Below are 57,671 nucleotides of genomic sequence, written 5' to 3' on the forward strand. Positions count from 1 at the left end.
CCCGCCCCACGCCCGCCCCGCACGTTCCGTCCCATCGCGCCCGGCATGGGAAGCAGAACCGCGCGTAGACAGCAGGAAAGAACGGCTCGCTACGCGCGGAACATCTCACCACGCGCGGAACAGCACCCGAGCACCCGGACACTCGAGCACCCGAGCACCCGGGCACGCGCGGCCCCCACCCCGCCTAGCGCGTCGCGGTGGTGGTGCGGTCGCGGCCGGTCAGGTCGACGTGCGTCTCGGGGGTGCGGAAGCCGCGGCGCGCCAGGACCTCGCGGACGCCGGCGCCCTGCGGCTCGGCGTGCTCGACGACCAGGACTCCCCCGGGCACGAGCAGGCGCCAGGCGGTCTCGGCGAGTGCCCGCACGGCATCGAGGCCGTCGGGCCCCCCGTACAGCGCCATCGCCGGGTCGTGGTCACGCACCTCGGGGTCGATCGGGATCGCGTCGTCGGGGACGTACGGCGGGTTCGAGACGACGACGGAGACGGTGCCGTTGAGTTCGGGCAGCGCGTCGGCGAGGTCGCCCTCGACGAGCCGGACGGTGCCGCCGTGGGCGTCGACGTTGCGGCGGGTCCAGGGCAGGGCCTCGGGTGAGCGTTCGACGGCGTACACCACTGCGTTCGGCACCTCGGTGTCCATCGCGATCGCGATCGCACCGCTGCCGGAGCCCAGGTCGACGGCCACCGGCGCGGGCACCGCGGTGGCCCGCAGCGCGTCGATGCCGAACTGCACGACGCCCTCGGTCTCGGGCCGTGGGACGAACACACCGGGTCCCACCGCGAGGGTCAGTGCGCGGAAGTACGCCTCGCCCGTGATGTGTTGCAGGGGCTCGCGCGTGGTGCGTCGGGCGACGGCGTGCCGGAAGCGCTCCACGTGCGACGGCTCGATCGTCCCGCCGATCAGCGCGCGGGCCTGCACGGCGCCGCGCGAGGTGTCGGTCGCCCAGGCGAGCAGGAGCTCGGCGTCGACCTGCGGCGTCGGGACTCCCGCAGCGCCGAGCGCCGCGGACGCCTCCCGCAGGAGGCGATCCGCGGCGAACGTGACGGCCGTGTCGGCGGTGAGCCGGGCCTCCTGGCCGTCGCTCACGCGTCCTGGTCGCCGATGGCGGCCAGACGTGCCTCTTCGTCCGCCTGGATGGCCGACTGGACGACGGGCTCGAGCGCACCGTTCATCACGCGGTCCAGGTCGTACGCCTTGTACCCGGTGCGGTGGTCTGCGATCCGGTTCTCCGGGAAGTTGTACGTGCGGATGCGCTCCGAGCGGTCCATCCCGCGGATCTGCGACTTGCGCGCGTCCGAGGCGATCGCGTCGAGCTCCTCCTGCTGGCGCGCGAGGATGCGTGCGCGGAGCACGCGCATGCCGGCCTCGCGGTTCTGCAGCTGCGACTTCTCGTTCTGCATCGCCACCGTGATGCCCGTGGGCAGGTGGGTGATGCGGACCGCGGAGTCCGTCGTGTTGACGGACTGGCCGCCCGGGCCGGAGGACCGGTAGACGTCGATCTTCAGGTCGTTCTGGTTGATCTGGACCTCTTCGGGCTCGTCCACCTCGGGGAACACCAGCACGCCGGTGGTCGAGGTGTGGATGCGCCCCTGCGACTCGGTCTGCGGCACGCGCTGCACGCGGTGCACGCCGCCCTCGTACTTCAGGTGCGCCCAGACACCCTGGGACGGGTCGGTCGCGTTCGACTTGATCGCGACCTGGACGTCCTTGTAGCCGCCGAGGTCGGACTCGGTGCGCTCGAGGAGCTCGACCTTCCAGCCCTTCGTCTCGGCGTAGTGCGAGTACATGCGCAGGAGGTCGGCCGCGAAGAGCGCCGACTCCTCGCCGCCCTCGCCGCCCTTGATCTCCATGATGACGTCGCGGCCGTCGTCGGGGTCCCGCGGGATGAGCAGCCGGCGGAGGCGCTCCTGGCGCTCCGACAGCTGCTCCTCGAGGCCGGGGACCTCGTCGGCGAACGCCTCGTCCTCACGGGCGAGCTCCTGGGCGGCGGCGAGGTCGTCCCCCGCCGCCTGCCAGGCCTCGTACGCGGACTTGATCTGGTTGAGCTCGGCGTACCGCCGGTTCACCTTCTTCGCCCGGGCCGCATCGGCGTGGAGCGCGGGGTCCGACAGCTGCTGTGTCAGGTCCTCGTGTTCCGCCAGCAGCCCTGCCACCGACTCGAACACGCCTTACTCCTGGTGACCGTTGTGGTGGGCGCCGCCGGTCGTGGGGACCGACTTCTGCACCTGCACCAGGAACTCGACGTTCGACTGCGTCTCCTTGAGGTTCCGCAGCACGATCTCGAGGGCCTGCTGCGGGTCGAGCCCGGCGAGGGCCCGGCGCAGACGCCACGTGATCGTGACCTCGTCGGCGGAGAGCAGCTGCTCCTCACGACGGGTGCCCGAGGCGTTCACGTCGACGGCGGGGAAGATCCGCTTGTCGGCGAGGTGCCGGTTCAGGCGGAGCTCCATGTTGCCGGTGCCCTTGAACTCCTCGAAGATGACCTCGTCCATCTTGGAGCCGGTCTCGACGAGCGCGGTCGCGAGGATGGTCAGCGAGCCGCCGTCCTCGATGTTGCGCGCGGCGCCGAAGAAGCGCTTCGGCGGGTAGAGCGCCGCCGAGTCGACGCCACCGGAGAGCACGCGGCCCGACGGCGGGGTCGACAGGTTGTACGCACGGCCCAGGCGGGTGATGGAGTCGAGCAGCAGGACGACGTCGTGGCCGAGCTCCACCAGGCGCTTCGCACGCTCGATGGCGAGCTCGGCGACCGTGGTGTGGTCCTCGGCGGGACGGTCGAAGGTCGAGGCGATGACCTCGCCCTTCACCGTGCGCTGCATGTCGGTGACCTCTTCGGGCCGCTCGTCGACGAGGACGACCATGAGGTGCGCCTCGGGGTTGTTCTTGGCGACGGCGTTCGCGATGGCCTGCAGCACGACGGTCTTGCCGGCCTTCGGCGGGGACACGATGAGCCCGCGCTGGCCCTTGCCGATCGGCGACACGAGGTCGATGATGCGGGTCGACAGCTTGCCGGGCTCGGTCTCGAGGCGCAGGCGCTCGTTCGGGTACAGCGGGGTGAGGTCGGAGAAGTCGACCCGGGCCGCCGCCTCGTCGGTGGTCTGACCGTTGATCGAGTCGACGGTGACGAGCGCGTTGTACTTCTGGCGGCTCTGCTGCTCGCCGTCGCGCGGCTGCTTGATCGAGCCGACGACCGCGTCGCCCTTGCGCAGGTGGTACTTCTTCACCTGGCCGAGGGAGACGTAGACGTCGCTCGGGCCGGGCAGGTAGCCGGTGGTGCGCACGAAGGCGTAGTTGTCGAGGACGTCGAGGATGCCCGCGATCGGGATCAGGACGTCGTCCTCGGTGACCTCGGGCTCGAAGTCGTCGTTCTGACCGCCGCGGCCGCGCTTGCGGTCACGCTGGCGACGGCTGCGGCCGCCCTCGGCCTCGTCGGCGTTCTGCTGCGCCTGCTTCTGCTGCGCGTTCTGCTTCTGCTGGGCGTTGCCCTGCTTCTGCTGCTCGGCGCGGTCGTCCTGCTTGGCGTCGCCCTGCTTCGCGTCACCCTGCTTCTGCTGGGCGTTGCCCTGCTTCTGCTGCTCGGCGCGGTCGTCCTGCTTCTGCTGGCCGCCGTTCTGCTGGCCACCGTTCTGCTGACCGGCGCCCTGGTCGCTGTTCTGCTGCTCGCCGTTCTCGGCGTTCTGCCCACGGCCGCGACCGCGTCCGCGGCTGCGACGACCGCGGCGCTGGCCGCCCTCGCCCTGCTCGCCGTTCTGGTCCTGCTGCTCGCCGTTCTGGTCGTGCTGGTCGCCGGTCTCGGCGCCGGACTGCTCCGCCTGGTCTGCCGACGTCGGCGACTGCTGGCCCTGCTGCTCCGGCTGGGCTGCGGCCTGTGCCTGCTGGTCGGCACCGCGCTGACCGCGCCCGCGGCGCTGGCCACCGGCCTGCGCTGCTTCCTGTGCGTCCTTCTCGGCGCGCACCTGGTCGAGGCCCGCGAGCAGGTCCTCGGTACCGGTGTGCGCGTGGTTCGTGTGCTCGGCGGCCGAGGTCGGCGCGGCGTTCACGGTGCCGCCCGACGAGGCACGGCGCGAGCGACGGGCACGCGACGGCGCGGCCGAGGCGTCGGCGGCGGGAGCGTCGGTGGCGTCGGCGACGGGCGCGTCGGTGGCCGGGGTGGACGCGGCGGGGGTCGCGTCGGCGGTCGGCTCGGGCAGCGTCGGCTGCGTGGTCGCCGGGGCGGCCGGGGTCTCGTCGGCGACGGGGCGCTTGTCCTCGATCGAGGCGATGAGGTCGCCCTTGCGGAGCTTCGAGAGCCCGGTGATGCCGAGCGAGGAGGCGATGCGCTGGAGCTCCGGCAGCCGGAGGGCGCGCAGGTCGGCGGGGATCTCCACCTGGGCGGAGTTGTTGTCGGTCACGGTCGGTGTTTCCTTTCGAACCGCAGAACGCGGAGAGTTTCCACCGTCCCGGACGCACGGGTGTGCGTCGACCGCCGTTCAGACGACGGACCGGGATTCGGTGATCAGAAAGAGATGTGCCCCCGCGCACCGGACCCTGCGACGTCGCAGGAGCTGTCCAGGGGGACGGGCGATCCGTGCGGTTACGCGGGTTCGGCTTCGAGCGCCGAGTGCGCCCCCACTGTAGCACCACCCAGATCGACGGCCAGCATGAGCGCCCGCCAGTCGCTCTGCGCGTGTCGGTCGACCAGGTCGGCGGCCGTCAGGCGCTGCGCCGGGTCGCTGCCGAGCACGAGCAGGCTCGGGCCGGCACCGGAGACCACGGCGGCGAGACCGTGCTGCCGCAGCACCCCGATGAGCACGTCGGTCTCCGGCATCGCGCTCGCCCGGTACGACTGGTGCAGTCGGTCCTCGGTGGCGGCGAGCAGCAGCTCCGGGCTCTGGATGAGCGCCGCGACGAGCAGGGCCGAGCGCGAGACGTTGAACGCGGCGTCGGCGTGCGGGACGTGCTCCGGCTGCAGGGACCGTGCGAGCTTCGTCGACAGGGTCGACGTCGGTACGAACACCACCGGCGCGACACCGCGGTGCACGAGGAGCCGCTTGTACGCCGGCCCGTCGGCGGTCATCCACGCGATCGTGAGACCGCCGAAGAGCGCGGGCGCGACGTTGTCGGGGTGCCCCTCCATCTCGGTGGCGAGGGTGAGCAGCGTCGACGCGTCGAGGTCGACGATGCCCTCGAGGAGTCCGCGGGCCGCCATCAGCCCGGCGACGATCGCCGCGGCCGACGACCCGAGGCCGCGGCCGTGCGGGATCGCGTTCGTCGCGTGCAGCTCGAGGCCGGGCTGCGGCACGCCCGCGTGCTCGAGGCCGCGGCGCACGGCGCTGACGACGAGGTTCGTGTCGTCCGTCGGGACCTCGCCGGCGCCGACCCCCTCGACCGTGACGGTCGATCCGGGCTCGCGGCGCACGCGGACCGTGACCTCGTCGTACAGCGACAACGCGAGCCCGAGCGAGTCGAACCCCGGGCCGAGGTTCGCCGACGTCGCCGGCACGCGCACGCGGACCGCGCGCCCGGCGGGCACGGGACCGGCGGCGGGACCGGCACTGACCACCCGTCCGGCCGGTGCAGCGCTGTGGGCGGCGACGCCCTCCCCCGGTCCGGACGAGCGGTCGGCGCTCACTGCTCGCTGACCAGTCCGAGCACGTCGGCGATCGACTTCGTGTCGACCGGCACGCTCGTCGGGGTGACCTCGCCGCCGTCCTGCGTGCGGAGTGCCCACTGCGGGTCCTTCAGGCCGTGGCCGGTCACCGTGATGACGACCGTGGCACCCTTCGGCACGGCGCCCGCGTCGGCGCGCTCGAGCAGCCCGGCGACACCGATGGCCGATGCCGGCTCGACGAAGACGCCGACCTCGGCGGACAGGATGTGGTGCGCCGCGAGGATCGCCTCGTCGGAGATCGCACCGAAGTAGCCGTCGGTCTCGTCGCGGGCCTCGAGCGCGTACTTCCACGACGCCGGGTTGCCGATGCGGATCGCCGACGCGATGGTGTCCGGGTTCTTGACGACCTCACCGCGGACGATCGGGGCGGAGCCGGCGGCCTGGAAGCCGAACATGCGGGGCAGCTTGGTGCTGCGACCGGCGGCGACGTCCTCGCGGTAGCCGCGCGAGTACGCGGTGTAGTTGCCCGCGTTGCCGACGGGCAGGAAGTGGAAGTCCGGCGCGTCGCCGAGGACGTCGACGACCTCGAACGCGGCGGTCTTCTGCCCCTCGATGCGGTCGTTGTTGACCGAGTTGACCAGGTGCACCGGGTAGTTCGCCGCCAGGTCGCGGGCGATGTCGAGGCAGTCGTCGAAGTTGCCCTGCACCTGCAGCAGCTGGGCGTCGTGCGCGACGGCCTGGCTGAGCTTGCCCATCGCGATCTTGCCCTCGGGGACGAGCACCGCTGCGGTGATGCCGGCGTGGGTCGCGTACGCGGCGGCCGAGGCGCTCGTGTTGCCCGTCGAGGCACAGATGACGGCCTTCGCGCCGTGCTCGACGGCCTTCGAGATCGCCATCGTCATGCCGCGGTCCTTGAAGGATCCGGTCGGGTTCATGCCCTCGAACTTGACGTAGACCTGGGCGCCGGTGCGCTCGGACAGTCGACGGGCCGGGATGAGGGGCGTGCCGCCCTCGCCGAGGGTGACGATCGGCGTCGCCGCCGTCACGTCGAGTCGGTCGGCGTACTCGCGCAGGACACCCTGCCACTGGTGGGCCATCAGGCTTCTCTCTCTGTCCGGTGGGTCGGTCTGGTGGTGGTGCGGGTCGGTCGGGAGGCCCGTGGTGCGTCAGGCGCCGACGAAGCGCAGGACACTGGTCACGTCCAGGACGACGTCCTCGCCGCGGAGGGCCGCGACGGTGTCCGCCAGGTCCGACTCCCGGGCCAGGTGGGTCCCGATGACGAGCGCGGCGGTCTGCTCCGCGGCGCCCTCGGTGGTCTGCTCGACGGTCTCGACGCTCACGCCGTGCTTCGCGAGCACCCCGGCGACGGTCGACAGCACGCCGGGGGCGTCGGCGACCTGCAGGGCGATCTGGTAGCGGGTGCGCACCGTGCCGATCGGGAAGACCGGCAGCGCCGACTGCGTCGACTCGGCGACGCCGGGGCCGCCGATGACGTGCCGACGGGCGGCGGACACGAGGTCGCCGAGCACGGCCGAGGCCGTCTCGACGCCGCCGGCACCGGCGCCGTAGAACATGAGGTCGCCGGCGGCCTCGGCCTCGACGAAGACGGCGTTCTTCGCGCCGTGCACGCTCGCGAGCGGGTGCGACTCGGGGACGAGCGCGGGGTAGACGCGGGCGCTGACGCCCTCGCGGCCGTCCGCGTCGGTCAGGCGCTCCGCGGTCGCGAGGATCTTCACGACGTAGCCGGCCTTGCGGGCGGCGCGGACCTGGTCGATCGTCACGTGGGTGATGCCCTCGCGGTGCACGGCGGCGAGCGGCACCGAGGTGTGGAACGCCAGCGACGCCAGGATCGCGGCCTTCTGCGCGGCGTCGTAGCCCTCGACGTCGGCCGTCGGGTCGGCCTCGGCGTACCCGAGCTCGGTCGCGGTCGCCAGGGCGTCCTCGAACGTGGCGCCCTCGCGGTCCATCAGGTCGAGGATGAAGTTCGTGGTGCCGTTGACGATGCCCATGATCCGCTCGATGCGGTCGCCCGCGAGCGAGTCGTGCAGCGGACGGATGATCGGGATCGCCCCGGCGACGGCCGCCTCGTAGTACAGCTGCGCGCCGACCTGCTCGGCCGCGGCGAACAGCTCCGGACCGTGGGTCGCGAGGAGCGCCTTGTTGCCGGTGACGACGTCGGCCCCGGACTGCAGCGCCTGCAGGACCAGCGTGCGCGCCGGCTCGATGCCGCCGATGAGCTCCACGACGATGTCGGCGCCGAGGATGAGCGACTCGGCGTCGGTGGTGAAGAGGTCCTTCGGCAGGTCGACGTCGCGCGCGGCGTCGACGTCCCGCACGGCGATCCCGACGAGCTCGAGCCCGGCACCCGCGCGTGAGGCGAGCTCGTCGCCGTGCTCGAGGAGGAGCCGCGCGACCTGGGATCCGACCGAGCCGGCTCCGAGCAGCGCGACGCGGACGTTGCGGTATTCGATCATCTGGTGGTTCCTGTCATCGGGCCGCGGGCCGTCGGGTCGGGGGTCAGTGGCCGCTGCCGTCGAGGGGCACGGGCACGACCCCGGTGTCACGGGCGAGGAGGTCGTCGATCGACTCGCCCCGCACGAGGATACGGGCTGCGCCGTCGGCGACCGCGACGACCGGCGGGCGTCCGACGTGGTTGTAGTTGCTCGAGAGCGCCCAGCAGTACGCACCGGTGGCGGCGACGGCGAGCAGGTCGCCGCGCTGCACGTCGCCGGGCAGGTACTCGTCCTGCACCACGACGTCACCGCTCTCGCAGTGCTTGCCGACGACGCGGGTGAGCACCGCCGGCGCCTCGGACGCCCGGGCGAGCCGGGCCGTGTAGTCGGCGCCGTACAGGGCGGGGCGGGCGTTGTCGCTCATCCCGCCGTCGACCGAGACGTAGGTGCGGGTCGCGGCGTGGGCGGTCGGCGCGTCGGCGGCGAGGGCGTGGCCCTCGGTCGCGAGCACCTGCTCGGTCCCGTCGGACACGGGCGGCTCGAGCTCCAGCGTCACGGGCTTGATCGTGCCGACGGAGTACAGCGTGATGCCGGCGGGGCCGACGATGTACCGGCCGGGTTCGACCGCGATCTCCGGCACCGGGACGGCGCGCTCGGCGCACGCCTCGGCGACGATCGTGGCGAGTGCCTCGGCGACGTCCTCCGGCGCGAAGGCCGCGTCGGCCTCGGTGTAGTCGATGCCCCAGCCGCCGCCGAGGTTGAGCTCCGGCACCGGGCCGGACGCGACCAGCGTGGCGTGCACGTCCACGAGGCGCCGTGCGGCCTCGCGGAAGCCCGACTCGTCGAAGATCTGCGACCCGATGTGCGAGTGCAGGCCGACGAACGCGAGCGAGGGCTCGGCGCGGACGGCCTCGGCAGCGGCGACGGCCTCGGACAGCGGGATGCCGAACTTCTGGTCCTCGCGCGCCGTGGCGAGGTACTCGTGGGTCGAGGCGTGCACCCCGCTGTTGATCCGGATGCGGACGCGCTGCACGACCCCGGCGTCGGCGGCGGCGCGGGCGACGCGCTGCACCTCCTCGTGGCTGTCGAGCACGATGGTGCCGACGCCGACCTCGACAGCTCGGGCGATCTCGGCGTCCGACTTGTCGTTGCCGTGGAACCCGAGCCGGGCCGCGTCGATGCCGCCGGCCAGGGCGACCGCGAGCTCGCCACCGGTGCAGACGTCGACCCGGAGGTCGGCCTCGGCCATCCACGCCACGACCTGCGTCGTCAGGAAGGCCTTGCCGGCGTAGTAGACGTGTGCCCGGGTGCCGATCCGGCCGAAGGCCTCGGCGAAGGCGTCGCGGACCCGCACGGCGCGGGACTGCACGTCGCGCTCGTCGACCACGTAGAGCGGCGTACCGAACTGCGCGACGAGGTCCGTCGCGGTGACACCGCCCACGACCAGCGTGCCGTCGTCCGTCCGCGTGGCGGACGCGGGCCAGATGCGGTCCACCAGTTCGGAGGCGTCCGTCGGGAACCGCAGTCGCTGCGGGGCAAGGGGGTTCTCGCTCACGGGACCCGATCCTAGCGAGCCGAGCCGCGCCTCCTCGTCGTGTGACGGAACCGCGTCGTCAGCCGCAGCTGCCGACGGTGCGGAGCCCCTGCTCGGTGAGGGGCAGGGCGTCGGCGGTGATGCGCACCGTGGCCTGCCGCTGCGAGACGTCGAAGGAGCGGACGCGGAGCGCCTCCGGCAGGAACGTCGCCGTGCACACCTGCACGGGCACGTTCGTGACGCCGGGGATCTTCTCGAGTTGCAGGCCGAGGGCCGAGTTCGTGATGCGCACCGTCTTCGGCGTGATCGTGACGCCCTTGCCGTCGTCCTGCGCGACGACCTGGCCGCGGGCGGCGTAGGTGATGTCGTAGCCGAGCACGGCCGTCGAGCCGGAGAGCTCGACGCCGCCGTCCACCAGGGTCATCCGGTCGAACAGCGGGCTGTACTTCGCCAGGTCCTTGATGCTCGACGCCGCGAGCGTGACGTGTCCGTCGACGTCGTGCACGTCGCCCTTCCCGTCGACCGGGACGTCCTCGGCGGTGACCTCGGCGGCGAGCGGGACGCCGTCGACGGTGAGCTTCGACGACGAGATCTCCACCCGGTCGAGCGTGCCGCGGAGGAGCTGCGGGATGACGACGCCGTCGGCGTGGGCGTCCACCTGGCCGGTCGTGCCGTCGGGCAGCGCCTGCTCGACCTGCTCGGCGATGATGCGGTCGACGACCCCGCGGAGCACGAACTCGGCGACGACGACGAGCCCGGCGAGCACGACGAGCACCACGACGAGGACGACGGGCCAGCGACGGCGTTTCCGGGGGGTCTCGGTGGCGGCGGACATGCGTCCCACCCTGCCAGGCGCTCCCGGCAGCCCGCCGGGAGGCGCGGGGTGGCGGTCGTGCACACCGTGGGACGGACACAGCACCGCGGGAAGCTGCGGTGCTGTGTCCGGAACCTGGTTCCTGCGCGCCGCGCCGGAACCTGGTTCCTGCGCGCCGCGCTACATGCGCGAGGGGGCGCTCACGCCGAGCAGCCCGAGGCCGTTGCGCACGACCTGGCCGGTGGCGTCGTTCACCCAGAGGCGGGTGCGGTGCAGGTCGGTCACCGGCTCGTCGCCGAGGGGCGTCACGCGGCAGGAGTCGTACCAGCGGTGGTAGAGCCCGGCGAGCTGCTCGATGTACCGGGCGATGCGGTGCGGCTCGCGCAGTTCGGCGGCCTGGCGCACCACGCGCGGGTACTCGGCGAGGGCCCCGAGCAGCGCGCCCTCGGACTCGTGCGTCAGCAGCGAGGCGTCGAAGGCGGAGCGGTCGACCCCGGCGGCAGCGGCGTTGCGCGCGACCGACTGCGTGCGGGCGTGGGCGTACTGCACGTAGAAGACAGGGTTGTCGTTCGTGCGCTTGGTGAGCAGGTCGAGGTCGATGTCGATCGAGGTGTCGCTCGCGAACCGTACGAGGGCGTAGCGGCCGGCGTCCACGCCGACAGCGTCGACGAGGTCCTCCATCGACACGATCGTGCCGTTGCGCTTCGACATCCGGAACGGCTGCCCGTCCTTGAGCAGGTTGACCATCTGCCCGATGAGGATCTCGAGGTTCTTGCCGGGCTCGTCACCGAACGCGGCGCACATCGCCATCATGCGGCCGACGTAGCCGTGGTGGTCGGCGCCGAGCATGATGAGGTTGCGCTCGAACCCGCGCTCGCGCTTGTCGAGGTAGTACGCCAGGTCGCCGGCGATGTACGCGGGCTCCCCGTCGGACTTGATGACGACGCGGTCGCGGTCGTCGCCGAAGTCGGTCGTGCGGAGCCAGAGCGCCCCCTCGGCCTCGTACATCATGCCGAGCGACCGCAGCCGCTCGATCGCGCGGTCGACCGCCTTCGACTCGTGCAGGGCGTTCTCGTGGAAGTAGACGTCGAAGTCCACGCCGAAGTCGTGCAGCGACGACTTGATGTCGGCGAACATGAAGTCGACGCCCTCGCGGCGGAAGAGCTCCTGCGCCTCGTCGCGCGGCATGTCGCTGACGTCGGTGCCAGCGGGCAGCGTCGCGATGACACGGGCGGCGATCTCGGCGATGTAGGCGCCGCCGTAGCCGTCCTCCGGGGTCGGCTCGCCGAGCGCGCTCGCGACGAGCGACCGGGCGAAGCGGTCGATCTGCGCGCCGTGGTCGTTGAAGTAGTACTCCCGGGTGACCAGGCCGCCCTGCGCCTGGAACACGCGGGCCAGCGAGTCGCCGACGGCCGCCCAACGCACGCCGCCCATGTGGATGGGGCCGGTCGGGTTCGCGGACACGAACTCCAGGTCGATGCGGACGCCGTCGTACAGGTCGCCGTGCCCGAAGGACTCGCCGCCGTCGACGATCGTGCGGGCGATCTCCCCCGCAGCCGCCGCGTCGAGCGTGATGTTGATGAAGCCCGGGCCGGCGATGTCCACCGAGGCCACGCCGTCGAGCTCGGTCAGCTCGCCCGCGATCTCGGTCGCGAGGTCGCGGGGGTTCGTACCGAGCCGCTTCGCGAGCTGCATGGCGGCGTTCGACGCCCAGTCGCCGTGCGCCCGGTTCTTCGGCCGCTCGAGCGCCACGTGGGACTCCCCGATCGTCACGGTCTCGGACGCGCCTCGTCGCTCGACGATCCCGGTCAGGATCGACAGGTACGCGGCGGAGAGTTCGGCAGGAGTCACGGCGGACGAGTCTACCGGGACACCCAGGTGCACGCCGGACGATGCACCATCATGTCGGGATGACGACCCGTAGCCGTGCCCGGGCGATCACCCTCGCCGTCGCCGCCTCCGTCGCCGCGCTCGTGCTGACGGGCTGCTCGGGCGGCGGGGACCGCGCTCCGTCGGCCAGCGCGACCCCGGTCGGGACGCCGGTGTCGCAGTCCTGCGCCGCCCTCCTGCCGACCGCCGCCCTGTCCGTCTACGGCGAGACCTTCGCGCTCGACGAGTCGTACCGACCGGCCGCGCGGACCCCGGCCGCGACGATCGCCGCCCAGCGCGGTCGCGTCTGCCAGTTCCGCAGTACGGGCGACGACGCCACGACGATCACGCTGGCCGTCGCCGACCTGCCTGAAAAGTCGCTCACGAACCTGAAGGACGCCCTGTTCGAGCGCGGCGGTTCCGTGCCGACCTACCGGGTCGAGGGCTACTTCTCGTTCGCCGACGGGGTCGGTCGGGCCGACGCGTTCGCCGACCCGTACTGGATCACCGCGCAGTCGACGCTCTTCACCGAGCCGGGAGGCGCCCAGCCCGTCATCGACGCCGCCCGCTCCGCCCTGCAGGCGTCCGCCTCCGCCACGCCGGCGGGCTGACGGGCGGCGTCCACGCTGCGGACACCGACGGCAGCGGCCGGCGAGCAACGGGCAGGGCGCAGCGGGCTGGGAACTGCGGGCAGGGCGCAGCGGGAGGCGACGGACGGGAGGCGCAGTGCCAGGCCGCCACGGGCCTCCCGTCCGTCACCTGCCCCGTCCTGCGCCGCACGCGACACGCGCTGTCCGGAAGCGCTCCCGGGACCTGCTACGGTTGGTGACACCCCTCGGCCCCCATAGCTCAGGGGATAGAGCACTGCCCTCCGGAGGCAGGGGCGGAGGTTCGAATCCTCCTGGGGGCACACTTCTCTTCCTCTCGCGGCTGCGCATCCCGCCGGCTCGTCGTGCCACCGAGCCACGCATCGTCGTGACACCCCGTGTTTCCCTGCGCGTCACCTCGGGTCACTACGCTCCTGGGCCGGTCGTCCCGCACGCGACCGGGAAACGAGCACGATGACCCCCGACGCCCCCGCCGGCACCGTGCAGCAGGAGCTCGCGCGCGCGGCCCATGCGCCCGCGCCCCGCACCCTGCTCGACGTCCTCGCCGCGACGGCCGCCGCGCACCCCGACGCCACCGCGCTCGAGGACCCCGACGGCACTCTCGACTACGCCGCCCTGCTCCGCACCGTGCACGATCGGGCCGACGACCTGGCCCGGCGGGGCGTCCGGCGGGGTGACCGGGTCGGGGTGCGGATCCCCTCCGGTGGGCGCGACCTGTACCTGTCGATCCTCGCCGTGCTCGCCGCCGGGGCGGCGTACGTGCCGGTCGACGCCGACGACCCCGAGGAACGCGCCACCCTGGTGTTCGGCGAGGCCGGTGTCGTCGGCGTGATCGGTGCGGGCGGCGTCCTGCGGGACCGTGCCGGCGCCGAGCTGCCGGTGACGGACCCTGCGGCGAGCGCCGGACTCCCCCGCGAGACCGACGACGCGTGGATCATCTTCACGTCCGGGTCGACGGGTGTGCCGAAGGGCGTGGCGGTCACCCACCGCAGTGCTGCGGCGTTCGTGGACGCCGAGGCCCGGATGTTCCTGCAGACGGCGCCGATCGGTCCGGGTGACCGGGTGCTGGCGGGGCTGAGCGTGGCGTTCGACGCGTCGTGCGAGGAGATGTGGCTGGCGTGGGGGCACGGCGCGGCGCTGGTGCCGGCGCCGCGGTCGTTGGTGCGGACGGGGGTGGACCTCGGGCCGTGGCTCATCGCGCACACCATCACGGTGGTGTCGACGGTGCCCACGCTGGCGGCGTTGTGGCCGGACGACGCGCTGGAGCAGGTGCGGCTCGTGATCTTCGGTGGCGAGGCGTGCCCGCCGGAGCTGGCGGCGCGCATCGCCTCGCGCGATCGGGAGCTCTGGAACACGTACGGTCCGACCGAGGCCACCGTCGTCGCGTGCGGCGCGCTGGTGGACGGCGGGTCACCGGTGCGGATCGGGCTGCCGCTGGACGGGTGGGACCTGGCCGTCGTCGATGCGTCGGGGGCCCGTGTTGCGCCCGGTGGTGTCGGGGAGCTGGTGATCGGTGGTGTCGGGCTGGGGCGGTACCTGGACCCGGCGAAGGACGCCGAGAAGTACGCACCGTTCCCCGAGCTCGGGTGGGAGCGGGCGTACCGGAGTGGGGACCTGGTGCGGTACGAGCCCGAGGGGCTGGTGTTCCAGGGGCGTGCGGACGACCAGGTGAAGCTCGGTGGCCGGCGGATCGAGCTCGGCGAGGTCGACGCGGCGCTGCAGGCCCTGGACGACGTGGCGGGTGGAGCCGCGGTGGTGCAGCGGACCCCCGCGGGCAACCAGGTGCTGGTCGGCTACGTCGCCCCGGTGGCCGGCGCGACGGTGGACGTGGCCGCAGCGAACGCCCGGTTGCGCGAGGAGCTGCCGGCCGCCCTGGTGCCGCTGGTCGCGGTGGTGGAGTCGCTGCCGACGCGGACGTCGGGCAAGGTCGACCGCGCGGCGCTGCCGTGGCCGTTGCCCGGAGCATCGGACGCGGCGGTGCTGCCGGACACGGTGGCGTGGATCGCCGAGCGGTGGTCGGCGATCCTCGGGGTGCCGGTGGTGAGCGTCGACGACGACTTCTTCGCGCACGGCGGTGGGTCGCTGACGGCGGCGCAGCTCGTGTCGGCCATCCGGGAGCGGTTCCCGACGACCACGGTCGCGGACGTGTACGACCACCCGCGGATCGGGGCGTTGGCGGCGGCGCTCGACGAGTCCGGGCCGGTGTCGGCCTCGTCGCGCGACGTGGCTCCGGTCCCCCCGGCGACGGGCCTGCTGATGACGTTGCTCGGACTGCCGGTGCAGGTGCTCCGAGGGCTGCGGGTGCTGACCTGGACGGCGCTGGTGGCGGCGGTGCTGCACGCGACGACGCTGCCGTTCCTGCCGGTGCTGCCCTGGCCGGTGCTGGTACTGGCGCTCCTGGTGTTCGTGACGCCGATCGGCAAGATGGCGCTGACGGTGGTGCTGGCGCGGCTGCTGCTCGCCGGGGTCCGGCCGGGGTCGTACCCGCGTGGCGGTTCGGTGCACCTGCGGGTGTGGCTGGCCGAGCGCATCGCCGAGGCGGTGGACGGTCCGTCGACGGCGGGCGCCCCGTGGATCAGCTACTACGCCCGGGCGCTCGGTGCGCGGATCGGCCGGGACGTCGACCTGCACACGCTGCCGCCGGTGACGGGGATGCTCACGATCGGCAGGCGGGCGTCGATCGAGCCCGAGGTGGACCTGGCCGGGCACTGGCTCGACGGCGACGTGTTCCACCTGGGGCACGTGCGCGTCGACGAGGACGCCGTGGTGCGCAGCCGGACGACGCTGCTGCCGGGGGCGCACGTGGGTGCGGGTGCCGAGGTCACCGCCGGTTCCGCGGTCGGCGGCCCGGTCCCGGCGGGCGAACGCTGGGCAGGGGCGCCGGCGGAGCGTGTCGGGTCGGCCCGTGACGACCGGGAGGCCCGCCCCGCCGCCCGTCGGCGCTGGCTGCTCGCGTACGGGGCCGGGTCCCTGGCCGTGGCCGGCTTGCCGGTGGTCGGCGTCGCGGTCGGACTGCTCGTCGCGGTCGCTCTGGTCGGGCGGGCGCCGACCCTGGGCGACGCGCTGCTCCGCGCGCTGCTGACGGTCCCCCTGGCGACCGTCGTCGCCGGTGCGGTGTACGCGCTGCTGGTGGTGGTCGCGGTGCGGCTGCTCGGCCTCGGCCTGCACGAGGGGCGGCACCCGGTGCGCTCCCGGATTGGCTGGCAGGTGTGGTCGACCGAGCGGGTGCTCGACGCGGCGCGCACCCTGCTGTTCCCGCTGTACGCCTCGCTCGTGACCCCGGTGTGGCTGCGGCTGCTCGGTGCGCGGGTCGGTCGGGACACCGAGATCTCGACGGTGCTGCTCATCCCGGCGCTGACGCAGATCGCGTCGGGGGCGTTCCTGGCCGACGACACGATGGTGGCGACGTACGAGCTCGGCGGCGGTCGGGTGCGGATCGGGCGCTCGAAGGTCGGCCGTCGGGCGTTCCTCGGCAACAGCGGGATGACGGGCGCCGGGCGCTCGGTGCCGCGCGAGGCCCTGGTGGCGGTGCTGTCCGCGGTACCGAAGAAGGCCAAGCGCGGGTCGTCGTGGCTCGGGACCCCGCCGGTGCGGCTGCGGCGTGCGGCGACGGAGTTCGACGAGGCGCGGACCTTCCGCCCGTCCAGGCGGCTCAAGGTCGCCCGCGGCTGCTGGGAGCTGCTGCGCCTGATCGCCCCGATGGTCTCCGCCGCCGTCGCGCTCGGCGTGGCCGGGGCACTGCTGGCGCTGTGGTCGGCCGTCGGGATCGGGTGGACGGTGCTGCTCGCCGGGCCGGTGCTCATCGCCGCCGGTGCCGTCGCCGCCGTGGTGTCGACGATCGCGAAGTGGGCGTTCGTCGGCCGGATCACCGCCAGGGAGCACCCGCTGTGGTCGTCGTTCGTGTGGCGCAACGAGGTGCAGGACACCTTCGTCGAGACCGTCGCCCGACCGTGGTTCGCCGAGCAGGCAACCGGCACCCCCGCGCTGGCCGTCTGGCTGCGGAGCCTCGGTGCGACGATCGGCCGAGGGACCTGGCTCGAGACCTACTGGTTGCCGGAGGCCGACCTCGTGTCGATCGGTGCCGGCGCCTCGGTGGCGCGGGGCACCGTGGTGCAGACGCACCTGTTCCACGACCGGGTGATGCAGCTCGACGCCGTCCGGCTCGACGCCGGCGCGACACTCGGACCGCACAGCGTCGTCCTGCCGGCGGCGGGCATCGGCACCGGGGCGACGGTCGGGCCGGCCTCGCTCGTCATGCGGGGCGAGCAGGTGCCGGGCGGGTCCCGCTGGTCCGGCAACCCGATCGCGCCCTGGGCAGCGGACCGTCCGGCGTGATGGGGTTGACTGGCACCGTGCCGACCTCCGCGACCACCGACCCGTACACCCCGCACAGCGGCGACCGTCGGTGGAGCGCCGAGCACTACGAGCTCCGGCTCGACTACCGCGTCGCGACGAACCGGCTCGACGCCACGGCGACCATCACGGCGCGGGCGGTCGAGCCGCTCGACCGGGTCGTCCTCGACCTGCACGGGCTGCACGTGGAGCGCGTCGACGTCGACGGGCACCGCGCGAAGAAGGTCGCCACGGCGACGCACAAGACCACGGTCACCCCGCACAGGCCCATCCCGGCGGGTGCCGCGTTCACCGTGCACGTGCGGTACCGGGGCACCCCGCGACCGGTGCGGAGCGCCTGGGGGCACCTCGGGTGGGAGGAGCTGACCGACGGCGTCATCGTCGCCGCACAGCCGACCGGTGCCCCGACGTGGTTCCCCTGCAACGACCGGCCGGACGACAAGGCGACGTACCGCTTCGAGATCGCCACCGAGGACGCCTACGACGTCGTGGCGAACGGCGACCTGCTCGCGAAGGAGCGGGACCGCGCCGGGACCCGCTGGACGTTCGCGACGGTCGAGCCGATGGCGACGTACCTGGCGACCGTGCAGATCGGTCGGTACCGCACGACCCGGCTCCGCGGCGGCGACGTCCCGGTGACCCTGCACCACCCGGCCGACCTGGCGGTCGCGGCGCGGACCGACTTCGGCCAGGTGCCGGAGATGCTCGCGCTGTTCGGCGACCGCTTCGGCCCGTACCCGTTCGCGGCGTACGGGGTCGTGGTCACCGACGACGAGCTCGAGATCCCGCTCGAGGCCCACGGACTCGCCGTGTTCGGCCGGAACCACGTCGACGGCGAGCACGGCACCGACCGGCTCATCGCGCACGAGCTCGCGCACCAGTGGTTCGGGAACTCGGTGACCCTCACCCGGTGGCGGGACATCTGGCTGCACGAGGGGTTCGCCTGCTACGCCGAGTGGCTGTGGTCCGAGGAGCGCGGCGGTGACACCGCGGACGACCTCGCCGAGCAGTACCGGCAGGGGCTCCTCGACCAGCCGGAGGACCTGGTGGTCGGCGACCCGGGCGCGGCGGACATGTTCGACGACCGCGTCTACAAGCGCGGCGCCCTCGCCCTGCACGCCGTCCGCCGCACGCTCGGCGACGACGCCTTCTTCGCCGGACTGCGGCGCGTCACCGAACGGCACCGGCACGGCTCGGTGACGGTGCCGGACGTCCTCGACGCGTTCGCGCACGCGGCCGGCACCACGTCCGACGCCGTGCACGCGGTCACCGCCCCGTGGATCGACAGGACGGCAGTGCCCGGCGCGGTCGGACCGCGCTAGCCCGCCAGTTCCCCGACGTCGGTCGGGGTGCTGCTGACCTCGGCCCACACGGCGTCGAGCGAGACGCCGACGACCCCGGCGACGGACGCGATGGTCGAGAACGCCGGCGTCGCGATGCGGCCGGTCTCGATCTTCCGGAGCGTCTCGGGCGAGATGCCCGCCCGCAGTGCGGTGTCGACGATCGACCGCGGACCACGGGCCGCACGCAGCAGTGCGCCGAGTCGGCGACCGCGGGCGAGTTCGTCGGGGGTGAGGGGCAGTCGGACCATGGCGTCATGGTAATACCGGTATGATCATCCGGATGATCGAGATCCTCACCCCGGCCGAGGTCGACCGGGCCCGCGCCACCGGCGCCCTGGTCGGCACGATCCTGCAGACCCTCCGCGAACGCACCCGGGTCGGCACGAACCTGCTCGACGTCGACCGGTGGGCGAAGGCCATGATCGAGGACGCCGGGGCCGACTCCTGCTACGTCGACTACGCCCCCTCGTTCGGACGCGGCCCCTTCGGGCACCACATCTGCACCGCCGTCAACGACGCCGTCCTGCACGGGCTCCCCCACGACCGCGCCCTGGCCGACGGGGACCTGCTCACACTGGACCTCGCGGTCTCCCTCGACGGCATCGCGGCCGACGCCGCCGTCAGCTTCGTCGTCGGCACCCCGCGCGACGAGGACCTCGCACTCATCGACGCGACCGAGCGTGCCCTGGCGGCGGGCATCGCCGCGGCCGGACCCGGCGCGCGCACCGGCGACCTGTCGCACGCCATCGGCACCGTCCTCGAGTCCGCCGGCTTCCCGGTGAACGTCGAGTTCGGCGGCCACGGCATCGGCTCGACCATGCACCAGGACCCGCACGTGTCGAACACCGGTCGCCCCGGCCGCGGCTACACCCTGCGGCCGGGTCTGCTGCTCGCCCTCGAACCCTGGGTGATGGCGGACACCGACCGGCTCGTCACCGACGCCGACGGCTGGACCCTGCGGAGCGCCACCGGCGCCCGGACGGCCCACACGGAGCACACCATCGCGATCACCCAGGACGGCGCCGAGGTGCTCACGCTGCCACGGTGACGCGGACCCCGCCCGCCGCCACCGCGAGCACCGTGTCGGCGGCGGGGAACAACACCGTCACCGGGTGCTCGGTCCCCTCGAGGACGGCGGTGGCGCGGCGGAGGTCGACCTCGACGTTCCGCGGGTCGACGCGCAGCCCCCGACCGTCGCGCTTCAGCACGGCCTCCTTGACGGCCCACAGCGCGGCGAGCTGCGTCGTGTCGCCACGTGCAGCGGCCAGCTCGCGCACCGTGAAGGCGTCGAGCGGCGCGGCGGCCACCCGCGACGCGCGCTCGACGTCGACACCGAGCGGTCCGGGGCCGACGGCGATCGCGACCACACCGGTCGTGCGCGACAGGCTCACCCCGACGTCGGTGCCGTGCACCGTCGCCACGGGCCGTCCGTGGTCGGTCCCCGCGCAGTGCGGACAGACGCGCCCCGCGCGCACCGCGTCCACGTCGACGGCCGCAGCGGACGCGACGGCGGCGACCAGGGCCTCCCGGTCGGCGTCGCGGTCCCGACCCGGCGCTCGGAGCGTCACCGTGACGTCACGGAGGCGCGGCTCAGCCATGCGGGCAGCCTCCGACCGCCGAGCGGCCATCCGTGCGCTCAGGCGTGCGTCAGCGCGATGAGCGCGACGTTCATGGTGCTGTAGAGCCCTTCGGACCGCGTCGCCTGGCGGACGCGTCCGCGCAGGACCTCGTAGCGGCCGTCGTGCTCGCGCACGAAGCCGATGACGCCGGTGGCCGGCGTCGACACGCGGTGGTAGCCGTCCTCGAGCGGGACGACCTCGGTACTCGTGGTGCGCTCCATTGCTGTTCCCCTTCCCGTTCGTCGTCGAACAGATCCCCCAGCATACCCCGGACCGGGGGACAAGACGCTCACGATCACGCTCGTCCACAGGGTTGCCCGGGAGTCTGTCCGCGCTCGGATCGGCCTGGATAGACTCCGGGCGAAAGCGCTGCGGTGGCGCGGTTCCTGGCGACGTCGACGGCGTCGACCGGTGACGGACGGAGGACGGATGCGAGCGGTCCCACACGGATCGACCACGGGCGGGACGAGCACACGGAGGGGGACAGCGCGCCTCCTCGGACGACTCACCGCGGCGCTGCTCGCGACCCTGGTCGTCCTGGCGCCCGCCGCGACCGCGCACGCCACCGCACCCGTCGAGATCGGCAGCGCCTACGTCCTCGACGAGGCCGACGCGCTCACCCCCGCACAGCAGACCTCGGTCGAGCGCGCGGTCTCCGACCTGTACGCCGACACCAGCACGCAGCTCTTCGTCGTCTTCGTCCCGACCTTCACGAACCCCTCCGACCACACGGCGTGGGGCACGGCCGTGCTCGAGCGGAACCAGATCGAGTCCGACAGCATCCTGCTCGCCGTCGCCGTGCAGGACCGCGACTACGACGTCCAGCAGACGAACGAGACCGCGATCAGCAGCTCCGACGTGCAGACCGCCGTGCAGGACGACCTGCTCCCCGCGCTGAAGCAGGACGACTGGGCCGGCGCCGCGACCGCCTTCGCGAGCGGCCTGACCGACTCCCAGGCGCCCGCGGACCTGACCTGGCTGTGGATCCTGCTGCTCGTCGTCGTGGTCGGGCTCGTCGTCGTCGTGCTCGTCGTGCGGACGCGCAACAAGCGGCGCACCGCAGCCGCCACCCGCGCGCAGCAGGCGTCGCTGGCCGACCTCGAGCGGACCGCGGGCGGCGCGCTCGTCACGATCGACGACGAGCTCCGCACCGCCGAACAAGAGGTCGGGTTCGCGACCGCGCAGTTCGGCGCGGACGCCGCGAAGCCCTTCGCCGACGCCGTCGCAGCCGCGCAGCGGTCCGTCCGCACCGCCTTCACGTACCAGCAGCAACTCGACGACGAGGTCCCGGACAGCCCGCAGCAGCGTGCCGAGTGGGCGAACCAGATCATCGTGATCTGCGAACAGGCGCACGCCGCGATCGACGAGCAGACCGAGGCGTTCGACCGGCTCCGCGCCCTCGAGGACGGCGTCGAGGACGCCGCCGCCGCGCTGACCCGCGCGGTCGCCGCCGCGCCGGCATCGGTCGACACCGCAGCGGCCGCCCTCGACCGGCTCCGCTCGGACTACACCGGGCGCACGCTCGCGACCGTGGCGGACAACGTCGACCAGGCCCGGCAGGTCCTCGCCTACGCGTCCGAGCGGTCCGCCGCGGCGGACCAGGCACTCCGTTCCGGCGCCAAGGGCGAGGCCGTGGTCGCCGTGCGCGACGCCCAGCACGCCCTGGCCCAGGTGGAGCAGCTGACGAACGGCGCCGTCGGCGCCGAGCGCACCTTCGCCGAGGCGACCGCACGCGCCGGCGCGATGCGCGCCGACATCGAGGGCGACATCGCGGCAGCGCGCACCCTGTCCCCCGCCGGCCCGGACCTCGCCGCAGCCGTGACGACCGCCGAGACCGTGCTGCGGCAGGACCTCGACCCACGCGACCCGCTCACCGCGGTCGACGCCCTGACCCGCGCGAACACCGAGATCGACCGTGCGATCGCCGCGGCCCGCGGCGCACAGGAGCAGCAGCAGCGCGCGGCGCGGGCGCTCGACGACGCCCTGCGGGACGCGCGGAACCGCATCAGCCAGGCGCGGGAGTTCGTCTCCCTGCACCGCGGCGGTGTCGGACCGGTCGCCAGGACCCGGCTCTCCGAGGCCGAGCGGGCGCTCGACGACGCCGTCCAGCTCGCCACCACCGACCCGGGGCAGGCCCTGCAGGCCGCCCGGGCGGCCGAGCAGTACGCCGCCGCGGCGATGGACGCCGCGAACGACGACCTGGGCGGCTGGGGCGGCGGCGGCGGTGGCGGCGGCTTCGGCGGTCGCGGCGGCGGCCCGCAGCTCGGCGGCCTCGTCACCGGCATCGTGCTCGGCGGACTCCTCGGCGGCCGCGGCGGCAGCTACGGCGGCGGCTCCTTCGGGGGCGGCGGCTTCGGCGGCGGCGGAGGCTTCAGCGGCGGCGGAGGCTTCGGCGGGGGCGGCGGGGGCGGCGGGGGCGGCGGCTTCTCCGGCGGCGGACGCTTCTGACGCGACCCAGTCCGACCACGACGACCTCCCCACCACAGACCACGACCTGCCCCATCACCAGTCACACCTCTCTCGAAAGGACCACGACATGGCCAAGCAGACGATCTTCGGACGCATCTCCACCCTCGTGCGGGCGAACATCAACCAGCTCATCGACGACGCCGAGGACCCGCAGAAGATGCTGGACCAGCTCGTGCGCGACTACACGAACAACATCGCCGACGCGAAGACCGCCATCGCGCAGACCATCGGCAACGTGCGCCTGCTCGAGCAGGACCACGAGGAGGACAAGCGCGCCGCGGTCGAGTGGGGGCAGAAGGCCGCCAACGCGTCCAGCGCCGCCGACCGCTACCGCGCCGAGGGCAAGACCGCCGAGGCGGACAAGTTCGACAACCTCGCCAAGATCGCGATCGGCAAGCAGATCGCCGCCGAGCAGGAGGTCTCCGACGCCGAGCCGAACCTCGCCTCGCAGAACGAGGCCGTCGAGAAGCTCAAGACCGGCCTCGCCGGGATGGAGCAGAAGCTCGAGCAGCTCCGTGCCAAGCGCGACAACCTCGTCGCCCGTGCCAAGACCGCCGAGGCGCAGTCGAAGGTCAACGACGCACTCGGCAACATCGACGTGCTCGACCCGACGAGCGACCTCGGCCGCTTCGAGGAGAAGGTCCGCCGCGAGGAGGCCAAGGTCCTCGGCCAGCAGGAGCTGCAGTCGTCGAGCCTCGACGCCCAGTTCGAGAGCCTCGAGGACGTCGGCAAGGACGCCGAGGTCGAGGCGCGCCTCGCCGCGCTGAAGTCGGGCGGCTCGCCGACCATCTGACGATCGCCCTGACGGCGCCGGACCCCACCTGACAGACTGAGACGATGCACTTCCTCGTGGTCGGTCAGTGGCAGGGTTCGGCGTCGTCCCGCGCGATGCGGCTGGGCGACGGGGCATCGGCGATCGCCGCCGACCTGCCCCGGGCGTCGACGACGGTGGTCGAGGTCCCGGCGGGTGCCGGCGACCGGCTCGAGACCGCCGTCGCCCGCTACACCGCCGTCCTCGGCGTCGCCGAGCGCGTCGCCGAGGAGACGAGCGTCGCCTCCGAGCCCGTCCTCGTGGTCGGGGGCGACGGCGCGAGCGTGCTCGGCGCCACCGTCGCGCTCGACGTCGACACCGCGTTCGTCCGCGTCGCCGGGTCGAGCGGCTACCGCCCGCTGAACCGCGCCCAGCCGGTCGCCGCCGAGACCGCGGTCCTGCGGCTCCTCGTCGACCGACCGGACGACCTGTTCCCCCGCCTGCCCCGCCCGTCGGCCGGCTCCGTCGTGCTCGCCGGCGTCCGCGGCCTCGAGGACGCCGAGCGCTCCGCCCTCGACCGGGCCGGCATCGCCCACCTCGACGTCGACGCGGCGACGCCCGACGCCCTCGGCGCGGCGGTCGACGCCACCGGCGCGTCGTCGGTGTTCGTGCACGTGGACCTCGACGTCCTGGACCCGTCCGAGGTCGACGGGCTGCTCGAACCCGTCCCCTTCGGTCTCGACGGTGCGGGCCTCGTCGAACGCATCCAGGCCGCCACCCGCGGACGCCGTCTCGCCGGTGCCGCACTGACCGGCTTCGCGCCGGTCGACCCGGACCGCGCGGTCGACGACCTCGGCGTCATCCTGCGCGTCGTGGGCGCCCTGACGAGCGCGGCGCGGATCGGCTGACCACCCGGGGCCGTCCCATGCCGCCCCGCGTACGCTCGGCGGCATGACGGACTACGACCTCATCGTGATCGGCGCCGGCGCAGTCGGCGAGAACGTGGCGGACTACGCCCACAAGCGCGGCCTGTCGGTCGCCGTCGTCGAGGCGGAACTCGTCGGTGGGGAATGCTCCTACTGGGCGTGCATGCCGTCGAAGGCCCTGCTCCGGAGCGGACACGCCCTCGCCGCCGCGAAGCGCCTCGACGGTGCCGCACAGGCGGTCACCGGCACGCTCGACGCGGCGCACGTGCTCGCCCGCCGCAACTCGTTCACCTCGGACTGGAAGGACGACTCACAGGTCTCCTGGCTCGAGTCGGCCGGCATCGCCCTGATCCGCGGCCACGCCCGCATCACCGGCCCGAAGACCATCGAGGTCGCCGGCGAGACGCACACCGCCCGCGCGGCCGTCGCCGTCGTCACCGGTTCCCTGCACGCGCTGCCGGACGTGCCCGGCCTCGCCGACGCGAAGCCGTGGGGCACACGTGAGGGCACGAGCGCACAGCAGGTCCCGGAGAGCCTGCTCGTCATCGGCGGCGGCGTCGCCGGTTCCGAGCTCGCCACCGCCTGGGCCTCGCTCGGCGCGAAGGTCACGCTCGTGGCACGCGGCGGCCTGCTCGGCGGCATGGAGCCGTTCGCCGGCGAGCTCGTCGGCGACGCCCTGCGTGCGCTCGGCGTCGACGTCCGCACCGGCGTCAGCCCCGTCCGCGTCGACCGCGACGAGCACGGTCTCGTGACGACCACGCTCGACGACGGCACGACGGTCATCACCAGCGAGGTCCTCGCCGCCACCGGCCGCTCGCCGCACACCGCCGAACTCGGGCTCGAGTCGGTCGGACTCACCGCGGGCGACTGGCTCGAGGTCGACGACACCATGCTCGTGCACGGCACCGACTGGCTCTACGCCGTCGGCGACGCCAACCACCGCGCGCTCCTGACGCACCAGGGCAAGTACCAGGCCCGTGCCGCCGGCGAGGCCATCGCCGCCCGCTTCCAGGGCACCACGCTGCAGACCGAGCCGTGGGGCGCGCACGTCGCGACCGCCGACCACGCCGCGGTCCCCCAGGTCACCTTCACCGACCCGGAGGTCGCCAGCGTCGGCCTCACCGAGCGGGCCGCCCGCGAGCAGGGCCTGAACGTCCGCGCCGTCGAGTACGACCTCGGCAGCGTCGCGGGCTCCGCGCTGCAGGCCGACGGCTACACCGGACGCGCCAAGATGGTCGTCGACGAGGACCGCGGGGTCGTCGTCGGGGTCACCTTCGTCGGACAGGACGTCGCCGAGATGCTCCACGCGGCGACCGTCGCCGTCGTCGGCGAGGTCCCGGTCGCCCGGCTCTGGCACGCCGTGCCGGCCTACCCGACCATGAACGAGATCTGGCTCCGCCTGCTCGAGACCTACGGCCGCCCGGTGTGACCGGCCACGGCGTCGTCCGGCGGTCGGTGCTCGACTCCCCCGTGTCGCGCGCCGGCTGGCTCGCCGCGACGGCGCTCGGCCTGGCGATCGGCGTCCCGCTGTCCACCGGCCGGATCCGCGTCGTCGACGGCCTCGTCGTCTGCACGGGGTTGCCGCGCTGGGTCTTCCGGCGCGGCGGCACCTGTGTCGGCTCGGTCTACCTGACCCGCGACAACGACGGCGACCGGGTGCTCCGGCACGAGCGCGTGCACGTCGACCAGTGGCGGCGCTACGGCGTGCTCATGCCGGTGCTCTACGCCGTGGCCGGGCGCGACCCGCTCCGCAACCGGTTCGAGGTCGAGGCGGGCCTGGAGGACGGCGGCTACCGCTGACTCCGGCCCTGCGGCGGCAGCGCTGCAGGGCCCACCGAGGTCGCACGACACGCCACACGCCGACCGCCGAGGTCGCACTTCGTGCCGCTTCCGCCCAGTGCAAACGGCCCGTAGTGCGATCTCACCGTGGCGACGGCGGTCGGCAGCGGCCGTCCCTGCAGGCGAGAGGCCCGACGCCGGGGTCGCACGACACGCCGCGCACGGTGCGCCGAGGTCGCACGTCGTGCCGCTTCCGGAGCGTGCGAGCGGCACGTCGTGCGACCTCGGGGACCAGCCCGACGGCCCGCCCGCCCGACGGCCCGCCCGCCCGCCCGACGGCCCGCCCGCCCGACGCGCACGCGCCCCGCGCGTCAGGCCGCGCGGCGGCGCGGGACGATGAGCGGCGTGCCGGTCTCCGGGTCGGGGACGACGACGCACGGCAGGCCGAAGACGTCCTCGACGAGGTCGGCGGTGAGCACCGAGGCTGGCGCCCCGGAGGCGACGATCGACCCCTGGCGCATGGCGATGACGTGGGTGGCGTAGCGCGCCGCCTGGTTCAGGTCGTGCAGCACCGCGACGACCGTGCGGCCGGCCGCGTGCAGTGCCGAGGCGAGTTCGAGCACGTCGTACTGGTGCGCGATGTCGAGGAACGTCGTCGGCTCGTCGAGCAGGACGATGTCGGTCTCCTGGGCGAGCACCATCGCGATCCACACCCGCTGGCGCTGGCCGCCGGACAGCTCGTCGACGCTCCGGTCCGCCAGCTCCACGGTCTCCGTCTGCTCGAGCGCGGCGAGCACGGCACGGCGGTCGGAGCCGGACGACGGGTGCAGCAGGTCCTGGTGCGGGAAGCGGCCGCGCGACACGAGGTCGCGCACGGTGATGCCGTCCGGGGCGATCGGTGTCTGGGGCAGCATGCCGATCCGGCGGGCGACGGCCTTCGGCCGCAGCGACGTGATCGGGACGCCGTCGAGGTACACCGTGCCGGCGGTCGGCTTGAGGGTGCGGGCGAAGGACCGCAGCAGCGTCGACTTGCCGCAGGCGTTCGGACCGACGATGACGGTCAGCTCACCGTCCGGCACGTCGACGTCGAGGGCGTCGACCACGACCCGGTCGTCGTACGCCAGGGTCAGGCCGCGCGCACCGAGGGCGGTCGAGGGCGCACCGCCCGGAGCGGTCAATGCTCGGCCTTGCCGTGCCGCCAGTAGCCCATGAACGCGACCTGCTTGCGGTCGATGCCGACGCCGCGCACCAGGTGGCGACGGAGTTCCTTGACGCAGCCGGCCTCGCCCGCGATCCACGCGTAGACCGGGCGCTCCTCGGCGGGTGGCGGCACGTCCCACAGGACCTGCTCGTCGACGTCGACGTCGGTCAGCTCGGCGGAGGGCGCGCACGCGGCGGCCGGGGCGACCGACGACGCCCAGGCGTGCACCTGGTCGGTCATCCGCACGCCGTGCGTCGCGCCGTTGCGGGCGATCCAGCGGACCTCGACCCCGGCGGGCGCGGTGACGGGCAGCCGGTCGGCGTCGGTGGGGACCTCGATGAAGACGTGACCGACGGTGGAGACGTCGAGGGCCTCGAGGATGGCGCAGATGGCGGGAGCGGCGGTCTCGTCACCGGCGAGCAGGATCCGGTTCGCGTGGCCTGGTGCGAACTCCGCGGCACCGGTCGGCAGGTCGGCAGGCGACTCGGGCACGCGCGGCCCGACGATGCGGATCTCGTCGCCGACACGGCAGGACGACACCCAGCGCGAGGCGGGGCCGGCGTCGCCGTGCGCGACGAAGTCGATGTCGAGCTCGTGGGCGTCGGGCCGGAACGAGCGCACCGTGTAGGTGCGCAGCGGGTTCCGCGCCTCGTCGGGCAGTGCCCGCCAGGCGGCGTACCAGTCGTCGTCCTCCGGCAGTTCGGAGAAGCCGCCGTCGGGCAGCGGCAGCACGATCTTGATCCGCTGGTCCAGGCCCACCGACGAGAAGTCGGCGAGCGCGTCGCCCGTCAGCGTCACCCGGACGAAGTGCGGGGTGAGCGAGGTGACGGCCGCCACGCGGACGGGGAAGACGCGGTACCGGGTTGCCACGTCTCCGAGTATGGCATGCCTTACCTAACGTCTCCAGAGGTGCCGACGGTGCGAGGATCGTCCCCGTGTCCGATGCCCCCGACGACGAATTCGCCGACCTCGCCACGCTCGCGGCGGCGAGCGGCGTGCCGGAGCCGCTCCGCGCCTCCCGGCAGCTGGTCCGCACCGACGACGGACAGGAGACGTCCGCGATCCGGTGGGACACGACGGACGGGAGGGAGGCCCGGGTCACCTACCTGCACGGGCTCGGCATCGACGCACACAGCTTCGACCAGACGGCGCTCGCCCTGGGCGAGCCGGCGGTCGCCCTCGACCTGCCGGGCCACGGTCGGTCGAGCTGGCGGGACGACGCCGACTACGGGGCCGCCGTCACGGCGCCGGGCGTGCTCGCCGCGCTCGATGCCCTCGGTGTCGGACCGGGCGTCGTCGTCGGGCACTCGCTCGGTGCGATCCTCGCCGCGCGACTCGCGGCGGCGGCACCGGAGCGGGTGACCGGGCTCGTGCTCGTCGACATGTCGCCGGACTTCGCGCAGCGCGCCGTGGACCGGATCGCCCGCGCCCTCGAGACCGAGCCGGCGTTCGAGTCGCTCGAGCAGGTCGTCGACCGCGCGGTCAAGGCGCGGGTCGGCGACGACCGCTCGGTGCTCCTCCGCGAGGCCCGGCACACCACGCGGCTCGGTGCCGACGGGCGGCTCGTGCGCCGTCACCACTTCCCCCACCTGCCGGCCGGACGGACGTCGTCGGTCGGGCGCTTCGCCGACGCGTGGCCGGACCTCGAGGCGCTCCGCGTGCCGCTCCTGCTCGTCCGGGGCGACCGCGGCTACGTGTCCCCGAAGCTGCACGCCGGGTTCGTCGAGCGCCTGCCGGACGCCGAGGTCGTCACGGTCACCGCGCGGCACGCCGTGCAGAACCAGGCACCCCTCGAACTGGCCGCGGCGATCCGGGCATGGGGCGAGCGGCACGGATTGTTGCACCCGATCGAGGAACCGTCGCCGGACGGTACCGACCGCCGGTAACCTCGTGCGAGCGCGAGGTCCGACCACCGTCCCCGCGCCCGGAAGGAACCCACAACCCATGAGTCCGCTCCTCCGCCGCACCAGCCGCACCGGCCGCGCGGCCCTCGCCGCCACCGCGGTCGCCGTCGTGTCCGCCCTCGCGCTGACCGGCTGCTCCGGTTCGTCCGGCCCGACGGGTGGCCCCGACGCCACCGTCCGCGTGGGCCTGGTGCTCGAACCGACGAGCCTCGACATCCGGACGCAGTCCGGAGCCGCGCTCGACCAGGTGCTCATCGACAACGTGTACCAGGGGCTCGTCGGACGGACCGCCGAGGGCGACATCCGCGACGTGCTCGCGTCCTCGCACGAGGTCTCCGACGACGGTCTCACCTACACGTTCACGTTGCGGAAGGGCACGACGTTCCAGGACGGCGAGCCGGTCACCGCCGCCGACGTCGTGTGGTCGCTCGAGCAGGTCAAGGCGAACGACTCCTACATCGACTCGGCCGCGCTCGCGAAGGTGCGGTCGATCTCCTCCCCCGCCGACGACACCGTCGTGCTCCGCCTGCGCCAGCCCGACTCCGACCTGCTCTTCAACCTGACCGGTCGGGCCGGCCTGGTGCTCGAGGAGGCCGCGGAGAACGACCGCTCGGACAGCGCGAACGGCACCGGCCCCTTCGAGGTCGCGAGCTGGAAGCAGGGCGACTCGCTCACCTTCGAGCGCAACGACGACTACTGGGGCACGAAGGCGAAGGTCGCGAAGATCGTCTTCCGCTACATCACCGACCCCTCCACCGCGGTGAACGCGATGGCCGAGGGCGACATCGACGTGCTCAACCCCGTCGACGGCACCCTGAAGAGCCAGCTCGAGGGCAACGCCGACATCGCGCTGCACTCCGGCAAGACCACCGACAAGTACACGCTCGCCTTCAACGACCAGAAGGCGCCGTTCACCGACAAGCGCGTGCGCCAGGCGATCCGGCAGGCCATCGACCCGAAGGCCCTCATCAAGGCCGTCGGCGGCACCGGTGTCGAGCAGGGCGGGCCGATCCCGGAGCTCGACCCGGGCTACGAGGACCTGACCGACGTCGACGCGTACGACCCCGCGAACGCGAAGAAGCTGCTGGCGGCCGCCGGCGCCCGGGACCTCGACCTGACGCTGACGTACGCCAACGTCTACCCGGCCGTGATCGGCGACGTGCTCAAGTCGCAGCTCGCCGAGGTCGGCATCACCCTGACCGTGGACCGCGTCGACTTCGCCACCTGGCTGTCGACCGTGTTCCAGGCGCCGAAGAAGGGCCCACGCGACTTCGACCTGTCGATGGTCGACCACGTCGAGGCCCGCGACTTCGGCAACTGGGCGAACCCGGAGTACTACTTCGGGTACGACAACCCCGAGGTGCAGGCGCTCTACGCCGAGTCGATCGCCGCCACGACCGAGTCCGACAAGGTCGACGCGCTCCGGAAGGCCGCGCGCATCGTGAGCGAGGACGCCGCCGGCGAGTGGCTGTACACGGCGACCGAGATCACCGCCGTGCGCTCCGGCGTGACCGGCTTCCCGGTGGACGGCGGCAACTCGCGACTCGACCTGTCGCGGCTCGCGGTCAAGTGACGGTGATCCGTTCCGTCCCCGGGGCACGGGCGTCGTGACCCGGTTCCTCATCGGGCGGGTGCTGCTGCTCGTCGTCGGCCTGCTCGTGGCGAGCGTCATCGTCTTCGCCGTGCTGCGCGTGCTGCCCGGCGACGTCGCCCAGGTCGTCGCCGGCACCGAGTCCACCCCGGCCCAGGTCGAACGGCTCCGCCAGGAACTCGGGCTGGACCGCCCCGTGGTCGTGCAGTACCTCGACTGGATCGGCGGGGTGTTCCGCGGCGACCTCGGCACCTCGCTCGTCACGAACGGTCGGGTCGGGCCGGAGATCGCACAGAAGCTCGCGGTGACGCTGCCGCTCGCCGGGATGTCGTTGCTGGCGGCCCTCGTCATCGGGGTCCCGCTCGGCGTCCTCGCCGCGGTGCTCCGTCGGCGCCCCGGCGGCGCAGTGATCGCCTTCGCCGCCCAGGCCGTCGCCGCGGTGCCGATCGTGTGGGCCGGCATGCTCCTCGTGGCCCTGTTCGCCGTGACGCTCCACTGGCTGCCCGCGCAGGGCTTCCCGCTCGACGGCTGGTCGGAACCCGGACGGGCGTTCGCCGCGCTCGTGCTGCCCGCGCTGACGATCGGCGCCGTCGAGGGTGCCGTCATCCTCCGCTTCACCCGCTCCGCGACGCTGTCCGTGCTCGACGCCGACCACCTGCGCACCGCGGCCGCGATCGGCCTCACCCGGACCGGGGCGCTGCTCCGGCACGGGCTGCCGTCGGTCGCGCTGACCGTGCTCGCGGTGCTCGGCGTGCAGATCGCCGGGCTGCTGGTCGGCGCCGTCGTGGTCGAGCAGGTCTTCTCGCTCCCCGGTGTCGGACGCATGCTCGTGACCGACGTCGGCCGCCGCGACGTCACGAAGGTGCAGTCCGAGCTCCTCGTCCTGACCGGGCTCGTCCTGCTCGTCGGGTTCGCCGTCGACGTCGTGCACCGGGCCCTCGACCCCCGCCAGCGAGAGGCACACGAGTGATCCGCCGCCTGGTCTCCCGCCCCACCGGACTCTTCGCCGTCGTCGTGCTCGGGCTGCTCGTCGTGCTCGCCGTCGTGTCGCTCGTCTGGACGCCCCAGGACCCGTTCCGCACGGACCCGTTCCACCAGTGGGAACGCCCGAGCGGCGCGCACTGGTTCGGCACCGACGCCGCCGGCCGCGACATCGCGAGCTACCTGCTCGCCGGCACCCGCACGACGGTGCTCGTCGCCGTCGGGTCCGGGGTCATCGCGAGCATCGTCGGGGTCCTGCTCACCGCGGTCGGCTCGCTCACCGCCCGCTGGGTCCGCGAGGGCACGGCGGTCCTGCTCGACATCCTGGTGGCGTTCCCCACTCTGCTCACCGCGATGCTCCTGACGGCGGTGTTCGGCGGCTCGCTCGGGGTGGTGGTCGTCAGCGTCGGGCTGTCCTTCGGCGTGACGATCGCCCGGGTCGCCCGCGGCGAGATCCGCCGCATCGCCCGGAGCGACTACGTCACCGCTGCCCGCGCCTCGGGCGTCGGGGGCGCCGGGGTGCTGTTCCGCCACCTCGTGCCGAACGCGGCGCCGCTGTTCACCGTGCAGCTGTCGCTCGCGATGGCGACCGCCGTCCTCGCCGAGGCCGGCCTGTCCTACCTGGGCTACGGCGCCGGCTCGGACACCGCGTCGTGGGGCAGCCTGCTGTCCGACCTGCAGACCTACATCGGCGTGCACCCGTGGAGCGCCACCTGGCCCGGCGCCGCGATCGCCCTCGTCGTCGCCGCGCTCTCCCTGCTCGGCGACGCGGTGCGCGACGCGACCGACCCGCGCCTGACCACGGGCGACCGCCGGTCCGTGGCGCCCGGTCCGGGTGCGGGGCCGGGCACGGGGCGAGCCGACGACGCCGCGACGACCACTCCCGGGGTGACCGCATGACCGACCACACCGCCCGGGCCGGGCACCCCGCCGCCGCGACCGGCGGCCTCGAGGTGACCGGGCTGTCGGTCCGCATCACGGGACGGACGGTCCTGGACGAGGTGACGTTCACCGTGCCTCCCGGCCGGCGCGTCGGCGTGATCGGCGCGTCCGGGTCCGGCAAGTCGATGACCTCGCTCGCCCTGATGGGCCTGGAACCCGCGGGCGCGACCGTCACCGGCAGCATCCGCCTCGACGGCACCGAACTCGTCGGCCTGTCCGACCGCGAACGTGCCCGGCACCGCGGCGCTGGCATCGGGATGGTGTTCCAGGAGCCCGGCACCGCCCTCGACCCGCTCCGTCGCGTCGGCGCGCAGATCGCCGAACCGCTCCGGCTGCACCGCGGCCTGGACCGCCGGGGAGCCCGCGCGGCCGCGGTCGACCTCGCCGCGTCGGTGGGGCTGCCCGACCCGGCGTCGCTGCTGCGGCAGTACCCGCACCAGCTCTCCGGTGGGCAGCGGCAGCGCGTCTGCATCGCGATGGCGATGGCCGGCGAGCCGTCGTACCTCGTCGCCGACGAGCCGACCACGGCGCTCGACGTCACCACCGAGGCACGCATCCTCGACCTGTTCGAGGGCCTGTCGGCGGGCATGGTCTTCGTCACCCACGACCTCGCCGTGCTCGCCCGCATCGCCGACACCGCGGTGGTGCTCGACGCCGGCCGGGTGGTCGAGCAGGGTCGCGTCGCCGACCTGCTCGCGGCACCGCGGCACCCCGCCACCGTCGCACTCGTCGACGCCGCCCGCGCCACCGCCCGCCGCCCTGGAGGCACCGCGTGACCGACGTCCTGCACGCCACCGGCCTGCACCGCACCTACCGGCTCCCCCGCCGCGGACCCTTCGAGCCCGGCCCGGTCCGCACCGCGGTCGACGGTGTCGACCTGACGGTCGCCCCCGGCGCCCGCCTCGGCATCGTCGGCGAGTCCGGGTCGGGCAAGTCGACCCTGGTCCGCCTGCTCGCCGGACTGGAGGCCCCTTCCACCGGCACCGTCACCGCCTCCGGCCGTCAGGTGGACGCGTCCGGCTCCGCTGCCGCGATGCGCTGGTTCCGCCGCGAGACCGGCATCGTCTTCCAGGACCCGTACGCCTCGCTCGACCCGCGGATGCGCGTCGGTGCGATCGTCGCCGAACCCCTCCGGGCGCTCCGGGTCGACGGCTCGCACGCGTCGCTCGTGCGCGAGGTGCTGGAGCGGGTGGACCTGCCCGCCGACGCCGCAGACCGGTACCCGCACGAGTTCTCCGGCGGCCAACGGCAGCGCATCGCGATCGCCCGGGCCGTCGTGCACTCCCCCCGCATCCTGTTCGGCGACGAGCCGATGAGCGCCCTCGACGTGGTCGTCCGCGCCCGCGTGATCGAGCTGTTCCGCTCCCTCGCCGACGACCTCGGACTGACGCTCGTGCTCGTCTCGCACGACATCGGGGTCGTGCAGCGCCTGTGCGACACCGTCGCGGTCATGTCGGCGGGGCGCATCGTCGAGCAGGGGCCGGTGTCGCTGCTCGACGCACCGCAGCACCCGGTGACCCAGGCGTTGGTCGCGGCGGCGCCGACGTTGCCGTAGGGGCGCGGGCGCCGGACGCGGGGGCGGCGGCTCGGTCGGCCGGGGCGGCGGGCGCCGGGCGCCGGAGCGCCGGGACGTGCGACAACGTCGACGTCGTGCGACATCGACCCTGTCGCGCGGGCCCACACGGCGCGGGCTCGGGCGGGTCGAGGTGGCGCGCACGACAACATCGACGTCGTACGACAGCGACATTGTCGCGCGGGCCCACACGGCGCGGGGCCGGGCGGGTCGGGGCGGCGCGCACGACAACATCGACGTCGTACGACAGCGACATTGTCGCGCGAGCCCACACGGCGCGGGCTCGGGCGGCTCGGGGCTCGGGGCTCGGGGCTCGGGGCTCGGGGCTCGATGCACGCGCATCCTGCGATAGACCACGCGACGATCGACGCGTGCTCCGTCGGGACATGCACACGCAGGCAATGCGAGCGCATGGTGCGACGGGACACCGGTCGAACGTGGGGTGTTCGGTCGGAAGGTGCGCACACATCGAACTCGGCGAGCGGCACCGGTCCTCCGCCGTGCGTCAGCCGGTCGCGCCAGGGTCCCCGGAGCCGCGCGACCTCGGCCCGCTCGGCGGTGGCGGCGGAGCGCCCCGACGGGTCGATGCACGCGCATCCTGCGACAAGTCACGCGACGATCGACAGGTGCTCCGTCGGAACATGCGCACGCAGACGATGCGAGCGCATGGTGCGTCAGAACACCGGTCGAACGACGCGTGTTCGGTCGCAGAGCGCCCCAGCACCAGCGCGCACCGGCACCCACCGGCTCCCACCAGCACCCACCGGCTCCCACCAGCACCCACCGGCGCCCGCACCGCCCCGCACCGCACCGCCCGCACCGGCCCCCGCCTCAGGCCGTCCAGGCCCCCGGGTGCCGGCGCTGCCACCGCAGCCGCCGCTCGAGCTGGGCGCCGATGGCGAGCAGGACGCGCTCGCCGCCCGGTCGGCCGATCAGCTGCACGCCCATCGGCAGGCCGCCGCCGTCGGGGTGGTCCTCGGCGGTGACGCCGACGGGCAGCGTGATCGCGGGGAGCCCCGACACGTTCGCCATCGAGGTCCACGGCGAGTAGGCGCACTGGCGGCGGAAGTCCTCCTCCGGGTCGTCGCCGTACCAGCCGAGGGGCCGCGGGGTGAGCGCGAGCGTCGGTGTGAGCACCGCGTCGTACCGGTCGAACGCGCCGACGAGGGTCGCCGAGAACGTGTCGAGCGCGGTCATCGCGTCGAGCACCTGCGTGCCGGTGAGCCGCTGCCCGCGCTCCACGAGCCACGCCACGAGCGGGGTGAGTGCGGACAGGTCGATGCCGGGGACCGTCGGCAGCCGCGCCGCGGAGCTCTCCCACGCCGTGCGGAAGGCGTCGGCGTAGGGCACCCGGGGCATCCGCACGTCCTCGACGCCGTGCCCCAGTTCGCCGAGCACCCGCACGGCGGTCTCGACGACGGCACGCGCCGCGGGGTCGACGACGACGTCGACGGTGTCGTCCCACGGTGAGCCCTCGAGCAGCCCGACGACGAAGCGCCCCTCGCCGCGGACGGCCGCCGCGGTGAACGGCCCCTCGCCGACGTCCGGGGTGACGAGCGCGTACGGCGACGGCTCGGTCAGCCCGGTCGGTGCCACGAGGGCGTCGAGCAGCATGCCCGCGTCGGCGACGTTCCGGGTGAGCGGCCCCGCCACCGAGAGCCCGCCGACGCCGGACCGCCCGGGCATCGACGGCACGCGTCCGCGGCTCGGCTTGAGGCCGACGAGTCCGGTCGCCGCGGCCGGGATCCGCACGGAACCCCCGCCGTCGGAACCGACCGCCGCCGGCAGCAGCCCGGCGGCGACGGCCACCGCGGCACCGCTCGACGAGCCACCGGGCGCCCGCGCGGTGTCGTACGGGTTCCGGGTCACCCCGAGCCGTGTCTCCGACGACGACGACAGGCCGAACTCCGGCGACGCCGTCTTGCCGAGGCTCACCGTGCCGGCCGCGTCGAGCGCAGCGACGAGCGGGTGGTCGGCCCCGGCGGGGCGCTCCGGCAGGCTCGTGGTGCCGCTGCGCGTGGGGACCCCGGCGCGGTCGTACAGGTCCTTGTCGGCGGACGGGAGGCCCCACAACGGTCGCGACGTCGGCACCAGGTGGCCGAGACGGTCGGCACGCAGCCGTGCCGCGTCCGCCGTGACCGTCACGAAGGCGCCGAGTCCGGGATCGAGGCGTTCCACGCGGGTCAGGTAGTGCTCGGTCACCTCGCGGGCGGTCGCCTCCCCCCGGCGGATCCAGTCCCAGAGTTCCTGCGCGGAGAGGTGGTGGAGTTCGAACACGGTTCCCGAGCCTAGGCGTCCCCGACGCACGCCGACCGGCGGGCGCACGCCGGGCCTCCCGTCAGGTCAGCGGCCCACGTGGGCCGCCAGCACGTCGTGCACCGTCGTCCAGGCGTGCGGACCCCAGCGGTCGTCGTCGACGTGGTGCAGCTCGGCCTCGCCGCTGAACATGCTCACGAAGTACTGCATGCCCTGCCAGGCCGGGAACGGCGCGTCGTCGTCCTTCGACAGGCGCCGACCGACCCGGGCCATCGCGGACAGGGTGCCGGCGGTGCCGGCCCACTGCAGCCGGAAGGTGGTGCCGGTCAGGCGGGACATCGTGGCGGCGATGGTCCGCGAGGTGACGCGGTCCCCCGCGACCTCGACGTACCGGGGTGCGTCCGGGTCGAGGGCGGCGAGCGCCGTCACCCGTGCGACGTCGTCCTTCGTGGTGAAGTCGAGGACCTGGTCCGGCGACGACCAGTACAGGACGCGGCGCCGGTCGAAGAGCACGAGCGGCGCCTGGCCGGTGAGCATGTCGGCGAACGCCCCGTTCAGGATCGACGTCGCACGGATCGGCGCGGCGTCGACGGCCGCGGCGAACTCGCGCCGGAGCTCGAAGTTGCGGTTCGTCCCGGGGGTGATCGACCGGTAGTCGGCGCTGTAGTCGGACGGCACGAAGCGGGGCACGCCCGCCTCGACCGCGGCGTCGAGCAGGGCGCGCTGCGCGTCGACGATCACCGCACGGGTCCCGCTGACCGCGGAGACGACGACGTCGACGCCGGACGCGGCGGCCACGAGCGCGGGGTGATCGGTGTAGGCGGCGGTGACGACGTCGACGTGCTCCTCGTCGCCGAAGTGCTGGCGGGCGCTGTCGCTGCCCGGTCGGGTGAGGACGCGGACACGGGTGTCGTGCTGCAGGAGCTCGCGGACGATGCGGCGGCCGAGGTCTCCGGTGGCGCCTGCGACGAGGACGGTGGTGGTCATGGCGACCACGCTACGGACGGCGGGGTCACCGGGGCACAGGTCCGGCGGCCGTACCCTGTCGGCATGGACACGCCTGCTGCCTCCGGCACGACGAAGCGCCGGGTCGGCCTGCGGCTGGTGCGGCCGCTGCTGACCTGGGGCGCACGGCCCACCGTCACGATCGACGGCGTCGGGCACCCGGCGCAGTGGGGCACGGGGACGTGGGCGGTCGCCGACGACGGGGACACCGTCGTCGGGGTCTTCCTGTTCAACCGGCTGTGGCGGTCCGGGGCCGCCGCGGCGCGGGTCGGCGACGCGGACGAGCTCGAGTACCGGGTCGGGTCGCTGCCCTTCCTGCCCGGACGGTTGGTCGTCCCCCACCGCTGACGGTCGGCGCTCCCGCAGCGTGGGACGATTGCGGGATGACCGCCACGCTCGTCGCCAAGGGCCTGTCCGGCGGGTACGCCGCACGCACGCTGTTCGACTCCCTCGACCTCACGGTGGCCCCCGGTGACGTCATCGGCGTCGTCGGGGTGAACGGCGCCGGCAAGTCCACGCTGCTGCGGCTGCTCGCCGGCGTCGACCAGCCCCTCGCCGGCACGGTGTCCACCGCCCCGGCCGACGCCTTCGTCGGGTGGCTGCCGCAGGAGCACGAACGCGTCGCGGGCGAGACCGTCGCGGGCTACATCGCCCGGCGCACCGGTTCGGCGGAGGCGACCGAGGCGATGGACACGGCCGCGGCGGCGCTCGCCGATCCCGACGCCGGTGACGCGGCCGCCGACCGGTACTCCGCCGCGCTCGACCGTTGGCTCGCCGCCGGTGCCGCCGACCTGGACGACCGGATCCCGGCGGTGCTCGCCGACCTCGGGCTCGCCGTCGGCTCCGACGAGGACGGCGTCGGTCCGGAGTCGCTCATGACCGCGCTGTCCGGCGGCCAGGCCGCACGGGTCGGGCTCGCCGCGCTGCTGCTGTCGCGGTTCGACGTGGTCCTGCTCGACGAGCCGACGAACGACCTCGACCTGGACGGCCTCGACCGGCTCGAGGCGTTCGTGAAGGGCCTGCGCGGCGGGGTGGTGCTCGTCAGCCACGACCGCGAGTTCCTGGCGCGCTCGGTGACGTCGGTGCTCGAGCTCGACCTGGCACAGTCCTCGCACCGGCTGTTCGGCGGCGGGTACGACTCGTTCTTCGAGGAGCGCGAGATCGCCCGGCAGCACAAGCGCGACGCCTACGACGAGTTCGCGTCGACGAAGGCCGACCTCGTCTCGCGTGCCCGGACGCAGCGGGAGTGGTCGAGCCAGGGCGTCCGGAACGCGATGAAGAAGAACCCGGACAACGACAAGATCCGCCGCCGGGCCGCCTCGGAGTCGAGCGAGAAGCAGGCGCAGAAGGTCCGGCAGATGGAGTCGCGCATCGCCCGCCTCGACGAGGTCGAGGAGCCGCGCAAGGAGTGGCAGCTCGAGTTCACCATCGGCAGCGCACCCCGGTCGTCGGCGGTCGTCGCGACGCTGTCCGACGCCACCTTCACCCAGGGCGACTTCACGCTCGGTCCGGTGTCGCTGCAGGTCGACGGCGGCGACCGCATCGGCATCACCGGGCCGAACGGCGCCGGCAAGTCGACGCTGCTCCGCGCGCTGCTCGGCGCGCAGTCCCCCACGACCGGCACCGCCTCGACCGGGTCGAGCGTCGCGATCGGCGAGATCGACCAGGCCCGGGCGGCCTTCACCGGCGACCAGCCCCTGGCCGCGGCGTTCGAGGCGATCGTGCCCGAGTACACCACGGCGGACGTGCGGACCCTGCTCGCGAAGTTCGGGCTGAAGGCGGACCACGTCGGTCGTCCCGCGTCCGCGCTCTCGCCCGGTGAGCGCACCCGCGCGGGCCTCGCGCTGCTCCAGGCACGCGGCGTCAACGTGCTCGTGCTCGACGAGCCGACGAACCACCTCGACCTCGCCGCCATCGAGCAGCTCGAGCAGGCACTCGAGTCGTACGACGGCACGCTCCTGCTCGTCACCCACGACCGCCGTATGCTCGAGACCGTGCGGCTGGACCGCCAGTGGCGGGTGGAGGCCGGGCGGGTCACCGAACGCTGACCACCGAGGGGGACGGATGCGCCGCAGGACCGGGATCGCCGCGACCGTCGTCGGCGCGCTGCTCGTCGCCGCCGGTGCCGTCGTCGTCGTGACGGCACGCTCCGACGCCCCCGCGGACGCCCCGACCCGGGCGGCGGCGACCGCGCGGCCGACGCCGACCCCCACGGCCGAGCCGCCCGCCGCCGTCCCCGCGGCGCCGACGCCGGCCGAGCTCGCCGCCCTGCCGCTGGCCTTCCACGACGCCGTCGTCCCGCGCCTGCTCGACGGGTCGACCGTCACCCCCGAGGACACCTTCCGGATCGCCACCCCGCGGCACGACCTCGTCGCCCTGTACGCGAGCCCGTCGTCGCGGGCCCGTCCGGTGGCGACGCTGTCCCACCGCGTCTCCACGATCGACCTGCCCGCCGCGACGGCCGTCTGGGGACGGTCACCGGGGGTCGACGGCGGCATGCTCCTCGTGTCGACGCCGGCGCGGAACCGCACCCCCGGGGACGGCGGCACCGCCGAGGCCCCGAGCGCAACCTTCGCGTGGGCACGGGCTGCGGACTTCACCGTCCGCCCCACCGACCGCATGATCCGGGTGGACGTCGCGACGAGCGAGGTGTCCGTCGTCACGCGGGACGGCTCCGTCAGGGCCAGCGAGGCCGCTCGGCTCGGGACCCCGGAGGACCCCACCCCGATCGACACCGCCACCTACGTCCAGGCGGCCTACGTCGACACCCGGGTCGCGTACACGCAGGGCAACCCGATCATCCTGACCGGCGCGCACTCGTCGCGCATCCCGTCCTACGGCGGCAACGCAGCACTCACCGCGCTGCACTACTACCCCGACCCGACGGGCAGCTCGCACGGGTGCGTCCGGGTCTCGGCGGAGATGACCCGCACGCTCGCGGCGCTGCCCGTCGGCACCCCGATCCGGTTCAGCTGACGGGCCGCAGACCCAGGCGCTCCAGGACCTCCACGCTCTCCTGCTCCGGGGTGCGGTCGGCGGCGATCGTCAGGTGCGCTTCGTCGGCCTCCGGCGGCTCGAGCGTGTCGAGCTGGGACCGGAGCAGCGACGTCGGCATGAAGTGCCCGGACCGCTGCGACATCCGCTCCTCGATGAGCGCGCCGTCGCCCGCGACGTGGACGAACACCACCCCGGGCGCCCGCAGCACGTCGCGGTAGGCGCGCTTCAGTGCCGAGCAGGTCACCACCCCGTGCGTTCCGGCGTCCAGGTGCCCGCGGATCCACCCGGCGACGACGTCGAGCCAGGGCCAGCGGTCCTCGTCGGTCAGCGGGGTGCCGGCGCGCATCTTGTCGACGTTCGCCTGCGGGTGCATGGCATCGCCCTCGGCGAAGTCCCACCCGAGGCGTTCCGCGACCATCGCGGCGACGGTGGACTTGCCCGAGCCGGACACCCCCATCACCACCAGGACACGGGCATCGAGCGCATCGGTCTCCGCTGTCGGTCCGCTCATCGGATGAACACCCCGGCGAGCAGCACACCGAGCAGGCCGAGCACCGAGATGAGGCACTCGAGCACCGTCCACGTCTTGAAGGTCTGCCCCACCGTCGTGTTGAGGTAGCCCTTGACGAGCCAGAACCCGGCGTCGTTCACGTGCGACAGGAACACCGACCCGGCGCCGATCGCGAGCACGAGCAGCGACGTCATCGGCGAGGACAGGTCTGCGGCGATCGGCGCCATGATGCCCGCGGCGGTCACGGTCGCGACCGTCGCCGACCCCGTGGCGACCCGCACCAGGGCGGAGACGAGCCACGCGACGAGCAGCACCGAGATGCCGGACTCCTTGACGGCGTCGGCGATCACGCCGCCGATGCCCGTGTCGATGAGCACCTGCTTGAACCCGCCGCCGGCGCCGACGATGAGCAGGACGCCGGCCACCGGGGGCAGCGCGCTCTCGAGCGACTTCGACACCGCGGACCGGTCCATCCCGCCGCCGATCGCGAAGAACACCATGGCGTAGACCGCGGCGATCCCGATCGCGATCATCGGCGACCCGAGGAAGTCGAGCAGGCTCACCCACGAGCCGGCGGCGTCGGGCATCGTCGCCTCGCGGACCGCCTGGGCCAGCATGAGCACCACGGGCAGCAGGATGCCGACGAGGGCGACCGCGAACGACGGGCTGCGCGGCTCGCTGATGACGCGCGTGAAGTCGCTCTTGCCGTTGGGCAGGGACGCGGTGTCCTGCGTTGCGGGGCCGCGCCGTGCCTCCCGTCCGGCGTGTGCCGGGTCGTCGCCACCGGTGGCCGACCCGCGCGACCCGAACATGTCGGGGACCGGGATGTCGACCCAGCGCGCCGCGAAGCGGGCGAAGACCGGGCCGGCAAGCACGATGACCGGGATCGCCAGCACGATGCCGAAGGCCAGGGTCGTGCCGAGGTCCGCGCCGACCGTCGAGATCGCGACGAGCGGGCCGGGGTGCGGCGGCACGAAGGCGTGCATCGTCGACAGGCCGACCAGCGCGGGCACGGCGATCTTCATGATCGGCACGCCGCTGCGCTTCGCGACGAGGACGATGATCGGGATGAGGAGCACGAGGCCGACCTCGAAGAACATCGGCAGGCCGATGAGCGCGCCGATGAGTGCCATCGTCCACGGCAGCATCGCCTTCGACGACCTGCGGACCAGGGTGTCGACGACACGGTCGGCTGCGCCGGAGTCGACGAGCATCTTGCCGAACATCGACCCGAGGCCGACCAGGATGCCGACGCTCGTCATCGTCGCACCGAAGCCGTTGCCGAAGCTCGTCACCGCCTTGTCCGGCGCGAGCCCTGCCCCGATGCCGACACCGAGCGCGCCGATGACGAGCGCGATGAACGGGTGCACCTTCAGCCAGGTGATGAGCGCGATGATCACGACGATGCCGAGCAGCGCCGCGATGATCAGCTGCGGGATCGGGCCGGACGGGTCGACCGTCTCCGTGCCGCCGGTCTCGGCCGCGAGCACGGTTCCGAGGTGGACTGGAGCGTGAGGCATCGGTGCCCCTTCCTGGAGCCGCTGCCGCGCGGCTCCGTCGCCTTGGTGTCGAGGGCGGGTGGCGTGGTACACGCCCGCCCGCAATAATCTGATTAATCAGACTACACGGCGATCTGCCGCGCGCCTCCCGCTGTGCGTCGCAGTATGCCGTTTCGATGAGGATCGCGTTCCGCACCGTGCTGGTCGCGTCCGTCCAGCCCATCCCGTCCGGAGGTCCCATGCCCCCCGCCCGCGGTCTCCACGCCCACGTGCTCGACACCATCGGGCAGCGCATCGTCGACGGCGACCTCGCGCCCGGCACCGTTCTGCGGCCCGAGCACGTCGCGGACGAGTTCGGCGTGTCGCGGTCCGTCGTCCGTGAGGCGCTCCGGGTCCTGCAGTCGCTCGGCCTCGTCGAACCACGGCAACGCGTCGGGACGCAGGTGCTCGGGACCACGTCGTGGGAACTGCTCGCGCCGACCGTCATCCGCTGGCGCGGCGCATCGCCGGCGTACTTCGTGCAACAGCGGGAGCTCCTCGAACTCCGACTCGGCGTGGAGCCCGTCGCGGCGTCGCTCACCGCCACCGGCCCCGGCGGCACGGACGTCCTCGACGCGGCGCAGGACATGCTCGCCGCCTGCGCCGCGGAGGACAGCCGCGCCTACCTCGAGGCCGACGTCCGCTTCCACCGGGCACTGCTCACCGGCTCCGGCAACGCCGTGTTCGCCCACTTCGCCGGCACCGTCGAGGCCCTGCTGCGCACCCGCACCTCGGAGTCGCGGGACACCATCACCCGGTGGACGCGCTCGGCGGCGATCCGGCACGAGGCCGTCGGGCGTGCGGTCGTCGCGGGCGACGGGGCCGCTGCGTCGGCCGCGATGACTGCACTCGTGCAGGTCACCCACGACGAGTTCACGGCGGAGGCCCCGCGGGGCTGAGGGAGCCGGGGCTGAGGGAGCCGGGGCTGCGGCCGGCCGGGGTTGAGGGGCCGGGGTGGTCGGGGGTATCGGGACTATCGGGCGCCGTCGCTGTCAGCTGCCGGGGCTGGCGGGCGCCGGTGCGCGCACGGTTCGTCCCATCGCGCGTGGCATGGGAAGCGAGATCGCGCGTCGGAGGGCGGAACGACGGGCTTCCTACGCGCGGAAGACCCTCCTACGCGCGAAACGACCTCCTACGCGCGGGGCTGTTCCGCGCGGAACACCCTCCTACGCGCGGAACGACCTCCTCCGCGCGGAACGACCCCCTCCGCGCGGAACAATCCCGCGCCGCCCGCCCCCTACCGCCGCGCGAAGAGCCGGGGGCCGCGCAGGCGCAGGCGCATCGTCACGGTGCCGAGCCAGCGGTCGTACTTGTAGCCGACCTTGCCCATCCGGCCGACCTCCTCGAAGCCGAGCCGCTCGTGCAACCGGATCGACGCCTCGGCCTGCCGGTCCGCGATGACCGCCACCACCTCGCGCACCCCCGCCGAGCGGCACTCGTCGAGCAGGGCCTCCATGAGCGCCCGGCCGAGGCCCTTGCCGCCGGAGGCCGCCCCGAGGTAGATCGAGTCCTCGACGACGCGGTTCGAGCGGTCGCGGGGGTTCCACGGGTCGACCAGGGCGTAGCCGAGGATCTGACCGGCGGGGTTCTCCGCCACCAGGAACGGCAGCGCCCGGCGGCGGATCTCGTCGTAGCGCTGCTTCCAGCCGGCGAAGGTCAGCACCGACGGGTCGAAGGTCACCGACGAGTTGCGGACGTAGTGCGCGTGGATCTCGCGCACGTGGGGCAGGTCGCCGGGCTCGGCCGCACGGATGCGGTAGGTGAAGGCGGTCTCGGTCGGTGCCGGAGCACGCAGGTGTCGCGGCAGGACACGCCGTCGCTGGTATTCCTCCTCGAGCACGACGTCGAGCCTACTGAGCGGGCAGGGACCAGTCGACGGGCGTCGCGCCCTGTTCCTCGAGCAGCGTGTTCACCTGCGAGAACGGTCGGCTGCCGAAGAACCCCCGCGAGGCGCTGAGCGGGCTCGGGTGGGCCGACGCCACCACCGGGGTGTCGCCGAGCAGCGGGCGGACGGATGCCGCCTGGGCGCCCCAGAGGACGGCGACGAGCGGCTTGCCCCGGCCGACCAGGGCACGCACGGCCTGGTCGGTGACGGCCTCCCAGCCCTTGCCGCGGTGACTGCCGGCCTCGCCCGCCCGGACGGTGAGCACACGGTTGAGCAGCAGGACGCCCTGGTCGGCCCAGGCCCGCAGGTCCCCGTGCGGCGGCGGGGTCACGCCGAGGTCGGACTCGAGCTCGCGGTAGACGTTCGCCAGGCTGCGCGGCAAGGGCCGCACCGCGGGGTCGACGGCGAAGGACAGGCCGATCGGGTGCCCGGGCGTCGGGTACGGGTCCTGGCCGACGACCAGGACCTTGACGGCGTCGAACGGGGCGGTGAAGGCACGGAGGACGTCGCCGCCGGCGGGCAGGGTCTGCCGGCCGGCCGCGTGCTCGTCGCGGAGCCAGTCGCCCATGCGGTGGACGTCGTCCTCGACGGGGCCGAGCGCGGTGGCCCAGCCGGGGTCGACGAGCTCGGCGAGGGGCCGCGGCTCCACGGCGGCTACGCGCCCATGGTCGCGACGGCCACCGACTCGTCGCCGGCGACGACTCGCCAGACGCTGCCGGTGCCGCGGACCTCGAGGGCGCCCTCGCCGACGACCAGGGCGGTGTCCTCGTCGATGGCCAGGCCGGCGGTGACGAACTCGGCCTCCGCGCTGGCGACGAGCCGGGCGAGCGTGCCCGCCTGGACCGCGTGCACGTCGATCGTCAGGTCGACGAGTCCGAGTCCTTCGCGGAGCTCGACCTCGTCGAGGCCCTCCGAGGCGCCCTCGGGGCAGACCTCGACGCCGCCGATGCGCCAGCCGCCGACCAGGGCTCGGTCGGCCGCGATCATCGCGCCCGCCGAGTAGCCGAGGTACGGCAGGCCGTCGGCGACGAGCAGGCGGACCTGGTCGACGAGCGGCGCGACGGCGGCCAGGTAGTCGGGCGTGAGCCCGCCGGCGACCACGAGGGCGTCGACGTCGCTCAGGACCGTGGTGTCGAAGGCCTGACCGGACGCGACCTCGGTGGTGACGACCTCGGCGGCGCGTGCGCCGCCCAGGACCTCGGCGATGTCCGCGGTGGACGACGGGCTGGTGCCGTCCGCGCGGCAGACCGAGAGCAGTGCGATGCGCGGGACGGTGCGCCCCACGGCGGCCGAGCGCGCGGTGGCCTCGGCGAGGAACGGGGCGGCGGCGTCCGAGGCGGCGAAGGGACCGCCGCCGACGAGGTGGATGCTCACGACTCGGCCGTCACCGGTGCGAGGGCGCTCCAGGGGAACGTGATCCAGCCGTCGACCCGACGCCACACGTGGTCGGGTTCGAGCACGGTGCCGGGCTTCGAGTACAGGCAGGCGCTGCGGACGTCGGCCCCAGCGTCGCGGATGATGTCGACGACCAGGCGCAGGGTCCGGCCGGAGTCGGAGACGTCGTCGACGACCAGGACGCGCTTGCCGGCGAGGCTCGGCGCGTCGAGCGCCGGCGCGAGCACGACCGGTTCGTCCAGCCGCTGCTCGACGTCGGTGTAGAACTCGACGTTGATCGAGCCGCACTCCTTGGTGCCGAGCGCGTAGGCCACGGCGCCGGCGATGATGAGGCCGCCGCGGGCGACCGCCACGACGACCTCGGGCTCGAAGCCGGAGGACAGCACGTCCTTCGCCAGCAGGCGGGCGGCGTCGCCGAACTCCAGCCATCCGAGCACCTCGGGCCCGCTCGTCACGGTCACGGTCGACTGAGCCGGTGCCGTGGGCCCGGGCTCGCTGCTGATCGGCATCCGACAACGGTACCGGCACCGACCCCGCGCCCGCGACCCGCGACCGGACCCCGGGCGCTGCGCGCGGCAGGGCGGCCAGTGGCCGAGCAGCGATCAGCGGCCAGTGGCCGAGCAGCGGTCAGCGGCCAGTGGCCGAGCAGCGGTCAGCGGCCAGTGGCCGAGCAGCGATCAGCGGCCCGGACCGGGTGCGTCAGCCCTTCGGCGCCAGCGTGCCCCGGGCGAGCTTGTGCTGCGCGGACTGGGCGACCGGCCGGATCGTGACCAGGTCGAGGTTGACGTGCGCCGGCAGTTCCACCGCGTGCACGATCGCCTCGGCGACGTCCTCGGCCACGAGCGGACCCGGCACGTCGTCGTAGACCGCAGCGGCCTTCTCGGCGTCGCCGCGGAAGCGGGTGAGCGCGAACTCGTCGGTCTTCACCAGGCCGGGGGCGACCTCGACCACGCGGATCGGTTCGCCGTTCAGCTCGAGCCGGAGCGCGCCGACGAGGGCGTGCTCGGCGAACTTCGCCGCGTTGTAGCCGCCGCCGTTCTCGTACGCCACGAAGCCCGCGGTGCTCGTCACGGTGACGATGTCCGCACCCCCGCCGGCGCGCGCCCGCTCCCGCAGGTGCGGCAGCAGCGCTGCGACGACGCGCTTCGTGCCGATCACGTTGACCTCGAACATGGCGCGCCAGTCCTCGACGTCGGACTCCTCGACCGACGCGGACCCGAACGCACCGCCGGCGTTGTTGACGAGCACGTCCGCTCCCCCGAGCTCCCCGACGCGGGCGGCGAGCGCCTCGACGTCGGACGCGCTCGTGATGTCGGCGACCAGGACGTCGGCACCGGTGGACGCGGCGAGCGCCTCGAGCTTCTCGGCGCGGCGGGCGACCGCGAGGACGTCCCACCCCCGCGACCGGAACAGCCGGACGGTGGCCGCCCCGATGCCCGAGCTCGCTCCGGTGACGACTGCGCGTCGTGCTGCCATGTGATCTGCCTCCTGGGTGGGTGGACGTCCACCGTACCGAGCAGCACCACGGGCACCACACCGACCCGGCCCACCCGAGCGACACGACCCGCGTCCGCACCCGGACCGGGAAGGTCACGGTCCGGTAACGTGACCCGGGATGACGACGGACGCCGCTCCCCCCGCTCCCTCGGCCCCGGCGACGAAGCTCGAACCCGGCCGGGCACCGCGCCGTATCCCGATGTGGGACACCGCGCGGTTCGTCGCGGTCACGCTCGTGGTCATCGGCCACGCGATCCAGCGGCAGACGCCGGCGAGCGAACACGCCCTGGCGCTGTACACGTTCATCTACGCGTTCCACATGCCCGCGTTCGGCGTGATCAGCGGGTACTTCTCGTCGGCGGACACCCCGACCGCCAAGCGGATGCGCCGGACGATCACCGACATCGTCGTGCCGTACATCATCATGCAGACGATCTGGACCGTGGTGCAGGGCATCGTCGAGGGCGGGAAGGACTTCAACCCGACGAAGCCGACCTGGACCCTGTGGTTCCTGTTGGCCCTGGGGATCTTCAAGCTGATCCTGCCGTACCTGGCGCAGCTGCGGTGGCCGCTGTTCTGGGCGGTCGTGTTCAGCATCGGTGTCGGCTACTTCGACAACGTCGACTCCACGCTGTCGCTGTCCCGCGCGATCAGCCTGCTGCCGTTCTTCCTGCTCGGCTGGCAGGTCAAGCAGTGGGGCGTGTTCGACCGCTGGTACGAGGCACCGCGCCGCACCGTCGTGCGGGTGCGGATCGCCGCCGCGGCGGTCTTCGCGGCGTGGGCGGTGTCGTGTGCGATCTGGATCCCGCAGTTCAAGCAGTTCGACCTGCACCACTGGTTCTTCTACGACGACTCGTACTCGGGTCTCGGCGAGGACGCCTGGTGGGCGGGCGGCGTGCGCTTCGGCCTGATGCTGCTCGCGACGCTGCTCACCGCGTCGTTCCTGCTGCTCATCCCCAGGCGGACGGTGTGGATCACGCGTTTCGGCGCCGCCACGATGTACGTGTACCTGCTGCACACGTTCGTGCTCTACCCGATCCGCGAGTCCGGCGTGCTCGCCGGGGAGCACTCGGCCTGGCCCTACGTGCTCCTGATGGTCGTCATCGCCTGCGCGGTGACCCTGTTCCTCGCGCAGCCGTTCGTGCGGCGCGGCATGCGCTGGCTGCTCGAGCCCCGGGTCGACTGGTTGTTCCGCCGCGACGCGTGACGTCCCCGCGCGAGCAGCCGTCCCGCCGCGCTCCCGGACCGGTCCCCGTGGTCGCCGCCGTCAGCCGCAGGCACCGTCCTGGCCCGGCCTGGAGGCACGGGTCACCCCCGGTGCGCGCGTTACGTCGCGAGGCGGTCGCGCTGGTACCGGCGCGACCACCTGCGTACCGTGGCCTCCGTCGCAGCGCCGCACCGTGCCTCCCGGCCGGACGCACCGCGACCCGAACCCCACCACCCGCACCGGACAGGAGCACCGAGATGACCGAGCACGACGCCGAGCAGTGGCGGTTCGAGACCACGCAGGTGCACGCGGGTGCGCAGCCCGACCCGACCACGGGGGCCCGGGCGACGCCGATCTACAAGACGACGTCGTACGTGTTCGCGAACTCGGACGAGGCCCGCGACCTGTTCGCGTTGGCGAAGCCGGGCAACATCTACTCCCGGATCATGAACCCGACGAACGACGTCGTCGAGCAGCGCATCGCCGCGCTCGAGGGCGGGTCCGGCGCCCTGCTCGTGTCGAGCGGCCAGGCGGCCGAGACGTACGCGGTGCTCAACATCGCGGGCGCCGGTGACCACATCGTGTCGTCGTCGTCGATCTACGGCGGCACGTACAACCTGTTCAAGTACACGCTCGCGAAGCTCGGCATCGAGACGACCTTCGTCGAGGACCAGGACGACCTCGAGGAGTGGCGGCGCGCCGTCCGCCCGAACACGAAGCTGTTCTTCGCCGAGACCATCGGCAACCCGCGCATCAACGTGCTCGACATCACGGGCGTCAGCGACGTCGCCCACGAGTCCGGCGTGCCGCTCATCGTCGACAACACGATCGCGACGCCGTACCTCATCCGCCCGTTCGAGCACGGGGCCGACGTCGTCGTGCACTCCGCGACGAAGTTCCTGGGCGGCCACGGCACCGTCATCGGCGGGATCATCGTCGACAGCGGCCGGTTCCCCTGGTCGCAGCACGCGGACCGGTTCCCGGAGTTCAACACGCCCGACCCGTCGTACCACGGCGCGGTCTTCGCCGAGGCGGTCGGCAACGAGCTCGCCTACATCGTGAAGGCCCGCGTGCAGCTGCTCCGCGACCTCGGCGCCTCGAACTCGGCGGACACCGCGTTCGCGCTGCTGCAGGGCATCGAGACGCTGTCCCTCCGCATCGAGCGGCACGTGTCGAACGCGCAGGAGGTCGCCGAGTGGCTCGACCAGCACCCCGACGTCGCCACGGTCGCCTACGCCGGGCTGCCGACGTCGCCCTGGTACGCCGCCGCGAACCGCTACGCGCCGAAGGGCGTCGGTGCGGTGCTGTCGTTCGAGCTGAAGGGCGGCGTGCCCGCCGGAAAGGCGTTCGTGGACAACCTGCGCCTGTTCTCGCACCTGGCGAACATCGGTGACGTGCGCTCGCTCGTCATCCACCCGGCGTCGACCACGCACTCGCAGCTCACGCCCGAGCAGCAGCTGACGACGGGTGTGACGCCGGGCCTGGTGCGCCTGTCGGTCGGCATCGAGAACGTCGAGGACCTGAAGGCGGACCTCGAGGCGGGGCTCGCCGCGGCACGCGCGGTCGCGCAGCAGGGGCAGCGGGCGTAGCGCTCGCCCCCCCGGGCATCGACTCGGAACGACAAGGTCGACGTCGCACGACGTCGACCTTGTCGTCTACCCGCCCGTGCGACGGTTGCCGACGGGGCGGTGCGACTTCCTGGATGTCGTACGACGTCGACGATGTCGCACCCACCCACACACCGACCCACAGACACCCGAGCAGCACAACGCGAGCGCGGCCGCGGACCCGACCACAGGACGGGCGCGACGTAACACGGCGGCGGCGAGCCGTGCCTCCCGGCAGACTGGACGCACCATGGACTGGCAGACGACCCCCGAGGACTCCGTGCCGTCCACCCTGGTGCCCGGCTCCGAACTCGGCACCCTCGGCGGGCCGCCCGTGACCGGGGCCTGGCGGCCGGGCGACCACCCCGGCGAGCGGGCGTTCGAACCGCTCGGCGAGCAGTGGGTTCGTGGCGGACGGTTGCCGTCCGTCCGCGTGGCCTACGAGTCGTGGGGCACCCTCAACGCTGCGCGCGACAACGCCGTGCTCCTGTTCCACGCGATGACGGGCGACTCGCACGTCACCGGCGAGGCCGGCCCCGGGCACCGCACCGCCGGCTGGTGGGGCGACGTCGTCGGGCCGGGGCGCGCGATCGACACCGACCGGTGGTTCGTGCTCGTGCCGAACATGCTCGGGGGCTGCCAGGGCACGACGGGGCCGTCCTCGGTGTCGCCGTCCGGGGCGGAGTGGGGCTCGCGCTTCCCCTTCGTCACGATCCGCGACCAGGTCGCCGTGCAGGTGCAGCTCGCCGACCGGCTCGGCATCGACGTGTTCGCGGCGGTCGTCGGCGGGTCGATGGGCGGCATGCACGCCCTCGAGCTCGCGGCGACCCACCCGGAGCGCGTCGAGCGGCTGGCGGTCCTCGCCACCACGGCGCAGACCACCGCGGACCAGATCGCGGCGAACTCGCTGCAGCGTGCGGCCATCCAGATGGACCCGGGCTTCGCCGGCGGGGACTACTACGAGGCGCACGCCGGCGAAGGCCCGCACCGCGGGCTGGCGCTGGCCCGTCGGATGGCGCTCATGACCTACCGGGCACCGGACGAGCTGAACGGCCGGTTCGCGCGGTCCTGGCAGAGCGACGTCTCCCCGCTCGGCGACGACGGCCGGTTCTCGGTGGAGAGCTACCTCGACTTCCACGGCAACAAGTTCACCCGCCGCTTCGACGCGTCGAGCTACGTGACCCTGACGCAGGCGATGGACTCGCACGACGTCGGGGCCGGCCGCGGTGGCGTGTCGGCGGCGCTCGGGCGGATCACCGCTCGGACGCTCGTGCTCGGGGTCTCGAGCGACCGGCTGTTCCCCCTCGAGGACCAGCACCGGATCGCCGCCGGGGTGCCCGACACGCTCGACGGGGACGACGCCGCGGTCATCGAGAGCGAGTACGGGCACGACGGGTTCCTCATCGAGCACGAGCAGGTCGGGGACCACCTGCGTCGGCTGTTCGACAGCTGACGTCCGGGGCTCGCGTGGGGCGGTCAAGTGACGCGCCGTAACGATCCGGCAGCCATCCGACACGACCGGGCGCGCCGAACACCCCCCAACGGGTGCCTCCCGTGGAATGATGGCGGAGAGCTCGGCTGACCGACGCTCGCTTTCCCTGCCACACCAGAACGTCACCAACCAGGACACCGATGGAACTCATCGCACAGGAACGCGACCGTTTGCTACGGTCGACGACCCGTGTCGTGGGCATCGTCTGCGCGCTCGTGAGCATCGTCGGCGTCGCCTCGGCACTCGCGGTCCCCCCGCTGCCGTTCGTCGTCGCGCTCCTGTGCATCGCCGCGATGGTCGCCGCCCTCGTCGTCTTCGGTCGCAGCGGCAGCGAGTGGTGGACCGCCGCCGCACTGCTCGCGGGGCTCGCCGCGATGACGGTGCTGTTCACCGGCGTCGACGCGGACACCCGACCGATCATCGCCAGCGCCCTCGTGCCGCTCGCCGGCGGGATGGCCGCACCGCTCATGGCGCAGCGCGGCAAGCCCGTCGGGCTCGGCATCACCGTCGCCGCCGGGGCCGGTGTCGTCGCCCTCATGGTCTGGGCGACGGGCGACCCGCTGTCGACGCCGGTCGGCGTCGCCGTCCTGGTCTGGATCCTCATCGCGGTGGTCGCCGTCTGGATCGCCCGGAGCATCCCCCGGGTGGCCCGCCGCATCTACAGCATCGGCAACGCTCACCGCGCCGAGCGACAGGCGAGCGAGACCGAGGCGCAGCGTCGCCAGGGTGCCCGCCTGCTGCACGACACCGTGCTGGCGACCCTGACCCTCCTCGCGCACTCCGGCGTCGGCGTCTCGGAGCAGGCCATGCGCGAGCAGGCCGCCGAGGACGCCCGGCTCCTGCGCCACCTGCGACTCGGCGCGACCCCGCAGCCGTCGCAGTCCGGCGACTACTCGCTCACACGCGAGGAAGAGTCGCCCCTCGGGCAGACCCTCGAGTCGGTCAAGCAGCGCTTCGGCCGGATGGGCCTCGAGGTGAGCTGGCACGGCACCGGCCAGGTGCTCCTGCCGTCGAACGTCCTCGACGCCTTCCTGCTGGCCCTCGGCGAGTGCCTCGAGAACGTCCGTCGGCACGCCGGCGTCGGCGAGGCGCACGTCACGATCGTGCACGACAACGAGATGGTGCGCGCCATGGTGACCGACTCCGGCGTCGGGTTCGACCTCACCCACGTCAGCGCGGAACGCCTCGGCTTCAAGGAGAGCGTCGTGAGCCGCTTGCGCGAGGTCGGCGGGGACGCCAAGCTCTTCTCGGCGCCGGGTTCCGGCACCACCGTCGTCCTGGAGGCACCGCGATGACCCGGGTCCCCGAGGACACCATCGGCCGCGGCCTGCCCGGCGAGATCACGTCGTCCGCGCCGCGCACCCGCCGTGAGGCCCGCGAACGCACCCGTTCGAGCGAGCGCCGGCAGGCCCGTGGCCTCCCGTCGACGTCCACCGGCGCACGGTCGCTCCGCCAGGCTGCGAAGCCCGGCGCCTCGCTCGGTGCTGGCTACCTCGGCCTCGGCGCCGCGATCCTCACCGCCATCGAGGCGGTCGCCGGCATCGCGTTCTTCCTGGCGCGCTGGCCGGACGCGGCCAACCCGTGGCTGACGACCGCCGCGTGGGGGCTCTACGTCCTGGCGGCCGTCGGGGTGGGGCTCAGCGTCCTGACCTACGGCGAACGGCTCACCGGACCGGCCTTCGCGCTCATCTGCGTGGTCCTGGCCGGTGTGGTGACCCTCGACTTCGCCGCCGTGTGGGCCGAACACGACATCGCGGCCACCGCTTCGGCCTCGGTCGCCGCGGGGTTCGCGCTGCTGCCCATCACGACACTGCGGCCCGCCCGCGAGGTCGCTGCGGCCATCGCCGTCCTCGGCGTCGCGTTCGTCGTCATGGCGGCGCTGTCGACGCCCATCACGCCCGAGACCCTGCCCGGGATCGTGACGCTCCTGGCGCTCGTGGTCGCGCCGCCGGCGATCTCCCTGCACGTGGTGCACCGCTTCCGCCAGTTCGTGCAGCGCGAACTCGACCGCGTGCTCGTGCAGAGCAACGTGCAGGCGCCGCAGTTCGCCGTCGGCATGCTCGCCTCGGACGAGCTCGCCCGCCTCGACCTGGCCGCCGAGAAGCTCCTCGACGCCGTCGCGAACGGCACCGACCCGCTGCCGCTGTCCGACGCCTCGAGCTCCGTCGCCGCCTCGCTCGCCACCGAGCTCCGCCTGCACCTCATCGAGGGCCGCCGCGAGACCTGGCTCTACCACGCCATCACCGAGTCCGACCACCTCGGCCGCTCGGTGAGCGTCGCCGACCCGGCAGCCCTCGCCGGGCACCTGTCCCCCGCGCAGCGCGACGGTCTGCTGCAGGCGATCTGGCAGATGGTGGGCGACGGCCGGACCGCGCAGCCCGGCATGCCCGTCGTCTCGGTCACGCTCGGCCCCGTCGGCTCCGACGGCCACCCGGTCAGCGACGAGACGATGGACGTGCCCGTCGTGATCGACTCGCGCGGCGTGCAGCGCCGTCGCCTCGGCCCGACCGCCTGGAGCGCCCTGGAACGCATCGGCCCGTACACCGCGACGGTCCGCGAGAGCGTGCTGCACATCGTCGTGCACTGCGTCGTCAGCCGACATCCGTCCATGTAGCGGACACCCGTCCGACCTGCCCGTGCCCGGTACGCGCTCCTCCTAGGATCGACTCGTACAGCCCCCGAGAAAGGACGCCAGCATGGCGACTCCAGAGGAACCCATCCGACTCGCACTCGTCGACGACCACAGGATGCTCCTCGGGGCCCTCACCGAGTGGATCCGCAGCGCAGCCGACGACATCACCCTGGTCGCCGCGGTCACCACCTGGCCGGAGCTGCTCACCAGCCCGGCGTTCCCGGTGGACGTGGTGCTGCTCGACCTGGACCTCAAGGACTCCATCCCGGTGTCGCTGAAGATCTCGACGCTCAAGACCGCCGGCGTGAAGACCGTCGTGATGAGCACCTACTCCGAGCCGAACGTCGTGCGCGAGGCCCTGGCCTCCGGCGCACTCGGCTACCTGGTGAAGAGCGAGGACGCCGACATGATCGTCGAGGCGATCCGCTCGGCCCAGCGCGGCGAGCAGTACGTCTCCGCCGAGCTCGACCTGGCGATCAACAGCGGCGACGTCGGCGGCGTACCGAAGCTCAGCGCACAGGAGCGTCGCGTCATGGCCCTCTACGGCGGCGGCGAACCGGTGAAGAGCGTCGCGTACCAGCTCGGCATCTCGGAGGAGACCGCCAAGAGCTACCTCAAGCGCATCCGCGAGAAGTACCGTGTCGCCGGCTTCGACGTCGGCACGAAGGTCGCGCTGCGGAAGCGCGCCATCACCGACGGCATCATCGTGCAGGACGGCAGCCCGCTGGGGCTGTAGGGGCGCGAGGCGCGGCGCGCTCGGCGCGGCGTTCGCTTCGTGAGCAGAAGAGGTCGGGTCCGGCATCCGGATTCGACCTTTTCTGCTCACCATGCGCAGCCTGCCGCACCACACGACCCACGGGAGGCACGAGGCGGCCCCGCCACGAGCCTCCCGCCCGTCAGACGCGACGCATGCACGCTTCGTGAGCAGGAAAGGTCAGGTCCGGCGTTCGAACCCGACCTCTTCTGCTCACCATGCGCGACCTGCGGCGCCACACGACGGACGGGAGGCAGGGGTCGGCCCCGCCCCGTGCCTCCCGCCCGTCAGACGCACCGTCCCCGCGCCGAGTGAGCACAAGACGTCGGGTCCCGCCCCCACACCCGACGTCTTCTGCTCACTCGACGCAGCCGACCGCACCCGGCGAGGCGCCTCAGACGGTCGGGACCGGCGCCGTGATCGGGCCGGTCGACGCCTTCCGCAGCGAGGCGCGACGGGTGGTCCGCCGCTCGACGGCGTAGCTGATCATCGTGACGACGACACCGAGCAGCGCGAGGCCGATGCCGAGCCAGCCCGGCGCGAGGAAGCCGAAGCCGGCGGCGATGACCGCTCCACCGAGGGCGGCGCCGATCGAGTTGCCGATGTTGAACGCCGAGTGGTTGAGTGCCGCGGCGATCGTGCGGGCGTCCCCGGCGACGTCCATCAGGCGGGACTGCACCGCGGGCGGGATCGCCGACGAGGTCGCACCGAGCAGGAAGGCCCCGGCGAGGACACCCCAGACCCACTGCGCGGTCAGGACTGTGAAGAGCAGCGCGCCGATGAGGGCGAACATGCCGACGTAGATCGTGCGCTTGACGCTGTGGTCGGCGAGGTGGCCGCCGAGGACCCCTCCGACGACCATGCCGAGGCCGACGAGCACGAGGACGACCGGCACGAAGGACTCCGGCATGCCGGTGACGTTCTGCACCAGCGGCGAGATGTACGAGTAGACGGCGAAGAACCCGCCGAAGCCGACCGCTCCGAGGCCCATCACGATCCACACCTGGGGCACGCGGAAGGCGCTGAGCTCGCGGCCGATCGTCGCGTGCTCGTCGCGGGGGCTCGTCGGCACGAACGCCGCCACCGCGAGGAAGGTGAGCGCGAACAGGGCCGCGACCACCGCGTAGGCGACGCGCCACCCGGCGACCTGCCCGACCCACGTGATGGCCGGGACGCCGACGACGTTCGCGACGCTGAGGCCGAGCAGCACCATCGCGATGCCCTTGCCGCGCTTGCCCGGCCCCATCATGTCGCCCGCGACGATGGACGCGATGCCGAAGTAGGCCCCGTGCGGCAGCCCGGCGACGAAGCGGGCGACGAGCACCAGGCCGAACGACGGCAGCAGGGCGCTGGCAACCGTCGCCAGCACGAAGCCGACGAGGAGCACGAGGATCAGGCCCTTGCGCGGGAACCGAGCGGACACCGCGGCGATGGTCGGGGCACCGACGACGACCCCGAGCGCGTAGGCGCTGACGAGCCAGCCGGCCTGCGCGATGCCGGCGTCGGGGTCCGCACCGTACTGCTGGGGCAGGAGCGCCTGCGCGATGTTCGGCAGCAGGCCCATGGCGACGAACTCGGTCGAACCGATGGCGAAGCCACCGAGGGCGAGCGAGACGAGGGCGAGGGTGCGGCGCGCCGGCGTGAGGGTGGTCATGGAGCCTGTTCTCGAGCGGGCGGAGCTGGACGGTCCGGGGTCCGCTGTCCGGGTGCTCCGCGCCGCCGATCGGGCTGCGCGGTCACGTGCGGGACGTGGATCCGGTCCGGGTTCAGCAGCGAACGGGGTGGCCCGGTCAGGGACCGACCGGTCCGAGCAGTGTAGACCGCTCCAACCACCGATCGGAAGTCCGGTGGCCGATCATCACCACCGACGCGGTCAGGCCGCGCGACGGTCCTGCTCGGCGGGGGCGCTCGACGCGGACCGCAGCTCGGGTAGCTCGTCGCGGTGCACCCACCCGGTGCCGCACTCGGCGCACGTCGCCCAGGCGTTCTCGCCGGTCTCGTCCGTGTCGATGACGACCGTCCGAAGGTCGCAGTCGGGGCACCAGCCGTCGTGCATCATCACGCGCTCCTCGTCGTCTCGGGGCGGGCCACCCGTCGTGACCCGATGCGCCCATGAGACACCCGACCCCTGACATCCGGCGGGCCTCCGTCGGCGTGTCGCGGTCCGGCCTGCGGTTGGATGACGGCATGCACACGACCATGACCGTGCTCGCTTCGTGCACGACAGGCGCGCCGGCGAACTGCGAGGACCGGACGGACCCGATCGGCATGCTCGTGGTCGGCGTCGTCGCCGTCGTGGTCGTCGTGACGCTCGTGGTGCTCCTGGTGGCCGGGCGGCAGGGCCGCCGCCGCGCGATCCCGGAACGTCGCCGCGGCCGGCGCTGACCGACGACCACCGGACGCCGCGCGTGCGGGGCTACTCGCCGAGTGCTGCCTCGAGCCGGTCGAGCTTGCCGTCGATCTCGCCGGTGTGACCCGGCCGGATGTCGGCCTTCAGCACGAGGGACACCCGTGTGCCGTACTGCCCGACGGCCTCGGTGGCACGCTTGACGACGTCCATGACCGCGTCCCACTCCCCCTCGTGAGCAGAGAAGAGCAGT

General features: G+C 73.5%; 51 protein-coding genes, 1 tRNA gene and 1 pseudogene. 27 read left to right on the forward strand and 26 right to left on the reverse strand.

Annotation, left to right across the window (positions count from 1 at the left end; all coding sequences use genetic code 11):
- Positions 1–184: 184 nt before the first annotated feature.
- The 9 genes from prmC to argS all read right to left on the reverse strand — a co-directional run bounded on the left by prmC (position 185) and on the right by argS (position 12,237).
- Positions 185–1,018: a peptide chain release factor N(5)-glutamine methyltransferase gene (gene prmC, locus BIU94_RS07045; RefSeq protein WP_071256469.1), complete on the reverse strand. Its 834-nt coding sequence runs from the start codon at positions 1,016–1,018 to the stop codon at positions 185–187.
- A 62-nt stretch (positions 1,019–1,080) separates the two neighbouring features.
- Complete coding sequence (gene prfA / locus BIU94_RS07050) at positions 1,081–2,163, reverse strand: peptide chain release factor 1 (protein ID WP_071255935.1); 1,083 nt, start codon at positions 2,161–2,163, stop codon at positions 1,081–1,083.
- A gap of 3 nt (positions 2,164–2,166) precedes the next feature.
- On the reverse strand, positions 2,167–4,386 hold the full coding sequence (gene rho / locus BIU94_RS07055; RefSeq protein WP_071255938.1) for a transcription termination factor Rho: 2,220 nt from the start codon (positions 4,384–4,386) through the stop codon (positions 2,167–2,169).
- A 182-nt stretch (positions 4,387–4,568) separates the two neighbouring features.
- Positions 4,569–5,507 carry a homoserine kinase gene (gene thrB, locus BIU94_RS07060; RefSeq protein ID WP_071256472.1) on the reverse strand — a complete coding sequence of 313 codons (939 nt, stop codon included), beginning with the start codon at positions 5,505–5,507 and terminating at the stop codon, positions 4,569–4,571.
- A gap of 95 nt (positions 5,508–5,602) precedes the next feature.
- On the reverse strand, positions 5,603–6,682 hold the full coding sequence (gene thrC, locus BIU94_RS07065; protein WP_071255939.1) for a threonine synthase: 1,080 nt from the start codon (positions 6,680–6,682) through the stop codon (positions 5,603–5,605).
- Between the two features lie 69 nt (positions 6,683–6,751).
- Positions 6,752–8,059 carry a homoserine dehydrogenase gene (locus tag BIU94_RS07070; RefSeq protein WP_071255944.1) on the reverse strand — a complete coding sequence of 436 codons (1,308 nt, stop codon included), beginning with the start codon at positions 8,057–8,059 and terminating at the stop codon, positions 6,752–6,754.
- A gap of 43 nt (positions 8,060–8,102) precedes the next feature.
- Positions 8,103–9,593, reverse strand: coding sequence for an alanine racemase (locus BIU94_RS07075; RefSeq protein WP_071255945.1), 1,491 nt, complete (start codon positions 9,591–9,593; stop codon positions 8,103–8,105).
- 58 nt (positions 9,594–9,651) lie between these two features.
- Entirely contained in the window at positions 9,652–10,407 is a 756-nt protein-coding gene (locus tag BIU94_RS07080) for an LmeA family phospholipid-binding protein (RefSeq protein ID WP_071255946.1), read from the reverse strand.
- A 159-nt stretch (positions 10,408–10,566) separates the two neighbouring features.
- Positions 10,567–12,237, reverse strand: a complete 1,671-nt coding sequence (argS, locus tag BIU94_RS07085; protein WP_071255948.1) for an arginine--tRNA ligase — start codon at positions 12,235–12,237, stop codon at positions 10,567–10,569.
- A 59-nt stretch (positions 12,238–12,296) separates the two neighbouring features.
- On the opposite strand from argS, the gene BIU94_RS07090 reads away from it, so the two are divergent.
- From BIU94_RS07090 to BIU94_RS07105, 4 genes are all read left to right on the forward strand, one after another.
- Positions 12,297–12,866, forward strand: coding sequence for a hypothetical protein (locus BIU94_RS07090; RefSeq protein WP_071255953.1), 570 nt, complete (start codon positions 12,297–12,299; stop codon positions 12,864–12,866).
- Between the two features lie 227 nt (positions 12,867–13,093).
- Positions 13,094–13,165 (forward strand) — tRNA-Arg (locus BIU94_RS07095).
- Between the two features lie 151 nt (positions 13,166–13,316).
- Positions 13,317–17,198, forward strand: coding sequence for a Pls/PosA family non-ribosomal peptide synthetase (locus tag BIU94_RS07100; RefSeq protein WP_071255954.1), 3,882 nt, complete (start codon positions 13,317–13,319; stop codon positions 17,196–17,198).
- Between the two features lie 17 nt (positions 17,199–17,215).
- Positions 17,216–18,538, forward strand: coding sequence for a M1 family metallopeptidase (locus BIU94_RS07105; RefSeq protein WP_254782899.1), 1,323 nt, complete (start codon positions 17,216–17,218; stop codon positions 18,536–18,538).
- Here the strand turns inward: BIU94_RS07105 and BIU94_RS07110 are convergent.
- Positions 18,535–18,807 (reverse strand): helix-turn-helix domain-containing protein, encoded by a 273-nt coding sequence (locus tag BIU94_RS07110; protein WP_071255959.1) that lies wholly within the window; start codon positions 18,805–18,807, stop codon positions 18,535–18,537. The two genes, BIU94_RS07105 and BIU94_RS07110, sit on opposite strands and share 4 nt — an antisense overlap.
- Before the next feature lie 32 nt (positions 18,808–18,839).
- Between BIU94_RS07110 and map the strand changes: the two genes are divergently transcribed.
- A complete protein-coding gene (gene map / locus BIU94_RS07115) occupies positions 18,840–19,607 on the forward strand; it encodes a type I methionyl aminopeptidase (RefSeq protein WP_071256474.1) in 768 nt (255 codons plus the stop codon).
- Here map and BIU94_RS07120 read toward each other — a convergent pair.
- Positions 19,591–20,157, reverse strand: a complete 567-nt coding sequence (locus BIU94_RS07120) for a 4'-phosphopantetheinyl transferase superfamily protein (RefSeq protein ID WP_071255963.1) — start codon at positions 20,155–20,157, stop codon at positions 19,591–19,593. The two genes, map and BIU94_RS07120, sit on opposite strands and share 17 nt — an antisense overlap.
- A 38-nt stretch (positions 20,158–20,195) precedes the next feature.
- Positions 20,196–20,399, reverse strand: coding sequence for a hypothetical protein (locus tag BIU94_RS07125; protein WP_071255966.1), 204 nt, complete (start codon positions 20,397–20,399; stop codon positions 20,196–20,198).
- 208 nt (positions 20,400–20,607) lie between these two features.
- Here BIU94_RS07125 and BIU94_RS17770 point away from each other — a divergent pair, with 208 nt between their 5' ends.
- The 5 genes from BIU94_RS17770 (at position 20,608) to BIU94_RS07150 (ending at position 26,124) form a co-directional block, all read left to right on the forward strand.
- Positions 20,608–22,626: a TPM domain-containing protein gene (locus BIU94_RS17770; RefSeq protein WP_071255969.1), complete on the forward strand. Its 2,019-nt coding sequence runs from the start codon at positions 20,608–20,610 to the stop codon at positions 22,624–22,626.
- 88 nt (positions 22,627–22,714) lie between these two features.
- Positions 22,715–23,440 (forward strand): PspA/IM30 family protein, encoded by a 726-nt coding sequence (locus tag BIU94_RS07135; protein WP_071255971.1) that lies wholly within the window; start codon positions 22,715–22,717, stop codon positions 23,438–23,440.
- Positions 23,441–23,484: 44 nt separating this feature from the next.
- Positions 23,485–24,306 carry an arginase family protein gene (locus tag BIU94_RS07140; protein WP_071255973.1) on the forward strand — a complete coding sequence of 274 codons (822 nt, stop codon included), beginning with the start codon at positions 23,485–23,487 and terminating at the stop codon, positions 24,304–24,306.
- A gap of 43 nt (positions 24,307–24,349) precedes the next feature.
- On the forward strand, positions 24,350–25,753 hold the full coding sequence (locus tag BIU94_RS07145; protein WP_071255975.1) for an NAD(P)/FAD-dependent oxidoreductase: 1,404 nt from the start codon (positions 24,350–24,352) through the stop codon (positions 25,751–25,753).
- Positions 25,750–26,124, forward strand: coding sequence for a Fe-S oxidoreductase (locus BIU94_RS07150; RefSeq protein WP_071255979.1), 375 nt, complete (start codon positions 25,750–25,752; stop codon positions 26,122–26,124). The genes BIU94_RS07145 and BIU94_RS07150 overlap by 4 nt, the downstream gene beginning before the upstream one ends.
- A 350-nt stretch (positions 26,125–26,474) precedes the next feature.
- Here the strand turns inward: BIU94_RS07150 and BIU94_RS07155 are convergent, their stop codons facing one another.
- Both BIU94_RS07155 and BIU94_RS07160 read right to left on the reverse strand, forming a co-directional pair.
- Positions 26,475–27,281 (reverse strand): ABC transporter ATP-binding protein, encoded by an 807-nt coding sequence (locus tag BIU94_RS07155; protein WP_071255981.1) that lies wholly within the window; start codon positions 27,279–27,281, stop codon positions 26,475–26,477.
- On the reverse strand, positions 27,278–28,174 hold the full coding sequence (locus BIU94_RS07160) for a siderophore-interacting protein (protein WP_139195897.1): 897 nt from the start codon (positions 28,172–28,174) through the stop codon (positions 27,278–27,280). Before BIU94_RS07160 ends, BIU94_RS07155 begins: the two co-directional genes overlap by 4 nt.
- A gap of 65 nt (positions 28,175–28,239) precedes the next feature.
- Between BIU94_RS07160 and BIU94_RS07165 the strand changes: the two genes are divergently transcribed.
- The 6 genes from BIU94_RS07165 to BIU94_RS07190 are packed head-to-tail and all read left to right on the forward strand — an operon-like array spanning position 28,240 to position 34,277.
- Positions 28,240–29,190, forward strand: coding sequence for an alpha/beta fold hydrolase (locus tag BIU94_RS07165; RefSeq protein WP_071255987.1), 951 nt, complete (start codon positions 28,240–28,242; stop codon positions 29,188–29,190).
- A 58-nt stretch (positions 29,191–29,248) separates the two neighbouring features.
- Positions 29,249–30,781 (forward strand): ABC transporter substrate-binding protein, encoded by a 1,533-nt coding sequence (locus tag BIU94_RS07170; RefSeq protein ID WP_071255989.1) that lies wholly within the window; start codon positions 29,249–29,251, stop codon positions 30,779–30,781.
- Between the two features lie 34 nt (positions 30,782–30,815).
- Positions 30,816–31,769: an ABC transporter permease gene (locus BIU94_RS07175; protein WP_071255993.1), complete on the forward strand. Its 954-nt coding sequence runs from the start codon at positions 30,816–30,818 to the stop codon at positions 31,767–31,769.
- Entirely contained in the window at positions 31,766–32,680 is a 915-nt protein-coding gene (locus BIU94_RS07180) for an ABC transporter permease (protein ID WP_071255995.1), read from the forward strand. Before BIU94_RS07175 ends, BIU94_RS07180 begins: the two co-directional genes overlap by 4 nt.
- Complete coding sequence (locus tag BIU94_RS07185; RefSeq protein WP_071255997.1) at positions 32,677–33,498, forward strand: ABC transporter ATP-binding protein; 822 nt, start codon at positions 32,677–32,679, stop codon at positions 33,496–33,498. Before BIU94_RS07180 ends, BIU94_RS07185 begins: the two co-directional genes overlap by 4 nt.
- The gene (locus tag BIU94_RS07190) at positions 33,495–34,277 is read left to right on the forward strand and encodes an ABC transporter ATP-binding protein (protein WP_175472128.1); all 783 of its coding nucleotides are present in this window, start codon (positions 33,495–33,497) and stop codon (positions 34,275–34,277) included. The genes BIU94_RS07185 and BIU94_RS07190 overlap by 4 nt, the downstream gene beginning before the upstream one ends.
- An 849-nt stretch (positions 34,278–35,126) precedes the next feature.
- On the opposite strand, the gene BIU94_RS07195 is transcribed toward BIU94_RS07190, so the two are convergent.
- On the reverse strand, positions 35,127–36,572 hold the full coding sequence (locus BIU94_RS07195; protein ID WP_071256001.1) for an amidase: 1,446 nt from the start codon (positions 36,570–36,572) through the stop codon (positions 35,127–35,129).
- 66 nt (positions 36,573–36,638) lie between these two features.
- Positions 36,639–37,538, reverse strand: a complete 900-nt coding sequence (locus tag BIU94_RS07200; protein ID WP_071256492.1) for an NmrA family NAD(P)-binding protein — start codon at positions 37,536–37,538, stop codon at positions 36,639–36,641.
- 63 nt (positions 37,539–37,601) lie between these two features.
- Here BIU94_RS07200 and BIU94_RS07205 point away from each other — a divergent pair, with 63 nt between their 5' ends.
- From BIU94_RS07205 to BIU94_RS07215, 3 genes are read left to right on the forward strand one after another with little or no spacing between them, the layout of a single operon-like run.
- On the forward strand, positions 37,602–37,904 hold the full coding sequence (locus BIU94_RS07205) for a hypothetical protein (RefSeq protein ID WP_071256003.1): 303 nt from the start codon (positions 37,602–37,604) through the stop codon (positions 37,902–37,904).
- Between the two features lie 35 nt (positions 37,905–37,939).
- Positions 37,940–39,604: an ABC-F family ATP-binding cassette domain-containing protein gene (locus tag BIU94_RS07210; RefSeq protein ID WP_071256005.1), complete on the forward strand. Its 1,665-nt coding sequence runs from the start codon at positions 37,940–37,942 to the stop codon at positions 39,602–39,604.
- A 16-nt stretch (positions 39,605–39,620) separates the two neighbouring features.
- Positions 39,621–40,532, forward strand: a complete 912-nt coding sequence (locus tag BIU94_RS07215) for a L,D-transpeptidase (protein WP_071256018.1) — start codon at positions 39,621–39,623, stop codon at positions 40,530–40,532.
- Here the strand turns inward: BIU94_RS07215 and BIU94_RS07220 are convergent.
- Positions 40,525–41,064, reverse strand: coding sequence for a gluconokinase (locus tag BIU94_RS07220; RefSeq protein WP_071256021.1), 540 nt, complete (start codon positions 41,062–41,064; stop codon positions 40,525–40,527). The genes BIU94_RS07215 and BIU94_RS07220 overlap by 8 nt on opposite strands.
- Positions 41,061–42,584 (reverse strand): GntP family permease, encoded by a 1,524-nt coding sequence (locus BIU94_RS07225; RefSeq protein WP_083404631.1) that lies wholly within the window; start codon positions 42,582–42,584, stop codon positions 41,061–41,063. Before BIU94_RS07225 ends, BIU94_RS07220 begins: the two co-directional genes overlap by 4 nt.
- A gap of 218 nt (positions 42,585–42,802) precedes the next feature.
- Here BIU94_RS07225 and BIU94_RS07230 point away from each other — a divergent pair, with 218 nt between their 5' ends.
- Positions 42,803–43,501, forward strand: a complete 699-nt coding sequence (locus BIU94_RS07230; protein WP_071256494.1) for a FadR/GntR family transcriptional regulator — start codon at positions 42,803–42,805, stop codon at positions 43,499–43,501.
- 338 nt (positions 43,502–43,839) lie between these two features.
- Here BIU94_RS07230 and BIU94_RS07235 read toward each other — a convergent pair whose 3' ends face one another.
- The 5 genes from BIU94_RS07235 to BIU94_RS07255 all read right to left on the reverse strand — a co-directional run bounded on the left by BIU94_RS07235 (position 43,840) and on the right by BIU94_RS07255 (position 47,358).
- Entirely contained in the window at positions 43,840–44,442 is a 603-nt protein-coding gene (locus tag BIU94_RS07235; RefSeq protein ID WP_071256026.1) for a GNAT family N-acetyltransferase, read from the reverse strand.
- A 10-nt stretch (positions 44,443–44,452) separates the two neighbouring features.
- Positions 44,453–45,136 carry a uracil-DNA glycosylase gene (locus BIU94_RS07240; protein ID WP_071256030.1) on the reverse strand — a complete coding sequence of 228 codons (684 nt, stop codon included), beginning with the start codon at positions 45,134–45,136 and terminating at the stop codon, positions 44,453–44,455.
- Between the two features lie 5 nt (positions 45,137–45,141).
- On the reverse strand, positions 45,142–45,861 hold the full coding sequence (locus BIU94_RS07245) for a Type 1 glutamine amidotransferase-like domain-containing protein (RefSeq protein WP_071256032.1): 720 nt from the start codon (positions 45,859–45,861) through the stop codon (positions 45,142–45,144).
- Positions 45,858–46,391: a phosphoribosyltransferase gene (locus BIU94_RS07250; RefSeq protein WP_175472127.1), complete on the reverse strand. Its 534-nt coding sequence runs from the start codon at positions 46,389–46,391 to the stop codon at positions 45,858–45,860. Before BIU94_RS07250 ends, BIU94_RS07245 begins: the two co-directional genes overlap by 4 nt.
- 190 nt (positions 46,392–46,581) lie before the next feature.
- Positions 46,582–47,358, reverse strand: a complete 777-nt coding sequence (locus BIU94_RS07255) for an SDR family oxidoreductase (protein WP_071256034.1) — start codon at positions 47,356–47,358, stop codon at positions 46,582–46,584.
- Between the two features lie 139 nt (positions 47,359–47,497).
- On the opposite strand from BIU94_RS07255, the gene BIU94_RS07260 reads away from it, so the two are divergent.
- From BIU94_RS07260 to BIU94_RS07285, 6 genes are all read left to right on the forward strand, one after another.
- Positions 47,498–48,586, forward strand: coding sequence for an acyltransferase family protein (locus tag BIU94_RS07260; RefSeq protein ID WP_071256037.1), 1,089 nt, complete (start codon positions 47,498–47,500; stop codon positions 48,584–48,586).
- A gap of 257 nt (positions 48,587–48,843) precedes the next feature.
- Positions 48,844–50,175, forward strand: coding sequence for a bifunctional o-acetylhomoserine/o-acetylserine sulfhydrylase (locus BIU94_RS07265; protein ID WP_071256039.1), 1,332 nt, complete (start codon positions 48,844–48,846; stop codon positions 50,173–50,175).
- Positions 50,176–50,443: 268 nt separating this feature from the next.
- A complete protein-coding gene (locus BIU94_RS07270) occupies positions 50,444–51,646 on the forward strand; it encodes a homoserine O-acetyltransferase (protein WP_071256045.1) in 1,203 nt (400 codons plus the stop codon).
- A 179-nt stretch (positions 51,647–51,825) separates the two neighbouring features.
- On the forward strand, positions 51,826–52,980 hold the full coding sequence (locus BIU94_RS07275) for a sensor histidine kinase (RefSeq protein ID WP_071256065.1): 1,155 nt from the start codon (positions 51,826–51,828) through the stop codon (positions 52,978–52,980).
- On the forward strand, positions 52,977–54,299 hold the full coding sequence (locus BIU94_RS07280; protein ID WP_083404633.1) for a hypothetical protein: 1,323 nt from the start codon (positions 52,977–52,979) through the stop codon (positions 54,297–54,299). Before BIU94_RS07275 ends, BIU94_RS07280 begins: the two co-directional genes overlap by 4 nt.
- An 82-nt stretch (positions 54,300–54,381) precedes the next feature.
- Positions 54,382–55,053, forward strand: a complete 672-nt coding sequence (locus tag BIU94_RS07285) for a response regulator transcription factor (RefSeq protein WP_058726372.1) — start codon at positions 54,382–54,384, stop codon at positions 55,051–55,053.
- Positions 55,054–55,465: 412 nt separating this feature from the next.
- Here BIU94_RS07285 and BIU94_RS07290 read toward each other — a convergent pair whose 3' ends face one another.
- Positions 55,466–56,725: an MFS transporter gene (locus tag BIU94_RS07290; RefSeq protein WP_071256066.1), complete on the reverse strand. Its 1,260-nt coding sequence runs from the start codon at positions 56,723–56,725 to the stop codon at positions 55,466–55,468.
- 219 nt (positions 56,726–56,944) lie between these two features.
- Positions 56,945–57,130 (reverse strand): hypothetical protein, encoded by a 186-nt coding sequence (locus BIU94_RS07295; protein ID WP_071256072.1) that lies wholly within the window; start codon positions 57,128–57,130, stop codon positions 56,945–56,947.
- A 128-nt stretch (positions 57,131–57,258) separates the two neighbouring features.
- On the opposite strand from BIU94_RS07295, the gene BIU94_RS07300 reads away from it, so the two are divergent.
- Positions 57,259–57,456: a hypothetical protein gene (locus BIU94_RS07300; protein ID WP_071256073.1), complete on the forward strand. Its 198-nt coding sequence runs from the start codon at positions 57,259–57,261 to the stop codon at positions 57,454–57,456.
- Positions 57,457–57,487: 31 nt separating this feature from the next.
- On the opposite strand, the pseudogene BIU94_RS07305 reads toward BIU94_RS07300, so the two are convergent.
- Positions 57,488–57,667, reverse strand: a pseudogene (locus BIU94_RS07305) (MTH1187 family thiamine-binding protein); the annotation flags it as partial.
- Between the last annotated feature and the right edge of the window lie 4 nt (positions 57,668–57,671).

Origin of the sequence: Curtobacterium sp. MMLR14_006, assembly GCF_001864985.1 — a bacterium.
Lineage (GTDB): Bacteria > Actinomycetota > Actinomycetes > Actinomycetales > Microbacteriaceae > Curtobacterium.

Bases quoted from the DNA above. Each gene is read 5' to 3' on its own strand.
- thrC (WP_071255939.1), bottom strand. From the start codon at position 6,682: ATGGCCCACCAGTGGCAGGGTGTCCTGCGCGAGTACGCCGACCGACTC.
- BIU94_RS07070 (WP_071255944.1), bottom strand. From the start codon at position 8,059: ATGATCGAATACCGCAACGTCCGCGTCGCGCTGCTCGGAGCCGGCTCG.
- BIU94_RS07080 (WP_071255946.1), bottom strand. From the start codon at position 10,407: ATGTCCGCCGCCACCGAGACCCCCCGGAAACGCCGTCGCTGGCCCGTC.
- BIU94_RS07090 (WP_071255953.1), top strand. From the start codon at position 12,297: ATGACGACCCGTAGCCGTGCCCGGGCGATCACCCTCGCCGTCGCCGCC.
- BIU94_RS07100 (WP_071255954.1), top strand. From the start codon at position 13,317: ATGACCCCCGACGCCCCCGCCGGCACCGTGCAGCAGGAGCTCGCGCGC.
- BIU94_RS07110 (WP_071255959.1), bottom strand. From the start codon at position 18,807: ATGGTCCGACTGCCCCTCACCCCCGACGAACTCGCCCGCGGTCGCCGA.
- map (WP_071256474.1), top strand. From the start codon at position 18,840: ATGATCGAGATCCTCACCCCGGCCGAGGTCGACCGGGCCCGCGCCACC.
- BIU94_RS07120 (WP_071255963.1), bottom strand. From the start codon at position 20,157: ATGGCTGAGCCGCGCCTCCGTGACGTCACGGTGACGCTCCGAGCGCCG.
- BIU94_RS07125 (WP_071255966.1), bottom strand. From the start codon at position 20,399: ATGGAGCGCACCACGAGTACCGAGGTCGTCCCGCTCGAGGACGGCTAC.
- BIU94_RS17770 (WP_071255969.1), top strand. From the start codon at position 20,608: ATGCGAGCGGTCCCACACGGATCGACCACGGGCGGGACGAGCACACGG.
- BIU94_RS07135 (WP_071255971.1), top strand. From the start codon at position 22,715: ATGGCCAAGCAGACGATCTTCGGACGCATCTCCACCCTCGTGCGGGCG.
- BIU94_RS07140 (WP_071255973.1), top strand. From the start codon at position 23,485: ATGCACTTCCTCGTGGTCGGTCAGTGGCAGGGTTCGGCGTCGTCCCGC.
- BIU94_RS07145 (WP_071255975.1), top strand. From the start codon at position 24,350: ATGACGGACTACGACCTCATCGTGATCGGCGCCGGCGCAGTCGGCGAG.
- BIU94_RS07170 (WP_071255989.1), top strand. From the start codon at position 29,249: ATGAGTCCGCTCCTCCGCCGCACCAGCCGCACCGGCCGCGCGGCCCTC.
- BIU94_RS07185 (WP_071255997.1), top strand. From the start codon at position 32,677: ATGACCGACCACACCGCCCGGGCCGGGCACCCCGCCGCCGCGACCGGC.
- BIU94_RS07200 (WP_071256492.1), bottom strand. From the start codon at position 37,538: ATGACCACCACCGTCCTCGTCGCAGGCGCCACCGGAGACCTCGGCCGC.
- BIU94_RS07205 (WP_071256003.1), top strand. From the start codon at position 37,602: ATGGACACGCCTGCTGCCTCCGGCACGACGAAGCGCCGGGTCGGCCTG.
- BIU94_RS07210 (WP_071256005.1), top strand. From the start codon at position 37,940: ATGACCGCCACGCTCGTCGCCAAGGGCCTGTCCGGCGGGTACGCCGCA.
- BIU94_RS07215 (WP_071256018.1), top strand. From the start codon at position 39,621: ATGCGCCGCAGGACCGGGATCGCCGCGACCGTCGTCGGCGCGCTGCTC.
- BIU94_RS07220 (WP_071256021.1), bottom strand. From the start codon at position 41,064: ATGAGCGGACCGACAGCGGAGACCGATGCGCTCGATGCCCGTGTCCTG.
- BIU94_RS07225 (WP_083404631.1), bottom strand. From the start codon at position 42,584: ATGCCTCACGCTCCAGTCCACCTCGGAACCGTGCTCGCGGCCGAGACC.
- BIU94_RS07230 (WP_071256494.1), top strand. From the start codon at position 42,803: ATGCCCCCCGCCCGCGGTCTCCACGCCCACGTGCTCGACACCATCGGG.
- BIU94_RS07250 (WP_175472127.1), bottom strand. From the start codon at position 46,391: ATGCCGATCAGCAGCGAGCCCGGGCCCACGGCACCGGCTCAGTCGACC.
- BIU94_RS07255 (WP_071256034.1), bottom strand. From the start codon at position 47,358: ATGGCAGCACGACGCGCAGTCGTCACCGGAGCGAGCTCGGGCATCGGG.
- BIU94_RS07260 (WP_071256037.1), top strand. From the start codon at position 47,498: ATGACGACGGACGCCGCTCCCCCCGCTCCCTCGGCCCCGGCGACGAAG.
- BIU94_RS07265 (WP_071256039.1), top strand. From the start codon at position 48,844: ATGACCGAGCACGACGCCGAGCAGTGGCGGTTCGAGACCACGCAGGTG.
- BIU94_RS07270 (WP_071256045.1), top strand. From the start codon at position 50,444: ATGGACTGGCAGACGACCCCCGAGGACTCCGTGCCGTCCACCCTGGTG.
- BIU94_RS07275 (WP_071256065.1), top strand. From the start codon at position 51,826: ATGGAACTCATCGCACAGGAACGCGACCGTTTGCTACGGTCGACGACC.
- BIU94_RS07280 (WP_083404633.1), top strand. From the start codon at position 52,977: ATGACCCGGGTCCCCGAGGACACCATCGGCCGCGGCCTGCCCGGCGAG.
- BIU94_RS07285 (WP_058726372.1), top strand. From the start codon at position 54,382: ATGGCGACTCCAGAGGAACCCATCCGACTCGCACTCGTCGACGACCAC.
- BIU94_RS07290 (WP_071256066.1), bottom strand. From the start codon at position 56,725: ATGACCACCCTCACGCCGGCGCGCCGCACCCTCGCCCTCGTCTCGCTC.
- BIU94_RS07295 (WP_071256072.1), bottom strand. From the start codon at position 57,130: ATGATGCACGACGGCTGGTGCCCCGACTGCGACCTTCGGACGGTCGTC.
- BIU94_RS07300 (WP_071256073.1), top strand. From the start codon at position 57,259: ATGCACACGACCATGACCGTGCTCGCTTCGTGCACGACAGGCGCGCCG.